The sequence below is a fragment of the Mesorhizobium sp. M0816 genome (genome assembly GCF_040320005.1).
In the GTDB taxonomy this organism is placed as follows: Bacteria; Pseudomonadota; Alphaproteobacteria; order Rhizobiales; family Rhizobiaceae; genus Mesorhizobium.
The window spans coordinates 1-48,804 of record NZ_JAMYOT010000036.1; the positions used below are offsets into that span (position 1 = coordinate 1).

The 48,804-nt window shown below is 63.2% G+C and carries 43 protein-coding genes and 3 pseudogenes; 17 read left to right on the top strand and 29 right to left on the bottom strand.

The genetic code is table 11. The annotated features are described in order from the left end of the window. Positions 1-104: 104 nt before the first annotated feature. Positions 105-1,313: pseudogene (locus tag NKI17_RS31790) on the bottom strand (MFS transporter); the annotation flags it as partial. A 168-nt stretch (positions 1,314-1,481) separates the two neighbouring features. Here NKI17_RS31790 and NKI17_RS31795 point away from each other — a divergent pair. After that, positions 1,482-2,114, top strand: coding sequence for a TMEM175 family protein (locus NKI17_RS31795; protein ID WP_352646607.1), 633 nt, complete (start codon positions 1,482-1,484; stop codon positions 2,112-2,114). 21 nt (positions 2,115-2,135) lie between these two features. Here NKI17_RS31795 and NKI17_RS31800 read toward each other — a convergent pair whose 3' ends face one another. From NKI17_RS31800 to NKI17_RS31840, 9 genes are all read right to left on the bottom strand, one after another. Further along, the gene (locus tag NKI17_RS31800; protein WP_352577123.1) at positions 2,136-3,617 is read right to left on the bottom strand and encodes a L,D-transpeptidase family protein; all 1,482 of its coding nucleotides are present in this window, start codon (positions 3,615-3,617) and stop codon (positions 2,136-2,138) included. A 237-nt stretch (positions 3,618-3,854) separates the two neighbouring features. Beyond that, the gene (locus NKI17_RS31805) at positions 3,855-4,220 is read right to left on the bottom strand and encodes an MmcQ/YjbR family DNA-binding protein (RefSeq protein WP_352646609.1); all 366 of its coding nucleotides are present in this window, start codon (positions 4,218-4,220) and stop codon (positions 3,855-3,857) included. A 145-nt stretch (positions 4,221-4,365) separates the two neighbouring features. Beyond that, complete coding sequence (gene clpB, locus NKI17_RS31810; RefSeq protein WP_352907372.1) at positions 4,366-6,972, bottom strand: ATP-dependent chaperone ClpB; 2,607 nt, start codon at positions 6,970-6,972, stop codon at positions 4,366-4,368. A 230-nt stretch (positions 6,973-7,202) separates the two neighbouring features. Beyond that, a complete protein-coding gene (locus tag NKI17_RS31815) occupies positions 7,203-8,114 on the bottom strand; it encodes a DUF4167 domain-containing protein (RefSeq protein ID WP_352907373.1) in 912 nt (303 codons plus the stop codon). A 331-nt stretch (positions 8,115-8,445) separates the two neighbouring features. Further along, the gene (prmC, locus tag NKI17_RS31820; RefSeq protein ID WP_352907374.1) at positions 8,446-9,324 is read right to left on the bottom strand and encodes a peptide chain release factor N(5)-glutamine methyltransferase; all 879 of its coding nucleotides are present in this window, start codon (positions 9,322-9,324) and stop codon (positions 8,446-8,448) included. Next, a complete protein-coding gene (gene prfA / locus NKI17_RS31825) occupies positions 9,317-10,396 on the bottom strand; it encodes a peptide chain release factor 1 (protein ID WP_352570515.1) in 1,080 nt (359 codons plus the stop codon). The genes prmC and prfA overlap by 8 nt, the downstream gene beginning before the upstream one ends. 8 nt (positions 10,397-10,404) lie before the next feature. Then, positions 10,405-12,675 carry a phosphoenolpyruvate--protein phosphotransferase gene (gene ptsP, locus NKI17_RS31830; RefSeq protein WP_352471315.1) on the bottom strand — a complete coding sequence of 757 codons (2,271 nt, stop codon included), beginning with the start codon at positions 12,673-12,675 and terminating at the stop codon, positions 10,405-10,407. A gap of 181 nt (positions 12,676-12,856) precedes the next feature. After that, a complete protein-coding gene (locus NKI17_RS31835; protein WP_352725790.1) occupies positions 12,857-14,110 on the bottom strand; it encodes an aspartate kinase in 1,254 nt (417 codons plus the stop codon). Positions 14,111-14,309: 199 nt separating this feature from the next. Then, complete coding sequence (locus tag NKI17_RS31840) at positions 14,310-14,879, bottom strand: putative glycolipid-binding domain-containing protein (RefSeq protein ID WP_352907376.1); 570 nt, start codon at positions 14,877-14,879, stop codon at positions 14,310-14,312. Between the two features lie 214 nt (positions 14,880-15,093). On the opposite strand from NKI17_RS31840, the gene ubiG reads away from it, so the two are divergent. Beyond that, on the top strand, positions 15,094-15,843 hold the full coding sequence (ubiG, locus tag NKI17_RS31845; protein WP_352907377.1) for a bifunctional 2-polyprenyl-6-hydroxyphenol methylase/3-demethylubiquinol 3-O-methyltransferase UbiG: 750 nt from the start codon (positions 15,094-15,096) through the stop codon (positions 15,841-15,843). Positions 15,844-15,862: 19 nt separating this feature from the next. On the opposite strand, the gene NKI17_RS31850 is transcribed toward ubiG, so the two are convergent. Next, a complete protein-coding gene (locus tag NKI17_RS31850) occupies positions 15,863-16,753 on the bottom strand; it encodes a DMT family transporter (protein WP_352907379.1) in 891 nt (296 codons plus the stop codon). A gap of 101 nt (positions 16,754-16,854) precedes the next feature. Here NKI17_RS31850 and NKI17_RS31855 point away from each other — a divergent pair, with 101 nt between their 5' ends. Together NKI17_RS31855 and NKI17_RS31860 are read left to right on the top strand one after the other, a co-directional pair. Further along, on the top strand, positions 16,855-17,340 hold the full coding sequence (locus NKI17_RS31855; protein ID WP_352471319.1) for a MarR family winged helix-turn-helix transcriptional regulator: 486 nt from the start codon (positions 16,855-16,857) through the stop codon (positions 17,338-17,340). Positions 17,341-17,409: 69 nt separating this feature from the next. After that, positions 17,410-18,904: pseudogene (locus NKI17_RS31860) on the top strand (FAD-dependent monooxygenase). A gap of 62 nt (positions 18,905-18,966) precedes the next feature. Here the strand turns inward: NKI17_RS31860 and NKI17_RS31865 are convergent. Together NKI17_RS31865 and NKI17_RS31870 are read right to left on the bottom strand one after the other, a co-directional pair. Then, complete coding sequence (locus tag NKI17_RS31865; protein WP_352907380.1) at positions 18,967-19,620, bottom strand: Vgb family protein; 654 nt, start codon at positions 19,618-19,620, stop codon at positions 18,967-18,969. A gap of 9 nt (positions 19,621-19,629) precedes the next feature. Further along, entirely contained in the window at positions 19,630-20,850 is a 1,221-nt protein-coding gene (locus NKI17_RS31870; protein WP_352621692.1) for a winged helix-turn-helix domain-containing protein, read from the bottom strand. A gap of 180 nt (positions 20,851-21,030) precedes the next feature. Between NKI17_RS31870 and NKI17_RS31875 the strand changes: the two genes are divergently transcribed. Beyond that, positions 21,031-21,813 carry an SDR family NAD(P)-dependent oxidoreductase gene (locus tag NKI17_RS31875; protein ID WP_352621691.1) on the top strand — a complete coding sequence of 261 codons (783 nt, stop codon included), beginning with the start codon at positions 21,031-21,033 and terminating at the stop codon, positions 21,811-21,813. Positions 21,814-21,890: 77 nt separating this feature from the next. On the opposite strand, the gene NKI17_RS31880 is transcribed toward NKI17_RS31875, so the two are convergent. From NKI17_RS31880 to NKI17_RS31900, 5 genes are read right to left on the bottom strand one after another with little or no spacing between them, the layout of a single operon-like run. Next, positions 21,891-22,586 carry a hypothetical protein gene (locus tag NKI17_RS31880; protein WP_352570520.1) on the bottom strand — a complete coding sequence of 232 codons (696 nt, stop codon included), beginning with the start codon at positions 22,584-22,586 and terminating at the stop codon, positions 21,891-21,893. Positions 22,587-22,594: 8 nt separating this feature from the next. Further along, a complete protein-coding gene (locus NKI17_RS31885) occupies positions 22,595-23,020 on the bottom strand; it encodes a DUF1178 family protein (protein WP_352471325.1) in 426 nt (141 codons plus the stop codon). Then, positions 23,017-23,883, bottom strand: a complete 867-nt coding sequence (locus NKI17_RS31890) for a carbon-nitrogen hydrolase family protein (protein ID WP_352570521.1) — start codon at positions 23,881-23,883, stop codon at positions 23,017-23,019. The genes NKI17_RS31885 and NKI17_RS31890 overlap by 4 nt, the downstream gene beginning before the upstream one ends. 10 nt (positions 23,884-23,893) lie before the next feature. Then, positions 23,894-24,163 (bottom strand): glutaredoxin 3, encoded by a 270-nt coding sequence (gene grxC, locus NKI17_RS31895; RefSeq protein ID WP_352491813.1) that lies wholly within the window; start codon positions 24,161-24,163, stop codon positions 23,894-23,896. A gap of 28 nt (positions 24,164-24,191) precedes the next feature. Continuing rightward, positions 24,192-24,992 (bottom strand): ComF family protein, encoded by an 801-nt coding sequence (locus NKI17_RS31900; protein ID WP_352570523.1) that lies wholly within the window; start codon positions 24,990-24,992, stop codon positions 24,192-24,194. A 54-nt stretch (positions 24,993-25,046) separates the two neighbouring features. Between NKI17_RS31900 and NKI17_RS31905 the strand changes: the two genes are divergently transcribed. Next, complete coding sequence (locus NKI17_RS31905; protein WP_352907381.1) at positions 25,047-25,919, top strand: methyltransferase domain-containing protein; 873 nt, start codon at positions 25,047-25,049, stop codon at positions 25,917-25,919. A gap of 50 nt (positions 25,920-25,969) precedes the next feature. On the opposite strand, the gene NKI17_RS31910 is transcribed toward NKI17_RS31905, so the two are convergent. From NKI17_RS31910 to argJ, 5 genes are all read right to left on the bottom strand, one after another. Further along, positions 25,970-26,149 (bottom strand): Flp family type IVb pilin, encoded by a 180-nt coding sequence (locus NKI17_RS31910; RefSeq protein WP_352456654.1) that lies wholly within the window; start codon positions 26,147-26,149, stop codon positions 25,970-25,972. A gap of 126 nt (positions 26,150-26,275) precedes the next feature. Continuing rightward, entirely contained in the window at positions 26,276-26,581 is a 306-nt protein-coding gene (locus NKI17_RS31915) for a hypothetical protein (RefSeq protein ID WP_023677980.1), read from the bottom strand. A 127-nt stretch (positions 26,582-26,708) separates the two neighbouring features. Beyond that, a complete protein-coding gene (locus NKI17_RS31920) occupies positions 26,709-27,131 on the bottom strand; it encodes a (deoxy)nucleoside triphosphate pyrophosphohydrolase (RefSeq protein ID WP_023677979.1) in 423 nt (140 codons plus the stop codon). Further along, entirely contained in the window at positions 27,128-27,907 is a 780-nt protein-coding gene (locus NKI17_RS31925) for a GNAT family N-acetyltransferase (protein WP_352570524.1), read from the bottom strand. The genes NKI17_RS31920 and NKI17_RS31925 overlap by 4 nt, the downstream gene beginning before the upstream one ends. Then, positions 27,907-29,148 (bottom strand): bifunctional glutamate N-acetyltransferase/amino-acid acetyltransferase ArgJ, encoded by a 1,242-nt coding sequence (argJ, locus tag NKI17_RS31930; protein WP_352570526.1) that lies wholly within the window; start codon positions 29,146-29,148, stop codon positions 27,907-27,909. Before argJ ends, NKI17_RS31925 begins: the two co-directional genes overlap by 1 nt. Positions 29,149-29,327: 179 nt before the next feature. On the opposite strand from argJ, the gene NKI17_RS31935 reads away from it, so the two are divergent. Next, complete coding sequence (locus NKI17_RS31935) at positions 29,328-30,554, top strand: caspase family protein (protein WP_352907382.1); 1,227 nt, start codon at positions 29,328-29,330, stop codon at positions 30,552-30,554. A gap of 3 nt (positions 30,555-30,557) precedes the next feature. Here NKI17_RS31935 and NKI17_RS31940 read toward each other — a convergent pair whose 3' ends face one another. Then, positions 30,558-30,701, bottom strand: coding sequence for a putative antibiotic biosynthesis monooxygenase (locus tag NKI17_RS31940; protein ID WP_352682998.1), 144 nt, complete (start codon positions 30,699-30,701; stop codon positions 30,558-30,560). Between the two features lie 202 nt (positions 30,702-30,903). Here NKI17_RS31940 and NKI17_RS31945 point away from each other — a divergent pair, with 202 nt between their 5' ends. Continuing rightward, on the top strand, positions 30,904-31,560 hold the full coding sequence (locus NKI17_RS31945) for a TetR/AcrR family transcriptional regulator (RefSeq protein WP_352907387.1): 657 nt from the start codon (positions 30,904-30,906) through the stop codon (positions 31,558-31,560). Positions 31,561-31,603: 43 nt separating this feature from the next. Here the strand turns inward: NKI17_RS31945 and NKI17_RS31950 are convergent, their stop codons facing one another. Further along, the gene (locus NKI17_RS31950) at positions 31,604-32,521 is read right to left on the bottom strand and encodes a peptidylprolyl isomerase (protein ID WP_352907383.1); all 918 of its coding nucleotides are present in this window, start codon (positions 32,519-32,521) and stop codon (positions 31,604-31,606) included. Positions 32,522-32,774: 253 nt separating this feature from the next. Here NKI17_RS31950 and secA point away from each other — a divergent pair, with 253 nt between their 5' ends. Next, positions 32,775-35,507 (top strand): preprotein translocase subunit SecA, encoded by a 2,733-nt coding sequence (secA, locus tag NKI17_RS31955; RefSeq protein WP_352907384.1) that lies wholly within the window; start codon positions 32,775-32,777, stop codon positions 35,505-35,507. Between the two features lie 232 nt (positions 35,508-35,739). On the opposite strand, the gene NKI17_RS31960 is transcribed toward secA, so the two are convergent. Continuing rightward, positions 35,740-38,394: a helix-turn-helix transcriptional regulator gene (locus NKI17_RS31960; protein WP_352907385.1), complete on the bottom strand. Its 2,655-nt coding sequence runs from the start codon at positions 38,392-38,394 to the stop codon at positions 35,740-35,742. A 142-nt stretch (positions 38,395-38,536) separates the two neighbouring features. Between NKI17_RS31960 and NKI17_RS31965 the strand changes: the two genes are divergently transcribed. From NKI17_RS31965 to NKI17_RS31975, 3 genes are all read left to right on the top strand, one after another. Further along, on the top strand, positions 38,537-38,809 hold the full coding sequence (locus NKI17_RS31965) for a DUF4242 domain-containing protein (RefSeq protein ID WP_023677971.1): 273 nt from the start codon (positions 38,537-38,539) through the stop codon (positions 38,807-38,809). Between the two features lie 67 nt (positions 38,810-38,876). Next, a complete protein-coding gene (locus NKI17_RS31970; protein WP_352471339.1) occupies positions 38,877-39,098 on the top strand; it encodes a hypothetical protein in 222 nt (73 codons plus the stop codon). A 162-nt stretch (positions 39,099-39,260) separates the two neighbouring features. Continuing rightward, a complete protein-coding gene (locus NKI17_RS31975) occupies positions 39,261-39,761 on the top strand; it encodes a hypothetical protein (RefSeq protein ID WP_352577171.1) in 501 nt (166 codons plus the stop codon). A gap of 372 nt (positions 39,762-40,133) precedes the next feature. Here the strand turns inward: NKI17_RS31975 and NKI17_RS31980 are convergent, their stop codons facing one another. From NKI17_RS31980 to NKI17_RS31990, 3 genes are all read right to left on the bottom strand, one after another. After that, entirely contained in the window at positions 40,134-41,210 is a 1,077-nt protein-coding gene (locus tag NKI17_RS31980; protein WP_352577173.1) for an ImmA/IrrE family metallo-endopeptidase, read from the bottom strand. Between the two features lie 5 nt (positions 41,211-41,215). Then, a complete protein-coding gene (locus tag NKI17_RS31985) occupies positions 41,216-41,851 on the bottom strand; it encodes a hypothetical protein (protein ID WP_352577175.1) in 636 nt (211 codons plus the stop codon). Between the two features lie 299 nt (positions 41,852-42,150). After that, the gene (locus tag NKI17_RS31990) at positions 42,151-42,348 is read right to left on the bottom strand and encodes a hypothetical protein (protein WP_023721050.1); all 198 of its coding nucleotides are present in this window, start codon (positions 42,346-42,348) and stop codon (positions 42,151-42,153) included. A gap of 259 nt (positions 42,349-42,607) precedes the next feature. On the opposite strand from NKI17_RS31990, the gene NKI17_RS31995 reads away from it, so the two are divergent. From NKI17_RS31995 to NKI17_RS32015, 5 genes and pseudogenes are all read left to right on the top strand, one after another. Next, positions 42,608-44,008 carry a lipopolysaccharide biosynthesis protein gene (locus NKI17_RS31995; protein ID WP_352907386.1) on the top strand — a complete coding sequence of 467 codons (1,401 nt, stop codon included), beginning with the start codon at positions 42,608-42,610 and terminating at the stop codon, positions 44,006-44,008. Next, positions 44,008-45,288, top strand: coding sequence for a GNAT family N-acetyltransferase (locus NKI17_RS32000; RefSeq protein ID WP_352633888.1), 1,281 nt, complete (start codon positions 44,008-44,010; stop codon positions 45,286-45,288). The genes NKI17_RS31995 and NKI17_RS32000 overlap by 1 nt, the downstream gene beginning before the upstream one ends. A 210-nt stretch (positions 45,289-45,498) precedes the next feature. Continuing rightward, on the top strand, positions 45,499-46,107 hold the full coding sequence (locus tag NKI17_RS32005) for a hypothetical protein (RefSeq protein ID WP_023677966.1): 609 nt from the start codon (positions 45,499-45,501) through the stop codon (positions 46,105-46,107). Positions 46,108-46,771: 664 nt separating this feature from the next. Then, positions 46,772-48,493, top strand: coding sequence for an AAA family ATPase (locus NKI17_RS32010; protein ID WP_352703609.1), 1,722 nt, complete (start codon positions 46,772-46,774; stop codon positions 48,491-48,493). Positions 48,494-48,596: 103 nt separating this feature from the next. Beyond that, a pseudogene (locus NKI17_RS32015) lies at positions 48,597-48,804 on the top strand (hypothetical protein); the annotation flags it as partial.

The following is a 48,804-nucleotide window of genomic DNA, read 5'->3' on the forward strand; positions in this document are numbered from 1 at the left end:
ACCGCCCCCCCCCATCCCTAAAGCCGCGCGCGGTGGGGCGGGGGTGTGTGTGGCTGCCCGGGCCCCCACCGCTTGCGTCCGCCCCCCCCCCGCCACCGCCCCCGGCTCGACAGCGGCGATACCACCAGCGCCATGCCGAACCCCATCAGAGCCATCAGCGGGAATACCCCGATCCAGAAATTGTGGATGCCCCAATAGGCCAGCAGGGCAAGTCCGGCAAAGGCAAGAGCCACAACCAGACTGCCGCTGGCGATCGGAAAGCGAGGCCCGATGCGGTCGGACCACTGGCCGACCGGTCCGGACAACACTGCGATCAATGCCGAAAGCGGCAGGAAGATGAAACCGACCTCGGCCGCGCTCAGCCCCCATCCGGCGATCATGAGCATCGGCAGATAGAACAGATTGGCCGACAGCGCGAAATAAAGGAAGAAGGTCGCCACATTGGCGCCCGCGAACGCGCCGATTCGAAACAACGACAGCTCGATCATCGGCTCGCGCCGCCGGCGCTCGAAGACGATGAACACGACGAGCAAAACCGCACCGGCGGCAATACTCGGGCCGGACATCAGCCCCTCCCCGTCGCCGCTCATCGAGGTCAGACCGTAAGCGAGAGCTCCGAACGCCAATATGGCGAGTGCAGCGCCGCCGAGATCGAGGCCGCGCTTTTCCGCCGGCGCGTCGGCAGGGACCTTGGCCAGCAGAAGATAGACCGAGATAAGGCCGAGCGGCAGATTGATGGCGAAGATCGCCCGCCAGATGCCGTCGCCGAACGCCGACAGCACGAAGCCGCCCAGCACCGGGCCGAGCGCCGTCGTCAGTGCTGATGCTGCGGCCCAGATGCCGATCGCCCGGCCGCGTTCCTTTTTCGGATAGGCTTTGGCGATAATGGCCAGGCTGCCCGGCACCATGATGGCCGCTCCGACACCCTGGATAGCCCGAAACGCAATAAGCACCGTCGGGTTAGGCGCCAGCGCGCAGGCAAGCGAGGCGGCAATGAACAGGACGATGCCGGCGACGAAGGAGTGGCGCAGGCCGAAGCGATCGCCGGCGGCGCCGCCGACGAGAATGAGGGCTGAGAGTGTCAATGCGTAGGCATTGGAAATCCATTGTGCCTCGGCGAGGCTGGCGCCGAGGTCGACGCGGATCGCCGGCGTCGCAATGGCCAGGACCGACCCGTCGATGAAGCCGAGCGCAGAAGCCAGGATCGCGGCGATCAGCACGAACCGCCGCTGCGCCTGCGGACAGAACGTATCGGCGGGAAGTGAGCCGGTCAGGGGAACGGCGCCGGTACCGACTTTGGTTGGCGTGTGCATGCCGCCTTACCTAGATCGCCGGCGCGCCGGCGACAACCGGCCAGCACGCTGTTCTCGTTGAAACCAGGCCCAACCTGGCCACACAGGCAGGATCACGCCGCTCAGGGTGCAAACGGCAAGTGCCGTGCTAAGCTTCTCGCAGCGCTACAGGCAAGGGGGAAATACCGCATGAAACGACCGCTCGAACCCTCGGCGGAAGGACGCGGGCGCGTCGTCGGCATCACCGACGGCGTGTTCGCCATCGCGCTCACCCTGATCGTTCTCGAGATCAGGGTGCCGGCGCATGAAACGGTGCATTCCGAACGCGAGTTGATCACAGCGATCACAGCACTGGCGCCGCGCTTCCTGACCTATGCGCTCAGCTTCCTGACGCTGACCATCTTCTGGTTCGGCCAGCAGGCGCAACACGGGCTGATTGCAAAATCCGACCGGCGGCTTGCCACGCTGAACCTCTGTGTCCTCGGCTTCATCGCCTTGCTGCCGTTCTCGACCGACCTTCTCGCCGACTTCCTCGAATTCAGGACTGCGGTGCTCGTGTACTGGTTCAATCTTTTGATGCTCGGACTGACGCTGCTCGCCAGTTGGCGCTACGCGGACAAAAACGGATTTCTGGCCGAAGGTGTCGACGCGGAGACCACCCGAACGGTCTATCTGCGCATCGTCAAGGCACAGATCCTGTGGGCCGTCGGCGCTGCACTCTGCCTGATCAGCCCGTTGCTCAGCGTCGGCTTCATCCTGGTGGTGCAGCTGATCTATGCCGCAGCGCTGCGCGCGCCACTGCTGCGCAAGGTCATCGGGTGATTCGGGCGAAGGCGTTGCGCTTTAGTCGACGAACTCCACGATAACGCCGGGCGTCACGATCTTGGCAAGCTCGCGCGCGTCCCAATTGGTCAGCCGCACGCAGCCATGGCTTTCGGTCTTGCCGATCTTGGACGGATCCGGCGTGCCGTGAATGCCGTAGGTCGGCTTGTCCAGCGCAATCCAGACCGAGCCGACCGGGCCGTTCGGCCCCGGCGGGATGGTCAGGATCCTGTCGTTTTCGCCCTGCTTGAAATTGATGTTCGGGTTGTAGGTGTAGTTCGGGTCCAATGCGACACGCGACACCGCATGCGTGCCGGACGGCGACGGCGTGTCGGACGAGCCGATAGTCGCCGGATAGGCTGCGACCAGCTTGCCCGCAGCATCATAGGCGCGGACCTGCTTATTGGACTTGTCGGCGATGATGCGCGCCACCGGCGTCGCCACCAGCCTGCCGAAATTGGCGACCTTGATGATGGTGCCCGGACGATTGAAATTGGCGTCCGGATTGAGCTTGTTCAGATAGGTTTCATCCATATGGAAGCGCTCGGCCAGCGCTTCGGGTACCGACGTGTAGCCCATCCGATCGAGCTGGGCCTTTTGGCTGTAGTCCTCCGGTATCGAGGCGACATAGGGGCCGGCCGCATCCTCGGGCGTGATCGTGTAGGAGGCGAAGGCATCGCCACCGGATTGCGCCAGGGCCGCCTGGATACCGACCGCGTCGGTCGATTTCAGATTGCTGCCGGTGATTTCGTTATAGGCGGCGAGTGCCTTGTCGACATTCGAGCCGAAGCGTCCGTCGATGACGCCGGGCGATGCACCGGCACGGTCGAGCAGCACCTGCAGTGCCGCCACGTCCTCGCGGGCGCCGAGCGCAAGCGACGGGTCGACCGCCGTCTTGCCGCCAGTGCTTGGCGGCGGGGCTGTGTCTGGCGGTAAGGCCGCCTGCTCGTTCGGCACCGTCGGCTCGACCGGCTCGATCGAGGCCTCGTTGAGCGGCTGGCGCTCGATGGTGCGCGGCTTTACCGGCTGCGCTGCCTCCGGATAACCGTTGCCGTAGCCGTCATCCCGTGGCGCTTCGGGGAAGGCTTCCACCGAATTGTCGCCATAGGGGTCGTACTCGTCAGCCGGCGGTATGATGACCCTGCCCTCGTCTTCCATCTGCCTGCGGCGGAACCGCGCCGTGTCCTCAGGGTCGTCGAGATAATAGGGGTCGTCCTCGACCGGTCCCAGGTTGCGCAAGCGCTCGCGGCGCAAGGCGCGGCGGTCGAGCCTGGTCTGCGGCGGCTGGATGGCGATGACCTTGCCGGTCTCCGCATCGACGATGACGCGGTTTCCCCTGGCATCGTAGTAGATATCGAGATTGCCGTTCTGGGCTACAAGAATGCCGCCGCCATTGGCGGCACGAACCACCCGTGGCGCGGTATCCACTATTGGCGAGGCCATCGCATTCGACGCCAGCAGCCCGGCAGCAAGCGCTGAAAGGGTGAAGATGGTGCGCAACATGATGGCCAAATTCTCCGGTCCGTAATTGCCGCCGCCGGCATTGTCTCTTCAAAGCGCCGCGCGTCTTTTCGACGCGCAAAGGACGCTCTAACGCTTTAAATCTCCGCATCGTGCTTTGCGAAAATCAAAACTCGATTTCGGGCCGATGTGGTAGGCGAACCCCTTCGCCAGCAAATCAGTTGCCAACGATAAGGTTCCAATATGAACCGGGCATGAAGATGGCGGATTTCTGACCGATTAACCGGCAGCGAGCCGCAATTCCTTGCGCGCCTGCTTCGTCAGCTTCAGCACGACAAGACGGTGGCTTTCGCGCAGGTAATCCTTCAGCGCGCCATCATCCATGCTTTCGCCGGTCTGGCGCTGGATCCATTTCATGCCGCGTGAGGCAAGATAGGGCGCGGGCCGAAGGCCCGGCTGCTCCCTCAGCACGTCATAGGCGATGTCGGAGCATTTGAAGGTAACGAACGGCTCCTTGCCCTCACTCCAGCCGCCGATCGCGAAGACCTTGCCGCCGACCTTCCAGACATGGGCGCCGCCCCACTGCACGACATGGATCGTCGAAGGCAGCGAGGCGCAGAAACTATTGTAGTCGTCCAACGTCATCTGCGCCCCACCAAGTTTCAGACCATGAACCGAAGGCCGGCGTAACAAAAGGGTATGCCGGTTTTTCGGAAAGGATCATGGTCGAGATTGAAGATAGGAATTCCATCCCGATTCGATCGGGATGGAACAGGCTCTTGGCTTGAGCTCAGGCGGCCGCTTCGGTTGCCACGACTGCCGGCTTCGAGCGGAAGTTCAAGCGGTCGGACCCAGCGGTGACCTTGACGGTCGAGCCGTCGAGGATCTCGCCGAGCAGGATCTTTTCCGCCAGCGGGTCCTGCAATTCCTTCTGCATCACCCGCTTCAGCGGCCGCGCGCCATAGGCCGGGTCGTAACCCTTGGCCGCTAGCCAGTCGATCGCCTCCTGATCGAGCGAAAGCGCGATCTTGCGGTCGACAAGCAGGTTTTCCAGGCGCTTGAGCTGGATCTCGACGATACGACCCATATCCTGCCGGCGCAGCCGGTGGAACAGGATTACCTCGTCGATGCGGTTGAGGAATTCCGGCCGGAACGAAGCCCTGACGACATTCATCACCTCGTCGCGCACGACGTCGACATCCTGGTCCTCGCCGAGATTGACCAGATATTCGCCGCCGAGGTTCGATGTCATGATGATCAGCGTGTTGCGGAAATCGACCGTGCGGCCCTGCCCATCGGTCAGCCGGCCGTCGTCGAGCACCTGCAGCAGCACGTTGAAGACATCAGGATGCGCCTTCTCGATCTCGTCGAACAGCACGACCTGATAGGGCCGGCGCCGCACCGCTTCGGTCAGCGCGCCGCCTTCCTCATAGCCGACATAGCCGGGAGGCGCGCCGATCAGCCGGGCGACCGAGTGCTTCTCCATGAACTCCGACATGTCGATGCGCACCATGGCGCTCTCGTCGTCGAACAGGAAGCTGGCCAGCGCCTTGGTCAATTCGGTCTTGCCGACGCCCGTCGGTCCGAGGAACATGAACGAGCCGAGCGGCCGGTTCGGGTCCTGAAGGCCGGCGCGCGCACGGCGCACGGCTTTCGACACTGCCTGCACCGCCTCGCCCTGGCCGACGACGCGCTTGCCGACCTCGTCTTCCATGCGCAACAGCTTGTCGCGCTCGCCTTCCAGCATCTTGTCGACCGGGATCCCCGTCCAGCGCGAGACGATATGGGCGACGTGATCGGGACCGACCACTTCCTCGACCATGCCGGCCTTGCCATCCCTGGCTTCGGCCTGCTTCAGCTGCTTTTCGAGTTCCGGGATCTTGCCATAGGCAAGTTCGCCGGCGCGCTGGAATTCGCCCTTGCGCTGGGCAATGGCAAGTTCGTTGCGCGCCTCGTCGAGCTGCTTCTTGAGGTCGGCGGCAAGCCCGAGCTTCTGCTTCTCGGCCTGCCATTTCGAGGTCAGCTCGGTCGATTCCTCCTCGAGGTTCGAGAGTTCCTTCTCGAGCCGCGCGAGCCGGTCCTTCGAGGCATCGTCCTTCTCGACCTTCAGCGCCTCGCGCTCGATCTTGAGCTGCATGATGCGGCGGTCGATCTCGTCCAGCGCCTCGGGCTTCGAATCGACCTGCATGCGGAGCCGCGACGCGGCCTCGTCGACCAGGTCGATCGCCTTGTCCGGCAGGAAGCGGTCAGCGATGTAGCGGTTGGACAGGGTTGCGGCCGCGACCAGTGCCGAATCCGAGATGCGCACCTTGTGGTGCTGCTCGTATTTCTCTTTCAGGCCGCGCAGGATCGAGACAGTGTCTTCGACCGTCGGCTCATTGACGAAGACCGGCTGGAAGCGGCGGGCAAGGGCCGCATCCTTCTCGACATGCTTGCGGTATTCGTCGAGCGTGGTTGCGCCGACACAATGCAGTTCGCCGCGGGCGAGCGCCGGCTTCAGCAGGTTCGACGCGTCCATGGCGCCATCCGCCTTGCCGGCACCGACCAGCGTGTGCATCTCGTCGATGAACAGAATGATGCCGCCGGCGGCAGACGTGACTTCGGAAAGTACCGCCTTCAGCCGCTCCTCGAACTCGCCGCGGTACTTGGCGCCGGCGATCAGCGACCCCATGTCGAGCGCCATCAGCTGCTTGTCCTTGAGCGATTCCGGCACATCGCCATTGACGATGCGCAGCGCCAGCCCTTCGGCGATCGCCGTCTTGCCGACGCCGGGTTCGCCGATCAGCACTGGGTTGTTCTTGGTGCGGCGCGACAGCACCTGGATGGTGCGGCGGATTTCGTCGTCGCGGCCGATGACCGGATCGAGCTTGCCCGCGCGGGCGTCCGCCGTCAGGTCGCGCGCGTATTTCTTCAGCGCGTCGTAGCCCTGCTCGGCGCTCGCCGAATCGGCAGTGCGACCTTTGCGTACGTCGTTGATGACCTGGTTCAGCGCCTGCGGCGTGACACCCGCCTTGGACAGGATGTCGGCGGTCTTGGCCGATTTTTCCATGGCCAGCGCCTGCAATAGCCGTTCGACGGTAACGAAGCTGTCACTGGCCTTCTTGGCCAGTTCCTCGGCGGTCGAAAACACCTTTGCCAGCGGCTGCGCCAGATAGAGCTGGCCATTGCCGCCCTCGACCTTGGGCATTGCCTCCAGTGCCGTTTCGACGCCGAGCTTGACGTCACGGACATTGCCGCCGGCGCGCTCGATCAGCGACGCCGCCAGGCCCTCGTCGTCATCGACAAGGACCTTAAGAATATGCTCGGGAGTGAATTGCTGGTGGCTGCCGGAGAGCGCCATGGTTTGCGCGGACTGGATAAAGCCGCGCACGCGCTCGGAATATTTTTCAAGATTCATGCCTGTCTCCTTCCGTCACCGGCCCGCTTCGCGGCACCGGATCAGATTGCGGTGACGGACCCGCCCGTTCGAGCCGGATCCTGTTCAGGCAAGATATGGGACGCAAACCACGGACCCTCAAGACGCCTCGACACTGGCGAACGCATAATATTCCGAGCGCGCAAACAAAAACGGCGGAGATTTCTCTCCGCCGCCTAGGGTACGCTAAGATTGCCTGAACGTTTCTTCGATCAATCCTCGACGTCGGCAATAATAGGTTGACCGCCAGCGTCTTCAGCCGGCGCCGCATCAACATTGCCAGTCTCGGCACTGTCAGGGCCGGCATTGTCGTTGCCGCCATTCGCCTGTTCGACATCAAGGCGCGGGCGACGCGGACGCCTGGGGCGGCGTGCCGGGCTGTTTTCGGCCGCGGCTTCGTTGAGCTCGGCCTGGGCGGCGAGACCCGCCGGCGAAAGGTTTTCGAATTGCGGTGCGGGCTCGCTCACAAAGACCGGCTCAGCGGCCGGTACGGGCTCCGCCTGCGCCGGCGTCTCGTCGCGCCGTGGCTGTTCGACGCGCTGTCCACCCTGCTGCTCGCCGCGCGCGCCATACTCGCCGCGCTGGCCGTTCTGGCCGTAACCGCCATTGGGGCGACGGTCGCGGTGGCGTCCGCCAGTGTTGTCGCGTCCGTCACGGTTATCGCGGCCGCCCCGATTGTCGCGGCTGTTTTCCTGGTTCAGAGCCAGCTCGGCCGGCGTGCCATCGATGACCGGCTGCGGGCCGGCACCGTGATTGGCCGAAGCCGATGCCTCGTTGGCATTGTTGTTGCCGGCGTTGTCGAACTCGTCGCGATCCTCGTCGCCGTCATCGTCGAAATCGTCTCGATTCTGCTGCGCGTTCTGGATCGGCATCTGCGCCTGAGCGGCTGCGATGATGCGGTTATAGTGCTCTGCATGCTGGAGATAGTTTTCCGCCATCACCCGGTCGCCGGAGCTTTGCGCGTCACGGGCAAGGGTTGCGTACTTCTCGGCAATCTGCTGAGCCGATCCGCGGATCTTCACGTCCGGGCCGTTGCTCTCATAGTTACGCGTCAGGGGATTCGGCCCCTTACGATTGTTGTTGTTATTGTTGTTGCCGCCGCCACTGTTGTTGCGACCGCGCATGCGCCTGTTTTGCTGTTGTGGCCTCATTAGACTCTCTTCACTTTGAAATTTTCGAAAAACTCTTCACGAACGGAGGCGCTCATGCAGCCAGCCGTTTCGTTCCTTCACCGGCGTTCGCCCGCATCAATTGCGTTGGCGCCACGTGCCATCCTGTTCCGGTTACTTCACTTGCCGGACGATTCCCGCACGAAGCTTGGGCGTCGTTTGCGCAAGAAGGCAGCTATTTCCAAGGAAAACCGAATCGCTAAGAGCACTGCCTGCTTCGTCTCATCCGGTTAACGCGACCCTAGCCGCATTCCCCGGTATTGCCAAGCGCTTTTTTCGCACTGCATCACGGCTTCCACCGTTCGAACACAAGAACTCTGTCGTTTCCGCCGAGATCACGAAACACCCCGACCGAACGGTACCCGGCCGCGGAGAATATCTCCGTAACCTGTTGGTGCTGCGTATGGCCGATCTCGACCGCAATCCTGCCTTGGAGTTCCAAATACGCTGCCGCTCCCGCGGCGACTTTCCTGTAGGGGCTCAGACCGTCCACGCCGCCATCGAGGGCCTGGCGTGGATCGAAACCGCGGACCTCGTCCTGCAGATTTCCAATGTCGTCTGAGGGTATATAGGGAGGGTTTGCGACAATTACATGGTACCGGCCAGAAACTTTTTCAAACCAGTCGGATTTGAGCGGCGTGAACCGGCCGGCGAGCCCCAATTCCCCGGCATTACGCATGGCTGTGGCCAGCGCCTCTTGCGAAATATCGACGCCGGTGGCGGTCGCGGCCGGAACGGCGCTGAGCAGCGCCAGCGCGATGGCACCGGTGCCGGTCCCGAGATCGAGGATGCGGCAGCCGCCTTCGCGTGCCGCCATTGCCTTGACGAAGGGCAGCACCGCCTCGACCAGCGTTTCGGTATCCGGCCGCGGCTCCAGCGTTTGCGGCGAAAGCGAAAGGCGCAAGCCATAGAATTCGCGGTAGCCAAGGATCCGGTGTACCGGCTCGCCGGCGATGCGCCGCCGCAAGGCGGCTTCGATTACCGCCGTCACGTCCGTATCGACAGCGCGCCCGGGATCGGCGATGGCCTGCGTGCGACTGGTGCCGGAAAAATGCTCGACGATCAGCCTGGCATCGAGCGCCGGATCCGCGATCCCGGCTGCGGCGAGCCGGTTTTGCGCCTCCCGCAGCAGCGGCGCCAGCGTGGCGGGCAGGCTGTCAGCCATCGATGCCGATATCGGCGAGCAGCTTCGACTGGTGATCGGCTATCAGCGCGTCGATGATCTCGTCGAGTTCGCCCATCATCACCCGGTCGAGCTTATAGAGCGTCAGGTTGATACGATGATCGGTGACGCGACCCTGCGGAAAATTATAGGTGCGGATGCGTTCCGAGCGGTCGCCCGAGCCGACCTGCGACTTGCGCGATTCGGAACGTTCCTCGTCCGCCTTGCTGCGCTCGAGGTCGTAGAGCCTGGCGCGCAGGATCTGCATGGCCTTCGCCCGGTTCTGGTGCTGCGACTTTTCCGCCTGCACCACCATGATGCCGGTCGGAAGATGGGTGATGCGCACGGCCGAATCGGTGGTGTTGACGTGCTGGCCGCCGGAACCCGAGGCGCGCATCGTGTCGATGCGGATGTCATCGGCCCTGATGTCGATGTCGACTTCTTCGGCTTCCGGCAGCACCGCGACCGTCGCCGCCGAGGTATGAATGCGTCCGCCCGCCTCGGTCGTCGGCACGCGCTGCACCCGGTGCACGCCGGATTCGAACTTCAGATGGGCAAAGACGCCCTTGCCCGAAACGGTGGCGATGATTTCCTTGTAGCCGCCGACCTCACCCTCGCTGGCCGACACCGTCTCGAAACGCCAGCCATGCGCCGCGGCATAGCGCTCGTACATGCGAAACAGGTCGCCGGCGAAAAGCGCCGCCTCGTCGCCGCCGGTGCCGGCGCGGATCTCGAGGATGGCGTTCTTGTCGTCGGCGGCATCCTTGGGCAACAGCAGGATCTGGATGTCCTTCTGCAGCGCCTCGATGTGATGCTTGACCTCCGGCAGGTCGGCCTCGGCCAAGGCCCGCATCTCGGCGTCGGTGCCCTTGTCGGCGAGCATCGCCTCCAGATCGGCCTGTTCGCGCTCGGCGGCGCGCAGCGCCCTGATCTTTGCCACCATCTCCTGGATGTCGGCATATTCGGAGGCCATCCTGACATAGGCGTCCGCCGCCGGCCCGGCCGACATCTGCGCTTCGAGCATGTCGAAACGCTTGACGACTTGATCCATACGGTCGCGGGGCAGGTTGATCATGGCGAAGTCTATAGCGGTATAGAGCGGTCGTCGGCAAAGGCTTGCAGCAGCGCCCGCATCGGCAGGCCATGCGCCGGCGCCATCAGATTGTCGTCGAAGAACGCTTCCAACTCGCTGAGCGGCAGTTCCGTCAGCATCGCCTTGACCGGGCCGATCGATGCCGGCGACATCGAGATCGAGCGATAGCCAAGGCCGATCAGCGCCATCGCCGAAATCGGCTTGCCGGCCAGTTCGCCGCACAAGGTCACCGGCGTCTGGTTGCGCGCCCCGGCATCGGCAATTTGCTTCAAAACACGCAGGAACGGCGTCGACAGCGGGTCGAAGCGGTCGGACAATTGGGTGTTGCCGCGATCCACCGCCATGACGAACTGGAACAGGTCGTTCGAGCCGACCGAGACGAAATCGACCGCCTTCATCAGTTCGTCGAGCTGGAACAGCAGCGACGGCACCTCCAGCATCGCCCCGAGCTTCAGGCTGGTCGGCAAATGATGGGCAAAGCGCGACAGATGCCGCACCTCGCGATCGATGATCTCGCGCGCCTGCGCGATCTCGCCGAGTTCCGTCACCATTGGCAGCATCAGCTTCAGTTCGCGTCCGCCGCACGCCTTGAGCAGCGCGCGGATCTGGGTGCGCAGCAATCCAGGCCGGTCGAGCGTCAGGCGGATGGCCCGCCAGCCGAGCGCCGGATTTTCCTCCTGGATCGAGCCCTTGAAATAGGGCAGCACCTTGTCGCCGCCAATATCGATGGTGCGGAACGTCACCGGCTTGTCGCGCGCCGCTTCCAGCACGTCACGATAGAGCCGTTCCTGGGCTTCCGCGCGCGGAAAGGTCGAGGCGACCATGAATTGCAGCTCGGTGCGGAACAGGCCGATGCCGGCCGCGCCCGCTTCGGCCAGTTGCGGCAGGTCGACCGCCAGCCCGGCATTCATCAGAAGGTCGACCTGGACACCGTCCTTGGTCACCGACGGCTTCTTGCGCAGCTCGCGGTAGACCTCCTGCCGCCGCGCCCGGAAACGCACTTTCTCGGCATAGGCCGCCTCGAGGTCGGGCTGCGGGCGCAGATGGATTGCACCCTCCTCGCCGTCGACGATGATGGCATCGCCGTTTTCCGCCATGGAAACGGCGCCTTTCATTTGGCCGGCGACAGGTATGCCCATCGCCCGCGCCACGATGACGACATGGCTGGTCGCCGCGCCGTCCTCCAGCACCAGCCCGCGCAGCTTGTCTCTGGGATAGTCGAGCAGCTCGGCAGCCCCCATCGAGCGGGCGACGATGATGGCGTCCTTGGGCAGCGAGGCCGCGACGTCCTCCGGTCCGCGCCCCATCAGCTGCCGCAGCAGCCGATTGGCGAGATCGTCGAAATCGCTCATCCGTTCGCGCAGATACGGATCGGTCATGTGCAGCATGCGGGCACGCATGTCGCTCTGCACCTTTTCGACCGCCGCTTCGGCCGTCAGGCCGTTGCGGATCGCCTCCTCGAGCCGGCGCACCCAGCCGCGGTCGTTGGCGAACATGCGATAGGCTTCGAGCACCTGGCGATGCTCGCCCTCGAAGGCGACGTCGCGGCGCTCCAGCATGTCGTCGATGGAGAGCCTGAGCGAGCCGAGCGACGCGTCGAGCCGCCTGACCTCTTCCTCGCTGTCCTCGTTGAAAAGATTGGTGACGACAATGCGCGGCTCGTGCAGCACCACATGGCCGAGACCGACGCCTTCGTTGAAGGACAGGCCGGTAAAGCTTACCGGGCGGCGCAGATCGAGCTCGAGGCCGGGCCTTGTCAGCCGCTCCAGATCGCCGGTGGCGATCATCTCGGCGATCACCATCGCCGTTGTTTCCAGCGCCTCGACCTCGTCGTCGCGATAATGGCGCATGGTCTTGTTCTGCACGACCAGGACGCCGAGTGTCCGCCCTGCCCGCAGCACCGGCACGCCGAGGAAGGAATTATAGATTTCTTCCCCTGTCTCCGGCAGGTAGGCGAAGGCAGGATGCTCCTGTGCATTGGAGAGGTTGAGCGGCCGCGCCGAGGCCGCGATCGTGCCGACCAAGCCTTGGCCCAGCCTGAGCTGCGCCAGGTGGACGGCGTTCGGGTTCAGGCCTTCGGTGGCGTAGAGTTCGAGCACCGAATCGGCGCGCAGCACATAGAGCGAGCAGACCTCGGCAACCATGTTGGAGGCGATGTCGCGCACGATTCGGTCAAGCCGCTCCTGCGGCTCCAGCGGCTCTTGCATGAGCTCGCGGAGCCGTTTCAGCAAAACGCGCGGGCCACTGGCCGAATCACGCATCGCGGCTTCTTCTCCAATAGCGTTTCAACCGGTGCAGGTTGCCCTGCACAGCGGCACAAACGCAACAACTCAATTAGAGCGCCATCGTCCAATTGGACGCATAAAGACCGCTCCAAGATTTTCGATCCGCTGCATCCTGCCTTCCGAAAATCGATTCCGATTTTCGGGCCGATGCAGTCCGCTACTGCTTATCCAGACCGTACACGGAATGCAAAGTGCGAACTGCTAGTTCCGTATAGGGACCGTCGATCAGGATCGAAATCTTGATTTCGGACGTCGTGATGGCGCGGATGTTGATCGCGCGGTCGGCAAGCGCCTTGAAGGCGGTAGCGGCGACGCCGGCATGGCTGCGCATGCCGATGCCGATGACCGAGACCTTCGACATGCCGGCTTCCGACTGCACCACGTCGTAGCCGATCGTCGCCTTCAGCCGCTCGAGCACGGCGAGCGCCTTGTCGACGTCGCCGGATGGCACGGTGAAGGTCATGTCAGTGAACTTGCCGTCCTCGGAGATATTCTGGACGATCATGTCGACATTGATGTTGGCCTCGGCCAGCGGCCCGAAAATGCCGGCGGCGACGCCCGGCCGATCGCCGACGCGGCGCAACGAAATCTGCGCCTCGTCCTTGGCGTAGGCAATTCCGGTGACGACCTGCTGTTCCACGATCTCTTCCTCATCGCAAATAAGCGTTCCCGGCGGATTAAGCAAATCCCCCATTCCTGGTGCGTCGGGATCGTCGAAGGACGACCGCACGAAAGTACGCACCCTATGCACCATGGCAAGCTCGACCGAGCGCACCTGCAGGACCTTGGCCCCGAGCGAGGCCATTTCGAGCATTTCCTCGAACGAAATCTTGGCCAGCCGCCGCGCCTTCGGCTCGATGCGCGGATCGGTCGTATAGACCCCGTCGACATCGGTGTAGATATCGCAGCGGTCGGCCTTGACCGCTGCCGCGACGGCGACAGCGCTGGTATCGGAACCGCCGCGGCCGAGCGTTGCGATCCGGTTGTCCGGCCCGATGCCTTGGAAACCGGCGACCACCGCCACCTGGCCTTCGCCGAAGCGCTTGATCAGGAATCCGCCGTCGATATCGAGAATGCGCGCCGCGCCATGCGCGTTGTCGGTCTTGATCGGGATCTGCCAGCCTTGCCAGGAGCGGGCATGCACGCCGATATTCTGCAGCGCGATCGCCAGCAAGCCGGCAGTGACCTGCTCGCCGGACGCGACCACGGCATCATATTCGCGCGCATCGTGCATCGGCGAGGCCTCGCGTGTCCATTGCACGAGCTCGTTGGTCTTGCCGGCCATCGCCGAGACCACGACGGCGACCTCATGGCCGGCGTCGACCTCGCGTTTGACATGACGCGCCACATTGCGGATGCGGGCGATGTCGGCGACGGAGGTTCCGCCGAATTTCATCACGATGCGCGCCATAGAAGCGAAATGCCTTTGACTGGATGCCGGACCGAAGGCCGAAAAGTGGAAAACTGCGCCAAGCTGTGGCCGGGCGCTCAATGCGCGGCCTCCTTAGCCAAATGACAGTCGTTTCGCAAGGCGTGCCGCCGCTGCCGGCCGGGCGACACACCAGCGCAGCATCGCGCCTGCACTGCTTCTTGCCAAAATGGTGCTCGCTTCAGCCCAGCTGTGCCGTGGCTCTCCACAGGCGCGGATAATCGAGGACGAAACCGAGCGGCGAGACCTCCAGTGTCTCGTGGTAGCCGAACATCGGGGCGGCATAGGCGTAATGTGCAGCATCGACGCGCCGATAGGTTTGCTCGAGGCGAACGAGCCTGAGTTCGGGAAATGTCAGATAGGCTGCCGGCGCGGGCGTCGCCATACCGACATCGAGGGCAAAACGGCGAAGCGCCAAAAGGTTTGTGGCGGGCGTGAAGCCGAGATCGACATCGATGAGACCGTCGACTTCCGCTTGATGCTCGCCGTTCAGCGTCCATTGGCGCCCGGTCAGCCGGTCGACCCTGTAATGCAGCTCTTGCGTGCCGAGAAAGCCGTCGGCGCGCGCCGATCGTGTATGCCAATCGGCGTCGCAGTCCGCCTCGTAGGCGATGCTGCACGGCTCGCCGTCCTGGACGAAAAGCGCGTGTCCCCTGAGGTTCCACCCGGAACTCGCTTCCGACAGAAGGCAAGCGTCGTGGCCTTCCTGGTCAAGCCGGCGCCAAAGAATGGAAGCAACTGCTCGCATCATTGCGCACTCCTCCGAACCCGATGTCTCTGCTTCGTCCGCCAAAGCCTAGGCGTTTCCTTCCGGCACACCATCAACTGACACGTGCTGACACAAATGCAGCCGGCAAAAGGCGGCGCCGGAAGGCATCGCGCGCATCGCACCGCCGGCGGTGAATTTCGCGCCTTGACATTCGCAGCCTCGCGCCCGACTTCCTAGCGTCCGAGGAGACCACGCCATGCCAGAGCCCCGACGATCGACGATCGATGCCGGAGAGGTGGAACGATTTTCCGCCCTTGCCGCCGAATGGTGGAACCCGAACGGCAAGTTCCGCCCGTTGCACAAGTTCAACCCGATCCGGCTTGCCTATATCCGCGACCAGGTGGCGGCCCGCTTCGGCCGCGATCCGCGTGCGGCACGGCCGTTCGAAGGCCTGCGCTTCCTTGACATCGGCTGCGGCGGCGGGCTTTTGTGCGAGCCGATGGCGCGGCTTGGCGCCGAAGTGGTCGGCGCCGATGCCTCCGCCACCAACATCGAAGTGGCCAAGCTGCATGCGGCGGAAGTCGGCGTGAGCGTGGATTATCGCGCCACGACCGCGGAAGACCTTGCCGATGCCGGCGAAAAATTCGACGTCATCCTCAACATGGAAGTGGTCGAGCATGTCGCCAATGTCGATCTGTTCCTGGCCAAATGCGGCGAGATGGTCAAGCCTGGCGGCATCATGTTCGTCGCCACCATCAACCGCACGCTGAAGGCCCTGGGCCTGGCCATCATCGGCGCCGAATATGTGCTGCGTTGGCTGCCACGCGGCACCCACCAGTTCGGCAAGCTGGTGCGCCCCGAGGAACTGGAAAAGGCGCTTGCCGGCGCCGGCCTGACCGTCATCGACCGCAGCGGCGTCACCTACAACCCGCTCGCCGACCGCTGGCAGCGCTCGAAGGACATGGACGTCAACTACATGGTGCTAGCGGAGAAGGCATCCGTCTGAAGCTTACGCCTTCTGGCCTCTATGGCCTCTGGCTTTGCGCCTTGGTGGTGATGAACACGCCGGCGGTGATGATGACGGCACCGGCCCAGGTCAGCAGTTGATAGCGCTCGCCGAGGAAGAGGGTCCCGGCAAACAGCCCGACCGCCGCCGCGACGTAGCCGATCTGGCTGAGATAGACCGGGCCGCCGACCGCTTGCAGGCGGAAGAAGAAGGCGAACATCGCCGAGGCTGATGCCACCTGTGCCGCAGCAACCAGCGGCACGCCGCCGAGCGAGCCGAATGCATTGCCGCCAAGCAGGACCAGAATGCCGGCAAACAGCATCAAGGCTGCTGCCAGATGGCTGCCGACGGCGAGCTCGATCGGGCCGGTGCCTTCGGGCCAGTCGACGGTACGGTAAATGTTGCCGGCGGCGAGGCTGACCGGGATGAGCAGGCCCATCGCAACCCAGAAAAATTCGGCCGGCTGGCCCGCTTCGCCGCGCGTCACCGCCACCATGACTGCGCCGACGAAACCGACGACTATGCCGACGATGCCCAGCATGGTCGGGGGCCTGACGCCGAGCAGCATCGAGAACACCAGCGTGACGACCGGCGACAGCGTGAACATGATGCCGCTGTACCCGGCGCCCAGATGCGGAATGGCTGAAAACATCAGCAGATTGGGGATTGCATATGAGACGGCCGCGGTGACGAAGAAATAGCGCAGCCTGTGCGGCGTAAGCCGCATGCGCTTCCCGTTGAGCAGCAATGCGCACAAAAGCACGCCGCCGGCACCAAGCGAGATGACGAAGGCCCAGACCATGGCGGCCACGCCGGCCGCCGTCGCGATCTTGCCGAACGGCAGCGTCAGGCCGAGCAGTCCACCGGTGACAACCAGAAGGCCAAGCGCCGAGTCCCAGAGAAATTTCATCGCACCGTCCCGTCGCCCGTTCGCGGCACTTGGCCAATATCGCAAGCTGAGGTAAGATAAGCTAAAGATTCTTCACGTCAAGATACATAACGGTGAGAGACATGGATCGCGCAGCAAAAGCGATCGGGCAATGGAAAAAGGAACGGCCGGATCTCGATGTCTCGCCGATGGCCGTGCTCGGACGGTTGAACGAGGCCGCCTCGCTGATCGCACGAGAGCGGCTGGCGCCGCTGTTTGCAAGTTACGGGCTGCAATCCGGAGAATTCGATGTGCTGGCAACGCTGCGTCGTTCCGGGCCGCCATACGCGCTGACGCCGACGGCTCTCTACGAGGCGACGATGGTGACGTCGGGCGCGATGACCAACCGCCTCGATCGGCTCGAGAAATCCGGCCTGATCAAGCGCGGGCCGCACCCCGACGATCGCCGCGGCATTGTCGTGCAGCTGACTAAAAAGGGTCTGGCGTTGATTGACGAGGCGGTTACCGCTCACGTCGCCAACGAGCACCAGATACTTTCTGGGTTAGCACGCCCGGAGCAGATCATGCTCGCACGCCTGCTCGAAAAACTGATAGCGAGCCTGAACTAACCCAAACGGCAACCACTGGGACTCTGGGATCATTGCATTGGGAGTCGTAACTGCCAGAGGAGTTTGCCGATGACAGAACATGCAGTCGTGATTGCCGGAGGAGGTCCGACGGGCCTAACCCTGGCAGGCGAGTTGGCGTTGGCAGGCATCGACGTAGCCATTGTCGAACGCCGCCCGAACCAAGAGCTTGCCGGTTCGCGTGCTGGAGGTCTGAGTTCACGCACTCTCGAAGTTTTCGATCAGCGCGGCATCGCGGACCGGTTCCTCGCCGAAGGACAAATAGCCCAAGTCACGGGATTCGCGGCGATGCGTTTAGACATCAGCGATTTTCCGACCCGCCACAACTACGGGCTGGCGCTGAGACAGAAACACATTGAGCGCATTCTCGCTGGATGGGTCAGCGAGCTGGCAGTGCCGATCTATCGCGCCCGTGAATTAACGTGTTTCGTGCAGGACGACGCCGGCGTCACCATCGAACTGTCCGATGGTGCGTCGCTGCGGGCAAGCTATCTCGTCGGGTGTGATGGAGGCCGCAGTCTGGTCCGCAAAGCTGCTGGCATTGAGTTTCGAGGATGGGATGCGACGACCAGCAGCATCCTCGCCGAGGCCGAGATGGCGGAGGAGCCGCCACTGGGCATTCATCGCACCGCACTTGGCATCCATGCCTTCGGCAGGGAAGAGTACGAAATTCGTGACGGCAAGGTCGTCTTTGCCGATAAAGGTCCCATAGGCGTCATGGTCACTGAAAAGAATGTCGGCGCCACGACCGAGCCCACGCTGCGCGATCTCCGCGAAGCGCTCGTCGCCGCATGCGGAACAGATTACGGAATCCATAGCCCAACCTGGATTTCCAGGTTCACGGACATGTCGCGGCAGGCGGCGGCTTACCGCAAGGGCCGGGTTCTCCTAGCGGGCGATGCCGCCCATGTGCATTCCCCGGTGGGCGGACAAGGCCTCAATATCGGTGTGCAGGATGCGGTGAACCTCGGTTGGAAGTTGGCCCAAGTGGTGAAAGGAACATCGCCTGAACGCTTGCTCGACACTTATCACATCGAGCGGCATCCGGTTGCGGCCCGCGTGTTGCGTACGACAATGGCACAGGTCGCATTGCAACGTACTGATGATCGCACTGAAGCCTTGCGTGAAATCGTATCAGAGCTCCTTGGGGATGGAGGAGCCTCGCAAACGGATCGCTGCCGAGATGTCCGGACTTGGTATCCATTACGACCTCGGCCAGGGGCATCCGCTGGTCGGCCGCCGCATTCCTGACCTCGACCTGGCCACGCCTGATGGTCCCATGCGCGTATTTGCGCTCCTCCAAAAAGCGCGGCCAGTGCTCTTGAATCTCGACGCGCCGGGCAGCCTCGACATCAAGCCGTGGTCAGACCGCATTAAGTTGGTTTACGCCAAATGGGACGATCCATGGGAGTTGCCTGCGCTAGGTTTGGTCTCCGCTCCAACCGCAGTTTTAATCCGACCCGATGGATATGTTGCTTGGGTAGGCGACAGGACGCAGGATGGTCTTCAAGACGCGATGAACACCTGGTTCGGACCACCGGGCTAAAAACCGCAAAAACCAGTTAGCTCGAATGGTCCCGAAATCAAACGGCTACGGAGGGCAAAAACTCAGATTCTGGTCGCAGAGCCTCGTTTGGGCCGGCGAACAGCTCTGATCTTGCCGCTGTTTCCGCCGCCACAGAAAAACTGGTCACCGCCATCGGATTCGAGCCCCGACACGCCTGTTCCCGGCGGCATATCGAGCTGCTCAAGGACCTTTCCCGTTTCAGGATCGATCCGTCTGACATCGCTCTCCTCGCCCTCCCAGGTGCCATGCCACAGCTCGCCGTCGACCCAGGTGACCCCGGTTACGACGCGGTTGGAAACGATGGTGCGAAGGATTGCCCCTGTCTCGGGATCGACCTGATGAATCTTTCGGCCCCGATGCTGCCCGACCCAGAGCGTTCCTTCGGCCCAGGCGAGCCCGGAATCACCGCCATTGCCAGGCGCCGGGATCGACGCCAGCACCCGGCCATTCCTCGGATCGATCTTCTGGATGCGATCCTCGGCGATCTGATAGAGGTGATGGCCGTCGAAGGCCGTTCCGGCGTGTGCCGCGACGTCGATCGAGCGCACCACTTTGCCGCTCGCCGGATCGAAGGCGTTCAATCTGTCGCCTGAGGCAAACCAGACATGCTCACCGTCGAAGGTAACGCCGTCCACGTGGTCGACACCCGGAAAGGGTCCATATTCTCGAAGGATTTCGGCTGCGGATCGTTCCATGATTCCGTCCTAGTAGCCCGGCAGTGGGCCGGGGAGTAACAAGATTGTCGGGAAACCCGTCAGCGGCGGGGTCATCCAGCGACGCGCCCGTCCGCGGCCGAACGACTGCACCTTGCCGGCCTGGGCGAGCTGCTCGAGCGCTCGCTGCACGGTACGCGAACTGGCTCCAAGCGCAATCGACAGGGCCGAACTCGACCAAGACTCGCCGTCGGCGAGGAAGGCGAGCACGGCGGCATGCTCTTCTTCGACGGGTGGCGCCAGCACGACGACCTCACCTGCGCGGCGCGGGGCCAGCGCAAAGCCCCGCTTCGTCGCGCTCACATCCGCCAAGCTCCGAAGCTCCGCGCGAAGCCGCCCGACTTCGACCCGTAACCGTGCGCGATGTGATTCGTCCGCGTCCTTTCCGCGGAAAGCGCGCGCAATGAGCGTCGATCTTGCCACGTCCCCCGGCCAGGCTTCGGCCAGCGCGCGGGCCAGCGCGAACAGCACCGGGCGGGTCGCCAGCGAGACGACCGTGTCTGCGACCCGCACGACATTGCGGCATGCATCCACCACGAGCGCCCCCGACGCCAGGAGCGCTTCGACTTCGTCGAGCAGGAGGGGCCGTTCCCCGCCACGCGCGACAAGGCGTGCGGCCGGCGTGTCCAGCACCAGCGATGCGCTCTCCACCTCCGCGATCAGCGCGGGGATGCCGGACGCGCGCGCCGCCCGCGCCGCCAGGCCAAGCGCGGCGCGCGCAGGGCCGGTCCGCAAGCGGCGGATGGCGATGCCGGCGACAGCCAGCTCGTGGGCGGCCCGCGATGCCGGCGGCAGCGGCGAGGGATCGAAGCCGTCCAGCCTGCGCTCGGCTTCGTCGAGATGGCCGATCAGCAGCAGGCGCCGAACGTCGAGGTTGCGCGCATGCGCGGCGTTGACGCGGTCGCCATGCTTTTCAAGCGTCGCCCGTGCGGCGTCGAGTGCCTTGGCCGGCCAGGTAAGGTCGCGCGAGACGAGCGCGATCTCGGCCTCGGCGACGATACACCGCGCGCGGGCCACGGCCTCCCTCGGGCTGAATGCGCGCGCCGCCCTCTTGAGAAGAACCTTCGCCCGAACCAGGTCGCCAAGCTGCGCCATTGCGATACCGCGCAACGCCAGTGCCGGCGCATCGTCGCGCAGCGCAACCCGTTTCAAGGCGCCGAGCGGATCGCCCGCCGCAAGCGCATGCGCCGCGGCCGTGATCAGCGAGTCCATCGGAATCCCGTCACACTTGTCACTCCCATGGCTTCGACATCCGGCGCTAAGTCCATCTCACCAACCAGTCGTATCGACAACGGCGACTGTAGCCAACCTGAGTTGCGGCGCGCCAACCTTGAGTCGCGGCTAGACCGTGCACTGGGCTCGAACACAACGATAAGCATTAGGAGAGACGCAATGAAGATCGAAGGTACAACCATCCTGGTGACTGGCGCCAATCGGGGCATCGGTCGGGCACTGGTCGAGGAAGCCCTGAGCAGAGGCGTAAAGCGCGTCTATGCCGCAACCCGCCAACCGATGGCTCATCCGGACCGGCGTGTGACGTCCCTGACCATGGATGTGACCAACGCTGCGCAGATCCGGGAGGCCGTCGAGAAGATCGATGCTCTCGATATCCTCATCAACAACGCCGGCGTATCGCCCATCGATGACCTAAGCGACCGTCGTGTGCTCGAACAACAGCTGGCCGTAAACCTCTTCGGCTCGTACGACGTTACCCAGGCTCTGCTGCCGTTGCTGGCCCGGTCGCGGGGAGCCATCGTCAACATTCTGTCGCTGGCCTCGATTGCCGCCGTGCCGTTCAGTCCGGCTTACTCCATCTCGAAGGCGGCCTCGTTCTCGCTGTCGCAGTCGTTGCGCACCCTTTTGGCCGGACGGGGTGTCAGCGTCCACAGGGTCCTTCCCGGCCCGGTGGACACGGACATGACACGGGGCCTGGACATCGCGAAAGCCTCTCCGGAGTCTGTCGCGCGGGCGATCCTGGACGGAGTGGAGAACGGCGAAGAGGAAATCTTCCCCGATCCCATGTCGGAATCCCTGGCGGAGGGCTGGCGCAGCAGTGCAGTCAAGGCGCTTGAACGCCAGTTTGCAGCCTATGCGGAAGCAACTCCGTCAAGTGGTGGGCATGAAAGAAGCAGCGAAACGATTGCCCGCGAGCCCCATCCTTGCTGCTCGGCCTGAAATTGCGGACGCTTGTGCAGGGGGCGGCGGCATCGCCGCTCTGGGCGGAAGCGAACCCCCACAAGCGAAACGGAGCATCATTTTCGCTTGTCGAAATGCGCTTCAGCTTCTTGTCGCCTGATACGCCTCTGATATCGCCGCCGGGCGAAAAAGACGATCAAGTCTGCCAGCCAACCTGGAGCATTGAGATGGAGCAAGGCATCACGCGCGCTATCAATTTGCCGACCATTCATCGCTACATTGGAAAAATCCGAGGGTTCCGTTTGTCGAGCTTCGACCCATTGACGAATACTCGCCCCGTCCGGCAGTTTCGCCGCAAAAGCCAGTTCACGTCTCATGCAAACCCACTCCACCCGGTGGCGCAATTCCTCCTCATAGCCAATGCCTCGCTGATGGAGACGCGCATGCGTCGCCTCATGCACTATCGCGCTGGCGATCTGGTCGCTCAGCGTGTGCTCGCCTAGAACAAATCGCCGATCAAGCTCGCAAGTCGAAGTCGATTTCACAAATTGCGCAGCGGCACCTGGATTGATTGTAATCCAGATCCGTTTGAGATCGCGGACCAGACGGCTGTATCGAACAGGGTCAAATTTCTGAATCAACCGCAGCGCGGCGGCAACCTTATCTGCATCTTTCCCACCGCTCTCGCCATTATAGAAAACTGGCAACCCATCGATCGTCCTCTTGTCGATCGACTTTATAGCCAACCAGCTGAAAACACGGATCACTACCTCTGAACCACGCCGCTTTTCAGTCTTCTCCGGATGGGGCAAGACTTTCCTCAGTTGCGGTCGTCGGGGAAGCTTGGAATAGGCATGAACTCGACGCCGTCTTCGGCGAGGCTCTTGGCCTCGTCCAGCGTCGCCTCGCCATAGATGCCGCGCGGATCGCTTTCGCCGAAATGGATCTTGCGCGCTTCCTCGGCAAATTTGTCGCCGACATAGTCGGCATTCTCGCGCACCTTGTCGGCCAGCGCCTTGAGCTGCGCCAGCGCCTGCTTCTGCGCCTCGCCCATGGCCAGCGCGATGCTTTCGCGCTTGCGCCCGGTGGAGACGGCAGGCGCCATCAGCGCCTTGTCGACCTTGTGCGAGCCGCAGGCCGGGCAATCGACGAAACCGCGCCTCTTCTGGGTGTCGAAATCGTCGTTGCTGCGGAACCAGGCCTCGAATTCGTGCTCGTGTTCGCAGATCAGGGAAAAGCGGATCAAGAGGCGGCACCCCTGAGCGGCATTGCCTCCGCCGAACCGGCGTTTACGGCAAAATCGCGTGCGTTTTTGAGATTCGGTATCTTTTTGCGCGCAGCGACTGACTGCGCCGGGTCGATCTCGGCGACGATCACCGCCGGCTCGTCATGCGCAGCTTCGGCGACGATGCGGCCCCAGGGATCGACGATCAGCGAATGGCCATAGGTTTCGCGGCCGTCCTCGTGCACGCCGCCTTGCGCGGCGGCAACCACATAGGCGCCGTTCTCGATGGCGCGCGCCCTGAGCAGCACGTGCCAATGCGCTTCGCCGGTCTGGCGGGTGAAGGCGGCGGGCACCGAAAGCAGATCGGCGCCGGCCAGCGCCTCGGCACGGAACAGCTGCGGAAAGCGCAGATCGTAGCAGACGGCAAAGCCGAGCTTCGCGCCATTGACTTCGGCGACGACGGCCTCGGTGCCAGGCTCATAGGCGGCGGATTCGCGCCAGCTCTCGCCATTGTCGAGATCGACGTCGAACATGTGGATCTTGTCGTAGGTGGCAATCCTGGCGCCGTCCGGCCCGAACAGAAGGGCGCGGTTGGCAAGCTTGCCGTCGGCGCGCAGAATGGCGGTCGAGCCGATATGCAGGAAAATGCCGAGCTCCTTGGCCAGCCGCCGCGACGTCGAGACGACGATGTCCTTGTCCTCGGAGGTGAAGGAAGCGGCCCATGCCTGGCTGTCGCGGATCAGCGCGCCGGTCATTTCCGGCGTCTGGATATAGGTCGCGCCAAGGCCTGCCGCCTCGCGCACCAGCCGTTCCAGATCGACCGCATTGCGCTCCGGGCTGGTTCCCGAACGCATCTGGATCGCCGCCGCCTTGAAACCACCCATCGTCATGTCCTTATCTGGCCGAGCCGTTGGCGAGCAATTTGTCCAGCCGTCCTTCCGCCTCCAATTCGTGGAGATCGTCAGAGCCGCCGACATGCGTGTCGCCGATGAATATCTGCGGAAAGGTGGAACGGCCGTGAGCGCGGGAGATCATCTCCTGGCGCAGCTCCGGCGAGAACGAGGCGTCGTGCTCGGTGTAGGTCACACCCTTCCTGTCGAGCAGCCGCTTGGCCGCGGTGCAATAGCCGCACATCATCCGCGTGTAGATCGTCACATCGACCATCGGTCAGCAATCCTGCCTCGTTCCTAGGCTATATAGGCGCCGATTCGTCGGCCCGAAAGTCCCCCGGCAGCACACGCGCAAAGGTCAGTACGTCGACCGCGCCGGCACCGCCCTTCTTCAACGCCTTGGCGACCGCGCGGACGGTGGCGCCGGTGGTGTAGACATCGTCGATCAGCAGCACCCGGCGGCCGGCGATTTCGATCTCCGCCTCATCAGGCACTTTGAATGCGGCGCGAACATTTTCCTCGCGTTCCCGCCGCTCAAGCCCGACCTGCTGGCGCGTGAGTTTGACGCGCCTGATGGCTGATGGCGCGAAAGGCCGCTCCCCGAGCTGCGCCACCGCCCGCGCCAGTTCCGCCGACTGGTTGAACTGCCGTCGGAAGAAACGCCGCCAGTGCAGCGGCACCGGCACGACCACGTCGGCCTCGGCGATGAGCTCGGCACCGGCGCGAAGCATCCAGCGCGCCATCCACGGCGCCAGATCGGTGCGGTCCTGGTATTTCAGCCCTTGCACCATCTGGCGGGCAACGCCGGAATAGGCGACCGCCGCCCGCGCGCGCTCGAACGGCGGCGGGTCGGCTATCGCCTCCGCCGACAGGAAACCCTCACCCATATTGTGGGTGAACGGCGTGCCCATCACCGGGCACCACGGCCGTTCCAGCAGCCTGAGTTTCGGCCAGCAGGCGCCGCACAACACGCCGGGCTGCGAGACATGGCGGCGGCAGCCGGCACAGACCGGCGGGAACAAGAGGCGCGCTGGCCAGCCCAATGCCTTGCGGGCAATGCTCTTGATCGCACTACGCTTGATCTCTGGCATGGGATCGGCCACGTGGTTGGTCCTCCGCATCACTATATCAGAGAGCGAAGCACAAGGACCTGCCCATTGCAGCCTGTAATTGACACCTCGCTCTGGCTGGCGCGCAAGCGCCGGGCACTGACCCGTCCCATCGCCGGCGCGGATTTCCTCATGCGGCGGGCGGCCGAGGATCTTGCCGACCGGCTCGGCGCCGTCGAACGCAGGTTCGGCAAGGCGGCCTCATTGTTTTGCCAGACGCCGGCAGCAGCAGAGGTGCTCGCCGAAAGCGGCAAGGTGACGGAAAACGTGCGCGTCGAGGCCGACGCCGCTTTCCTGGGTGGCCAGCCAGGACTGTTGGCGCCGTTGGAAACCGTGCCATTCGAGCCGGAAAGCCTCGACCTCGCAGTCTCGCTGCTGTCGCTGCAGGCGATGAACGACATTCCCGGCATGCTGGTGCAGGTCCGCCGGGCGCTGAAGCCGGACGGGCTTTTCCTCGGCGCCTTCGCCGGCACAGGCACGCTCTCCGAACTGCGCGAAAGCCTGCTTGCCGCCGAGACCGAGCTCTATGGCGGCGCCAGCCCGCGTGTGATCCCGTTCACCGACGTCCGCGACGCCGGCGCGCTGCTGCAGCGCGCCGGCCTGGCACTGCCGGTTGCCGACGTCGAGACGATCACGGTGCGCTACGATTCGCTATTTGGCCTGGTCGCCGACCTGCGCGCCATGGGCGAGACCAGCGCGCTTGTCGACCGCAGCAGGCGGCCGGGCACGCGAGCGCTGTTCGCGCGCGCCGCCGAAATCTATGCGGAGCGGTTTTCGGATGCCGATCGCCGCGTCAGGGCGAGTTTCTCGGTGGTCTGGATGTCAGGCTGGGCGCCCGATGCCTCTCAGCAAAAGCCGCTGAAGCCGGGCTCCGCAAAAATATCGCTGAAGACAATCCTGGAAAACCCCGGCGGCCCCTGAGCGTATCCTTGCGCAAAAGCTAAGCGTATCCCACGCAAAAGCTAAGCGGGTCACTGTGCAAAAGCGTTGGCAAGCTTGCTGCTGTTGTCGCTGAACAACCACTGGATGGCGCCGGCAGCCTGGCCAATACCAGCGACAATGGCAAGCGACAGCACGGCGACGATCAAACCATATTCGATAGCCGTCGCACCCCTCTCGTCGTCTAAAAATCGTTGCAGCAAGATTTTCATGGGCGCCCATCCCTCTTGCCCGAACCTAGCGCCGACCCGTTAAGAAAGGTTAATGCGACAGGCTTAACGCGCGGTGAACCTGCTGCATTCTAGGAAACAGCCGAATCCTAGAGATCTGTTGAGGAGTCAGCAGTCGCCGCTGCTTCTGCCATCGGCCCGTATAACGCAGACCGAACTGGGCAGCGGCTGCAGCACGCTCTTGCGTAGCGTATAGCTATCGCGCTGGCCGATCGAGCCGGTGCTCATCGTATCAAGCCCGTCGCGGGCAAACTGCGAGCGGGTCCGGCTGTCGAGGTAGGGCGTCGCGATCAAGGCCAGAGCCACCGCGGCCGAGCCGAACAAGAGGGCGATGCGCAATATTCCCATGCCGGCATTGGCGGCGCCAGGAAGGCGGTCGGGCCAAGGCGAGTCCCAGTCCTTTTCAAGGCTCATGCAAATCGCTCCCCAGCGGTGGAATCGGCGTAACCGCCTAGCGTCAATTTTTCACGGTCAGATAAATCTTTCATTAACGCTGCTGCCAGCGCGTTGCGGCGCTGCCCGATTTACGGCAGGTCGGCCGTTACAGCAGATCGATGAGGAACTGGATCAGCGGGGCATCGGCCGGCGGCATTGGAAAATCGCGCATCTGGCGCGGCCGCACCCATTTCAGCACCTGGCCTTCCTTCGGCTGGGCAATGCCGCGGAATCGACGGCAGACGAACAGCGGCATCAGCAGGTGAAAATCATCGTAGGAATGGCTGGCGAAGGTGAGTGGCGCCAGGCAAGGGATGTCGGTTTCGATGCCGATCTCCTCGTACAATTCGCGGATCAGGCATTGTTCCGGCGTCTCACCGGGCTCGACCTTGCCGCCCGGAAACTCCCACAGGCCGGCGAGTTGCTTGCCTTCGGGCCGCTGCGCCAAAAGCACGCGCCCGTCGGCATCGACCAGCGCGCAGGCCGCGACCAGGAGCAGGCGTTTGCCGATCGTATCCAAGCCGCTCATGCGCCGGGTGGCCGGCGATAGCGATAGCGATAGACTTCGTCGAATCCGAGCGAACGGTAGAGCGCCAGCGCCGGCGCGTTGTCAGCCTCGACCTGCAGCCAGGCTTCCCGCGCCCCGCGCAGCCGCGCCCATTTCAGCGCCGACCGGATGAGATGGCGGCCATGGCCCTGGTTGCGCACCGACCTGTCGGTGGCAATCTCGAACAGGCCGGCAAGGTCGCCGTCATGCACGCAGATCAACGTTGCCAGCGGTTCGCTGCCGGCCTCCAGCGCAAACAGCCCGGCCTCCGGCTGGATGGCGCCGATGATCTCCGACAGGCCCGGCCGCAGCGACACATCCGAGCCGCTCACCTTGAGCGCCGCGCCGATGAAACGGCTGATGTCCTTCAACGGAATCTGGTCCATGGCGTCGTCGAGCGTGGCGTCCGCCAGCGGCAGCCGCATGACCAGCGACTCCGCGAATATGCTCCAGCCCTCGCCGTCGAGGTACTTCGAAAGATCCGGCCCCGACAGCGGCGAGATGCGAAAGGTCAGCGGCCTGCCATAGGCGTCGAACCGACGGCTGGCGCGACCGATGCGCTCGGCAATGTGCTGGATGTCGCCCGGATCGAGCGGATTGACCGAATTCAGCCGCTTGGCCGGATGGCCGGCCGTCAGCCGCACCACCCAGGTGCCGTCATAATGGACGGCGGCCGCCGGCCAGGCGCGAAATCCGGCCGCCTCATAGCGGCGCACGATCGCCAACACGCTTGCCGGATGTCTGGAAGCCAACGCCATCAGCTCCGATAATCGCCGTTTATGGCGACATATTCCTTGGTGAGATCGCAGGTCCACACCGTCGCCTTGCCGCGGCCGATGCCGATATCGGCGCGGATGCGGATCTCGTCGCGCTTCATATACGCCGAAGTCGCCTCCTCGGAATAGGCGGCGTCGCGCTCGCCCTGATAGGCCAGGCGGTTGTCGCCGAACCAGATCGACAGAAGGTCGCGGTCGGCCGGTTCGCCGGCCTTGCCGACGGCCATGACGACGCGGCCCCAATTGGCGTCCTCGCCGGCGACTGCCGTCTTGACCAGCGGCGAATTGGCGATCGACAGCGCGATGCGCTTGGCCGAGCGGGCCGATTTGGCCCCGGTGACGGTGACCTCGACCTGCTTGCGGGCGCCCTCGCCGTCGCGCACCACCTGCAGTGCCAGCGATTTCAGCACCTTGCCGAGGGCACGGCGGAAGGCGCCGAGGCGCGCATCCTTGGGGTCGGAAATTGCCGGCGCGCCGCGCCTGGCGGCAGCACCCGTGGCGAACATCAGCAGCGTGTCGCTGGTCGAGGTGTCACTATCGACGGTAACCGCGTTGAAGGTCTTGGCCGTACCGCGCGACAGGAGGTCCTGCAGCACGGGTGCTGCGATCGGCGCATCGGTGGCGATGAAGGAAAGCATCGTCGCCATGTCGGGCGCGATCATCCCGGCGCCCTTGGCGATACCGTTGATGGTGACGTCGGCATCGCCGAGCTTGACCGTCGCGGTCGCCAGTTTGGGATAGGTGTCGGTGGTCATGATCGCCTTGGCGGCTTCGGTCCACAATTCCGGCTTGCCGTCCTTGACCAGACCGGCCAGCAGATGGCTGAACTTGCCGGCGTCGAGCGGTTCGCCGATCACGCCGGTCGAGGCCAGGAACACCTCGCCCGCTGTGCAGTCGGCCGCCTTCGCCGCCACCTCGCCCGTGAGTGCGGTCGAGGCGCGGCCCTTCTGGCCGGTAAAGGCATTGGCGTTGCCGGAATTGACGACCAGCACGCGCGCCTTGCCCGCCGTGAGGTTCTGCCGGCAGAAGTCGACCGGCGCCGACGGGCATTTCGACCTGGTGAACACGCCGGCGACGGTCGTGCCGGCGTCGAACACCATGGCCAGCAGGTCGGTGCGGTTCTTGTATTTTATGCCGGCCTCGGCGGTGGCGATGCGCACGCCCTCGATGGCCGGCATCTTGGCATATTTCTTCGGCGCGAGCGGCGAAACCTGTGTGGACATGGAAGACCCCGGGCGGGAAAAATCGCGAAAGGAACGCCGGTTTGCCCGATAGCACGCGCCGGCGCAAGGCGTTTCACAGCCGTTACGGGTGCCGGACGCCTGACACCGCCTCATGCAGCAAGCAGGCTGCTGCAAATTTGTTGGTGTCGCTGCGACCGATAGCGCTATGATCCTGCCCCATGGGCAGGCTTGTGGTCTTGGCACTGGCGTTTCTGGGCTTTTTGCTGCTGTGCGCCGATGCTCAGACGGCGCGGCGCGTGGCGCTTGTGGTCGGCAACGGCAGCTACGCCGAAGCCGGCACGCTGGCCAATCCCGTCAACGATGCGCTCGACATCGCCGACAAGCTGCGCGCCATCGGTTTCGAGGTGATCGAAGGCAACGATCTCGGCAAGCGCGAGCTCGAACGCAAGATCGGCGAATTCTCAGATGCGCTGCAAGGTGCCGGTGCCGGGCTGTTCTACTATGCCGGCCACGGCCTGCAGGTCGACGGGCGCAACTTCATCGTGCCGGTCGACGCCAGGCTGGACATGCCGGTCAAGCTGCAGCTCGAGGCGGTGCCGATCGACGAGGTTCTCGACATCATGGAGCAGCAGGCCAAAGTCAGCCTGGTCTTCCTCGATGCCTGCCGCAACAACCCGTTTGCCCGAAGTCTCAGCCGCAGCGCCACGACGCGCTCGGCGACGGCTCTCGCCGGCCTTGCCCAGTTCGAGTCGACGCGCGGCTCGTTCATCGCCTTCTCGACGGCACCCGGCGCCGTGGCAATGGACGGGACGGGGCGCAACTCGCCCTTTGCGGCCGCACTTTTGCGGCATATGGCGGAGCCCGGACAGAGCATCAACGACATGATGATCGCGGTGCGCCGCGACGTCGTTTCCGCAACGCGCGAGGCGCAGCGTCCCTGGGAGCAGGGATCGCTGCTCGAGCGTTTCGAGTTCGTGCCGGGCGGAGACACTGCCCAGCAACCGAAACCGGCTGTCAGCCCGGCTCCCGCTTCGCAGGTGGCTGCGCTCGAACGCTCCGTCGGCGACAAGAGCGCCATCGAGCAGTTCCTGCGCGAGGACTATCTGGCGCCTGATGCCAGGAGAATGCACGAAACCGTCAAGCGGCTCTACGGTTCGTCGGCCATCATCTACGGCACGCGCTACGACAGCGAGGCGATCGTCAAGGTCAAGACCGACTGGTTCGCGCAATGGGCATCGTGGTCGTTCGGTCTCGAGCCCGGCAGCCTTGAGGTGACGCCGCACGGCAAGGACCGTGCCGACGCGGTTTTCGCCATGCGCTACGACTATGTGCCGAAGGACAAATCGGCGCAGCGCCTGACCGGCAAGGCGCGGGTGACGCTGGAACTCGTGCTGGCCGATGGCGCGTGGCGCGTTGCGTCGGAAACGTCGCAAGCGCTGGAATGAACATCAGCGGACCGCTGGGTTGATGAACCCGCGAAACGCCCGCTGCACGCCCGGAATCAGTCCCCAGATCATGATCGAGACCATCAGCGGCGCGATGACCAGCGTGCGCTGCCAGATTTGCCATTCCTGCGTCAGCGGAAAAACCACTTACAGAATGGCAGTGATCAGCGGATAGACGCCGAGCAGCACCAGCACGGCGAAGCGCAGGCGCGAAAAAACGTGGCGGCGGTCGAGGTCATTGGCGTTCTCCTTATCGTTACGGAACGTTCCGTTACATATAAAACGGATCGTTCCGTTTCGTCAAGAGTTGTATATGATGGCTGCTGAAATCGCGGGTAAGGAAGAAGAGATGGGCGAAACCACCGATCCCGGGCGCAAGTCGGCTGGCGCACGGCGCAGCCCGGAAAGCGCCGATGCCATTCTCGATGCCGCCGAGGCGGTACTGGTCGAAGCCGGCTATTCCGGCTTCTCGATCGAGGCGGTGGCGCGCCGCGCACGCGCCGGAAAACCGACGATCTATCGCTGGTGGCCAAGCAAGGCCGCCTTGCTGCTCGACGTTTACCAGCGGCAAAAGCGCGTCGACAATCCCGATACCGGGAACCTTGCGGAGGATCTCGTCGGCTTCCTGAAGAGCTTGTTTGCGCATTGGCGCGACACATCGTCGGGCAGCGTGTTCAGATCGCTGATTGCCGAGGCGCAGTCGGACGAAAAAGCCGCCGCCGCCCTCGCCGAATACGCAAGAGGGCGTCGCATCCACACCGGCCAGATGGTCGAACGCGCCAAGGCAAGGGGAGAGGTGGCAGCCGATGTCGATGCCACTGTCGTCGCCGACTTGATCGCCTCGTTTGCCTGGGCGCACCTTCTGACAGACCGCCTGGACGAGGACGAGGCGATCTTACGCAGGGCGGTCGGCTATGTCTTGAAAGGCATCGTCGCTGACGATGCCGGCGACGCCACGCCGGTCCGGCGGCGGCGTCGACGCATCATCGCTCGCCCTACCAAATAGAAGCGACAGGGCGGCAGCGCGCCCTGTCGTAGCCCAATCTGGCCTATTTGGCGCTTTCCAGCGCGTCGACCGTCTTCTTCAGGTTCGCATCGGGGATGTCGACCTTGGCGTTGGCGCGCAGCGACTTGACCAGCGCGAAATACTTGTCGCGGATGACCGCCTGGCGGGCCTGGTCCTTGACCTCGTCGAAGGCCGGCGGCTGCTTGGTGCGCTTGTCCTCGACCTTGATGACGTGCCAGCCGAACTGCGACTGCACCGGCTGCTCGGTATATTTGCCGACCGCCAGCGCAAATACCGCCTTGTCGAATTCCGGCACCATCTGGCCAGGCCCGAACCAGCCGAGATCGCCGCCGCTGGTCTTGCCGCTCGGATCGCTGGTGTGCTCGTTGGCGAGTTTCTGGAAGTCGGCGCCGCCGTCGAGCTGCTTGATGATGGCGTCTGCCTCTTCCTTCGTCTTCACGAGGATGTGACGGGCGTGCACCTCGTTGCTGGGCGGCGTGTTGGCGATTTCCTGGTCGTAGCGGGCGCGGACCTCGGCATCGGTAACTTTGTCGACGACGCCCTTCTCGACCATTTCGCCATGCAGCGCGCGCTGCTGCAGGAAGGCCATGCGGCGCTGGAAGTCGGGATCCTTGTCGAGGCCGGTGGTCACCGCCTGAGCCGCCATGACGCGGATTTCGATCGCCGCCGAAAGCGCCGCGGCGCGGCGCTGCTCGGGCGGAAGCTGCGCGAACTGCTGCGACAGCTCGCCCTCGGCAAGCCCAAGGTCTGCCTCGGTCAGCGTCTGGCCGTTGACGGTGGCGACCACGGCGTTCGGATCGACCGGCTTGGCCGCCGGAGCGGGTGCTGCCGGCTGGGCAGGGGCGGCTTCCTGCGCCATCAGCGGCGACAGCGAGAGGGCCGATAGCCCGAATGCCAGACCAAGGCTGGCGAGCGACGCGCGGCGGAACAATACTGACATTACGATTATCTCCAAAGCGGGGTAGCTAGAGCGGAATGGCTTCCAGACCAGCAGGATTGTGGCGGAATTTGGCGCGGTCGACAGGGCGAGCGCGGCGTTGACATCGAATGAGCCCCCTCTTATCTGTCCAACGACTTTGCGTCCAGAACCGTTTTCCGGGCGCTTTTTGCGTTTGTCCGCGTTCACGCGCATTTGATGGGGGCCGGCCGGCGCCCGTCGCAATGACTTGGAATGCTATCGAAAGGGCCATTGGATGGTCAGTCTCGGCGGTCTCGCCCGTAAGGTTTTCGGCTCCTCCAACGATCGTCGGGTCAAATCGACCCGGCCGCGCGTCGAGGCGATCAATGCCATGGAAAACGAGATGCGGGCGCTTTCCGACGCCGAGCTTCAGGCCCGCACCGACAAATTCCGCCAGGACATCGCCAATGGTGCCGGCCTGGACGACCTCCTGGTGCCGGCCTTCGCCACCGTGCGCGAGGCCGCCCGCCGCGTGCTCGGCATGCGGCCGTTCGACGTGCAGCTGATCGGCGGCATGGTGCTGCACAATGGCGGCATTGCCGAGATGCGGACCGGCGAAGGCAAGACGCTGGTGGCGACGCTGCCGGTCTACCTCAACGCGCTCGCCGGCAATGGCGTCCATGTCGTCACCGTCAACGACTATCTGGCCACGCGCGACTCCGAATGGATGGGCCGCGTCTACAAATTCCTCGGCCTTAAGGTCGGCGTCATCGTCCACGGCCTGTCCGACGAGGAGCGCCGCGTCGCCTACGCTGCCGATGTCACCTACGCCACCAACAACGAGCTCGGCTTCGACTATCTGCGCGACAACATGAAATACGAGCGCGCCCAGATGGTGCAGCGCGGCCACAGCTACGCCATCGTCGACGAGGTCGATTCCATCCTGGTCGACGAAGCCCGCACGCCGCTGATCATTTCCGGTCCGCTCGAGGACCGTTCGGAAATGTACAACACCATCGACACCTTCATCATCCAGCTGCAGCCGCAGGACTACGAGATCGACGAGAAGCAGAAGACCTCGATCTTCACCGAGGAAGGCACCGAGAAGCTGGAGAACATGCTGCGCGATGCCGGCCTGCTCAAGGGCGAGTCGCTCTACGACGTCGAGAACGTCGCCATCGTCCACCACGTCAACAACGCGCTGAAGGCGCACCGGCTGTTCCAGCGGGACAAGGACTATATCGTGCGCAACGGCGAGATCGTCATCATCGACGAGTTCACCGGCCGCATGATGCCCGGCCGCCGCTATTCGGAGGGCCTGCACCAGGCGCTCGAAGCCAAGGAGCATGTGGCGATCCAGCCGGAGAACCAGACGCTCGCCTCGGTCACCTTCCAGAACTATTTCCGCCTCTACAAGAAGCTCGCCGGCATGACCGGCACGGCGCTGACCGAGGCCGAGGAATTCGCCAACATCTACAATCTCGACGTCACCGAGATCCCGACCAACCTGCCGGTCATCCGCATTGACGAAGACGACGAGGTCTACCGGACGGTCGAGGAGAAATACAAGGCGATCGTCAAGGAGATCAAGGAAGCCCGCGCCAAGAGCCAGCCGACGCTGGTCGGCACGACTTCCATCGAGAAGTCCGAGCAGCTGGCCGAACGCCTGCGCAAGGAAGGTTTCAAGGATTTCGAGGTGCTGAACGCCCGCCACCACGAGCGCGAGGCGGCGATCGTCGCCCAGGCCGGCAAGCCCGGCGCCATCACCATTGCCACCAACATGGCCGGCCGCGGCACCGACATCCAGCTCGGCGGCAATGCCGACATGCGCATCGCCGACGAGCTTGGCGACATGCCGGCCGGCCCCGAGCGCGAGGCCAGGGAAAAGGAAATCCGCGACGACATCGCCCGGCTGAAGGAAAAGGCGCTCGCCGCCGGCGGCCTCTACGTGCTGGCCACCGAACGCCATGAATCGCGCCGCATCGACAATCAGTTGCGCGGCCGCTCGGGCCGCCAGGGCGATCCCGGCCGCTCGAAATTCTTCCTGTCGCTGCAGGATGATCTGATGCGCATCTTCGGTTCCGAGCGCATGGACGGCATGCTGCAGAAGCTCGGCCTCAAGGAAGACGAGGCGATCATCCATCCGTGGATCAACAAGGCGCTGGAAAAGGCGCAGAAGAAGGTCGAGGCGCGCAACTTCGACATCCGCAAGAACCTGTTGAAATATGACGACGTCTCGAACGACCAGCGCAAGGTGGTGTTCGAACAGCGCATCGAGCTGATGGACGGCGAGGGCCTGTCCGAGACCATCACCGAGATGCGCGAAGGCGTCATCGAGGAGATCGTCGCCAAGAATATTCCCGAAAACGCCTATGCCGAGCAGTGGAACGTCGCCGGCCTCAAGGCCGAGATCGCCGAATTCCTCAATCTCGATCTGCCGGTCGAGAACTGGGTCAAGGAAGAAGGCATCGCCGAGGACGACATCCGCGAGCGCGTCAGCCAGGCCGCCGAGGCCGCCGCCAAGGAACGCGCCGAGCGCTTCGGCCCCGACGTGATGACCTATGTCGAGCGCTCGGTGGTGCTGCAGACGCTCGACCATCTGTGGCGCGAGCACATCGTCAATCTCGACCATCTGCGCTCGGTCGTCGGCTTCCGCGGCTATGCGCAGCGCGATCCGCTGCAGGAGTACAAGGGCGAAGCGTTCGAACTGTTCCAGGCGATGCTGGGCAATCTGCGCCAGGCCGTCACCGCGCAGCTGATGCGCGTCGAGCTGGTCCGCCAGGCGGCCGATGCGCCGCCGCCCGAAGCCCCCGACATGTTCGGCAGCCATATCGACGGCTTCACCGGCGAGGACGATTTCGAAGGCGGCGAGACGGCCGTCCTGGTCCGCCAGGAGACCAACGCCATCGTCGCCCCCGAAGACCGTGACCCGAAGAACCCGGCGACCTGGGGCAAGGTCGGCCGCAACGAGGCTTGCCCCTGTGGTTCGGGCAAGAAATACAAGCATTGCCATGGGGCGTTCGCGTAAGGCACCGCGATTTCGGCTCATTTGGTAGCTCTGCGGGACAGCGCCCCCCTCTGTCCTGCCGGACATCTCCCCCATTTGGGGGGAGATCGGACGTCACATTGGTCTTCGCCAATCACCAAGGTTGAAGAAAAAGTCGCAAGCGGCGAAACTGCCAATCTCCCCCCTCGTGGGGAGATGGCCGGCAGGCCAGAGGGGGGCGCGAAGGGTCGCCGGCCTTTGATTTATTCGCTTCTCAAATCAGCCCTGAATCGCGTGCCGCGGCCGTCGCCTCACCCCGCGAAACCGCGTCCAGCTTGCCCAGAACCGCCGAAACGTGGTGATCGACCGTCTTCGGCGAAATTGTCAGCTGCTCGGCGATCCGCTTGTTGGAGAAGCCGCGCTCGATCAGTTGCAGCACCTCCATCTGGCGCCGGGTCAGGCCGGCGCGATTGGCGCGCGTGGTTCGGCGCGGCCCCCTTGCGATGCCGTTGACGCCGTTGCGGCGCATGATATCGCGCAGGTGAACGGCGACCGGCCTGGCGCCGATGCTTTCGAAAATCTCCAGCGCCAGGCGCTGCGCGGTCTCGTTACCCTCTGCCAACGCCAGCCCGCGTTCGTAGGGCGCGTTCATCTCGGCCCATAGTTCTGCCGCCGCCTGCCAGTCGCCGGCGAGCAACAGCCGGTAGGGCGCAGCCATGCCGATGGTGTCGCCGGGATCGAAGTCCGGCGCCAGCTTCTGCCGCCACATCGCCAGCTCGCCGAAGACCGCCCGTGTCGTCGACAGGCTCTCGGCCAGCGCGATCAGGCCGAACGCCTCCTCCCGGTCGCCCTGGCCAAGCCATGCCCGCTCGGCCATCAGTGCCGCATAGGGCGCCAGCCGCTGCAATTCCGATCCCTTTTCGAGGAACCGCGCCATTTCGGCAAGCAGCGGCTCGGCGGAAGGATCGCCGCGCCGCACGCGCAGCTTTGCCATCGCCACCACGGCGGGATGGCGGACCAGCATCGTCGCCTGCTCGTTGGCGATCACCTCGAGTGCCTCGGCGGCAGCCTCTTCCCATTGCCCCCGGCGCAGCAGCAGCTGCGCCAGCACGCCGCGCATATAGTCGCGCCAGGTGACGAGGTCGTTTTCGACGCAATAGTTGATGCCGCGATCGAGGAACGACCGCGCGTCAGCGAAGCCGAGCTGGTTCATCTCGCTGCAGGCGCTGTTGGTGAAGGCGCGCGCCGCATGTTCCTGAAAATTCTGCTCCAGCGCGATCTCCAGGCTGCGGGCAAGGTGCAGCCGTCCGTTTGCCAGATCCAGCCACTGCTCGGCGCTGCCGACATTGTTGAGGGCGTGGCAGACGATGTCGGGCCGGTTCAGTTGTTCGGCGAGCGCAATCGCCTTGTTGCCGAGCCGCAGCGTGTCGTCGAGCCTTTCGGCCAGCATCGCCAGTTGCGAGAGGTTGGAATAGGCCATGGCGAGTTCCGGCCCGGCCGGCGCGGTCTCCAGCAGCTGAACCGCCTGCTCGCCAAGGGCATCGGCAGCCATGCGGTCGCCAAGCAGGTAGGCAAAGCGCGACAGCCATCTGAGGCAATCCCCTTCCTTCGCCGTATTCCCCTGGGCCTGATGCAGCCGGCGCGCCTGGTCCTGCGCGGCGATGGCCTCGTCGATCTTGCCGATGAGGTGGCACTCGAAGGCATATTTCTCATAGAGCGCCGTGCGCTCCTCCACCGGCAGGCTGTCGGCCTGCCGCAACACGGCTTCATAGAAGCCGGCCGCATCGCGATGGGCGCCGACGCGGGAGGCCTCGCGCGCCGCAACCGGGGCCAGTTCGCGCACTGCCTGCAGATTGTGCGCCTCCACCGCGTGATGCACGAGGCGGCCGGTGGAGACCTCACTGTTTTCGAGCAGGGCAGCCAGCGCGCGCTGGTTGAACTGCCGCCTGTGGCTCGTCGTCAACATCGCCTCGATGGCGCGGCGGGCGATCTCGTGGCGGAACGCATAGCCATCGCCCAGATCCTCCAGCAAGCCGTTGGCGACGCATTCGGCAAGCTGGCCGGCACTGGCGACGCCGCACAGGCCTTGCAACGCCCAGGCGTCGGCCCGGCGTGGGAACACCGACACCGCGTCGAGCATCGAGCGGGCGCCGGCCGACAGGCGCTCGGCGCGCGCCAGAACCGCGTCGCGCACGCTTGCCGGCAGCGCCGTTTTTTCCTCGCATCCGCTGCACAACAGTTCGGTGACGAAAAAGGCGTTGCCCGCCGTCGCCCGGTAGATGGCATCGCCATCACGCCCCGCCGCCTCGGCCAGCGACAGCACCGCCGACTCGCTGAGCAGCGGCACGTCGATGCGCGCGACGCTGCCTGCCGGTATCTCGCCGAGCGCGCGGCGCACCCGCATCTGTCCCTCGCTGCGATCGGTGCGCGCCGTCAGCAGCAGCAAGAGATGCCTGCTGGCGATGCGCCGGCCGAGAAAGCGGACGAAATCGAGCGTCGCATCATCGGCCCAGTGCAAGTCCTCGATCACCAACAGGGTCGGCTGCGCCTTCGTCTCGAAGATTTCGAGTGCATCCGAAAACAGCGGCAGCCTCTGTCCTTGCCGATGATCGATCGCCTGCGGCAGCGCCCATTGCGCGTCCCGCGCCAGATCGTAGAGCGGCCCGAGCGGATCGGGTATCGACAGATCCTCGCAGGCACTGCGGAATATGCGCGTGGCTTGCACAGTCCGGTCGATGAAGGCCTCGACAAGCGCGGTCTTGCCGGCCCCGGCCTCGCCAGCAAGCACCGCGACGCAGCCACGGCCGCGCCCGGCATCGGCCAGCAGCCCGTCGAGTCGCTCCAGCTGTGTCTGCCGTTCCAGAAGCATCATTCGCTCACGGAGATCGAGTTCGCCGAAAAGGCGGACCCGCGATGGACCCGCCAACATATCTCCCGTCCATAACGCTGCCAACATAGGGAATCGTCCCGCCAAAAATGGGGAAAGGTTCCGATGTGCGCTCTGGCCGGGCGTGATCAATGTCGAGCCGCGCTCAAACCGGGCGTGACCCACTGGAGAAAGGAAGGCTTCGATGCCTCGCTATCTGATTGAACGCACATTCCCGGACGGCCTCAACGTGCCGATGAACGAAGCCGGCGCCGACGCGCTGGGCGGTGTCGTCATGCGCAATGCCGAAAAGGGCGTTACCTGGCTGCAGTCCTACGTGTCGCCGGACAAGAAGCGCAGCTTCTGCATCTACGACGCGCCCTCGCCCGAGGCGATCCGCAGCACCGCCCAGAAGAATTCGCTGCCTGTCGACAAGATCACGGAGGTGCGGGTTCTTGACCCCTACTTTTACCGTTGATGGCAGGCAAACCCCAAGTGGCGGACAAAAGGATGAGCATCAAACTGCCCTTCGCGGCAATTGCGACATGCCTGATGGCATGCCGGTCGGCGAACCGGCGCCTGTCGTGGGAAACCCCGGCGGTTCCCTGCTTGGCCGTCTATGGCGGATCGCGGCGGCGCTGCCTTCGCGTCTGCTGGGCAGGCGGCGCCGGCTGCCCCCGCAAGACGATTATCTGAGGCAGGACATCGGACTGCCCGACCGCGAGCAGCGGCGCGAATACTGGGAATATTATTGGTGGGACCATTAGGCCGCCGCGCCGTTTGGACGGGCTGAAACAAGCCGTGCAACCGGCCGCATCACTGCGGCCGACATGAAAACAGGACGAGCGACCTGTTTCGCAAAATTCCAACGGACGCCGCAGCGTTGAGCAGACCCGCTCGGTGCGCGTCCTCAAACAACCGGAGAGAACATGAACATCAATCTTTGCACCGGGCGCCTTGCCGCCCTGGCCATCCTGTCGATCGCCGCCACCGCGGCCCAGGCAAAGGACGGCAATCCGCTGGCCGACATGGTACGCGCGGCCAACAGCCGCTTCGAGAATGTGGCGGCGGCAACCGCCGAGGGCTATGCGCCGATTCCCTGCGCCAGCGGCATCACCGGCGGCGCCATGGGCATCCACTACGTCAATCCGGGCTACCTCAAGGATGACGCTGTCGATGTCGCCAAGCCTGAAGCGGTGATGTACGAGCCGGCGGCCGACGGGACGCTAAAACTGATCGCGGTCGAATACATCACCTCGAAAGGCCCGGCCTCGCTCGACGGACATCTGTTCAACTTCAACAGCGCGCCCAACCGCTATGGCCTCGGCCCGTTCTACGAGCTGCATGTCTGGGCCTGGAAGGGCAACCCGACCGGCGTGTTCGCGGATATGAACCCGAATGTTTCATGTGATGCGATGAAGGGGATGTAAGCGACACTCTTCCTTCTCCTCGTCACTATACGGGGAGAAGGTGCCCGAAGGGCGGATGAGGGGCAGCGCGGATGTTGGCGACTGCCAATCTCCCTACCCACCCGAGCGGAGTGAGAAGCGGTCCGCGCAGCGGACAAAAAGCCAATTGCTTGGCTTGTAGGGCTTCGAAGGCCAGGCCAGAGAGGGGGCGCTGTCCCGCAGGCTTGACCCGCCAAAATCCCGGGAAGGCGGCTTCGTCCACAGTCATTTCCTCAACCATCTTCACCTGCACGCCGATCTTCTGGTCCTTGAGCAGGTCGCATAGTCCGTCGCCATCGATCAGGTCGATGGCCGGGAGCTCCGTCGCGCACAGCCTCGCGCCGGGCGCTCACATCATATGATGCGCAGCGGCGCGAGAATATCGTCGCGGTCTGGTCGAACGACCGGTCCTGCCAACCCCCAAATCAATCCCTCTAGTTCGTCTGGCGGGAGATGCAGCAATGCTGCGATCTCATGTTTCGTCATGCGCTCGCTCCAAAGATGAGCGAGAATCTTTCGCCAAACCGCCGACGTTTCGCGCTCGATGCCGTTCGGCTCACCGGTTCGATAGCCACGGCGGCCTAGTTCAATGCAGGCTGATTTGTATTGCCACTCCGTGAGCAGGCTCAATGAATGAAGCCTATACGCCATCGCCATCGCAGATACGCGCCAGCGGGCTTTCGCACGGAGGATAATATCTACGGTAATGAATCGGGGCACACGTGAACGCACGTCGTGTTCCGGCATCAAGAATGCCGAAGCGAATTGGTTTGCCTCGCGTTCGGCAAGACGTGACCGTTGCGCACCAGCGTGCCTGTGCATCACCAGATGACATAGCTCATGGGCAGAATCGAAAATGCTATGCTCTGGCGTCTTGTAATTGTTCAAAAAGATATAAGGCCTCTCGTCGCGCCAGAACGAAAAGGCATCGACAGAGCTAGTTGCTTCCGACAGAGAGAAAACCCTCACGCCGTGCACCTCTAGCAGGCCAAGCATATTGCCGATTGGTTTCTCGCCGAGATTCCAATACCCGCGCAGAGCGCGGGCGGCCATTTCCGGGTCTGTTTCATAGCTTAAGTCGAGAAGGTTGGTGTCGGGCAGGCTGAATTGCTCTTCAAGCCAATCACTAAGTTCCAAACCCAGGCGTCCTGCGTTGATCGCCGCATCCCGTTCCTTCGCGCTCATTTTTGAAAGACTGCGAAAGCTAACGGCTGTCGTATCAAGCTCGTCAGGGTCATCTAGGTGGAAAAAGGTTGCCGGGTAGTCCAGCGCGGTGGCAAGCTTGCCGATGCTCATCTCGTCGGGTTCGTTTTCTCCGTTTTCGATGCGCGAAACGGTAATCGGGGACAACCCCGCAGCTTCAGCGAGTCCTTTACCTGTCATCCGCCGTCGTTTCCGAGCGAGGACGAGCCTTTTCGGATTGAATGCCATGACGATTACTTCTTGCGAGCAACCTTCGGGTCGAAATCATCGGCGACATCATCGCTATCAAACGACAGCTTCGGCTCTGCATCCAGATCACTGCCATCCGAGAGGAAAAGCCGCTCCACAAAATGCGTAAATCGACCGCCCTTCACAACGGGACAACTCAATTCGGCCGCCCCGTCCGGAGCAACCATCAAGTAGTATACAGTCCAGCCTTTCTCGTCGGCTTGATGGACCGGAGCATAGCTAGGCAGGCCACCAAACAGGTCATTGCCCGCGCAAAGGCGCTCCGCGCCAGCTCCCTTGCTGGAACGCGGCTTCGGGTCATGGTGATCGCTGCAGGCGATGTCGACGTTCGCAAAGACGATCTTGATGCGCCTTGCCTCATTCCGGATTATTTCGACACCATTTGTCCGGTCAAGAACCCAATCGGCTCCGACAAACTCATTCCGAAGCGAGAAGGTGCCATAGTGATAAGAGAACGTCCCGGCTGCATTGGCTGGGAAAAATAGGGTCGCATCAGCCGCCGCGCCGACGGCTATGTTCCGAGCAATGAGAAGCTTGGCCCTTTCAAGCTGCAGGTACTCAAGGCGCGGTAGAACCTCCCATTCTTCCCGGAGAACGCGCGTCGGGGTCATTTGGGGCATGTGGATAGCTCCGTGTTAACGAATCTTACCATACCGTATGGTTTAAATTATTAACACGCAAGCGCTATTTCTGATTGCCCAACGCTTTTCCGCAGCCTTTTTGGCGATCTCAGCGCGACGCTCTGGCGTCATATTCTCGGCCCGCTTCTTTCCGCTCTGCGCCAAGGGCCTTGGCAGTGGGGTCCTTGCCGTCGTCAATCACATCGTCAGCTTCCTCGCCTGTCGCAATGCGCAGGACGCGGACGGCGTTGCCGATCACGTCGGCGGGGCGCTTCTGGCCTTAGGTCCGGTGGGCACTCCTAGTTCTCCGCATGGCTAAAAACGACAGCGCCGTTGTCCTTACGAACTTCAACGGACACGATTCCATCGTCACCCTTTCGGGTTTGGAACATGGAGGTTGCATGATCTTTCGCGGTCTTCTCGTCGTCGAAGATCACCTTGTCGACGATGCCCTGTCTTCCATACCAGATGACAGTGTAGACCATTGTTGCTGCCATGCTTTCCGCTAAGCATATAGGCGTTTTCGCATATGGGGCAAACGGGATAGGCGCTTCCGCGTATTTCAAACTGAGACACTACCGAGCGGGGTAAAGGGTTGCGCGAATGATGAATATGAGCAGCGCGCCGCCCCTCATCCGCCTGCCGGCACCTTCTCCCCGTATAGAGACGGGGCGAAGGAAAGCTCACCCAACCGTTTCTTAATGTGTCTCCGCTACACCCAACCCCTGTAAATTGGCGGAAAACGGAGAGTATTGGGTGCGCTTTTCCGCGGCGACGACAGCCGGGCGGTTCCTGCCGCAGCGCGTTGCGCTGCGCATAAGGCCGCTGCTTGGCCTGATCGATGCCGTCCTGTTCAGCGCCGGCGCGCGCGGCGAGGCCGGCCGCATGTCGCTGATCGCCTTTTCGGTCCGCATCGTCAGCGCCGTCATCGCCTTCGTCAGCCAGGTTTTGATGGCGCGCTGGATGGGGTCGTTCGAATACGGCATTTTCGTGCTCGTGTGGGTGACGATGGTCATCGTCGGCAATCTCGCCTGCCTCGGCTTCCACACCTCGATCATCCGCTTCATTCCCGAATATCGCGAGCGCGGCATGCTAGCCGAATTGCGCGGCATCGTGCGGGCCAGCCGGCTGTTCGTGCTGATTGCCTCGACGGTGATCGCCGGCCTCGGCGCGCTCGGCGTCTGGCTACTGTCGCCCTTTATCGAGAACTATTATGTCGTGCCGTTCATCCTCGGCATCATCTGCCTGCCGATGATCGCCATGTCCGACCTGCTGCAAGGGCTGGCGCGGGCCAATTCCTGGGCGCTGTTTGCGCTGTCGCCGACATTCCTGGTGCGGCCGCTGCTGATCCTGGCGTTCATGGCGCTGATGCTGCTGGCGGGCTATGCGCCGGACGCCAAGACCGCGATCTTCGCCGCGATCGCCGCCACCTACGCCACCACGCTCGGCCAGCTTATCGGCGTGACGTCGCGCATCGACAAAAGGATTCCGGCCGGGCCGATGAAATTGCATTTCGGCCAATGGTTCATCGTCTCGCTGCCGATCTTCCTGGTCGAGAGCTTCTTCTTCCTGCTCACCAATGCCGACGTGCTGATGGTCGGCGCCTATCTCGATCCCAACGACGTCGCCGTCTATTTCGCCACCGTCAAGACGCTGGCGCTGGTGCATTTCGTCTATTTCGCGGTCAAGGCCGGCGTCGCCCAGCGCTATGCGCAGTTCACCCATGGCGAGCCGCACAGGCTCGCCGCCTTCGCCCGCGAAACCGTGTCGTGGACCTTCTGGCCGTCGCTGGCGATGGCGCTGCTGGTGCTGGCCCTGGGCGAGCCGATGCTGACCCTGTTCGGCCCGGAATTTTCCGCCGGCTATCCGCTGCTGTTCCTGCTGGTGTTCGGCGTCGTCGCGCGGGCCGCCGTCGGCCCTTGCGAAAGCCTGCTCACCATGAGCGGCAACCAGAACATCTGTGCCGCCGTCTATGCCATGACGCTGGCCTTCAACATCGCGCTTAGCGTCGTGCTGATCCCGCTCTTCGGTCTGTGGGGCGCGGCGATGGCCACCGTCTTCGCCATGATCTTCGAGGCCGGCGCGCTGTCCTTTACGGTCTGGCGCAAGCTCGGCATCGCCATGGTCATTTTCGTGCCCGCCAAAGGAGCCGCCTGATGGCTGCCGTCCCCTTGCTCGAGGAAACCAGCGGCGGCCCGGCCGGCGCCATGGTGTCCGGCCTTGCCGGGCTTGCCCGCGAAGCCGATCCCGCCCATGTCGAGATCCTCGCCAACAACCGGCCCGAGCGCAAGCTTGCCATCTATCCGGCCTCCGCCGGCTTCGACCTGGTCGAGGAGCTCGACTATCTCTGTACCCGCACGATCGAGTCCAACGTCTTCTTCAATCCGCGCTTCCTGGCGCCGGCCATGCCCAGGCTCGAGGACCGCGAGGTGCGGCTGGCCGTCATCCGGGACGGTGACCAGTATCGCAACCGGCTGCGCCTGCTGGTGCCGTTCTCGGTCGAGCGGCCGATGGTGCCGCTCGGCGTTCCCGTCATGCGCACCTGGTCGAGCCCGTTCGGCCCGATCGGCACGCCGCTGGTCGATCGCGACGATCCGATCGGCGTCATCGAGGATTTCTTCGCGATGCTGTCCAGGCCGCATCTCAAGCTGCCGAAGGTCTTCGTGCTGCCCGACATAAGGCTGGACGGCCCGGTGGCGAGCCTGCTCGCCAGCGTCGCCGAAACGCGCGGCCTGACGCTGGTCACCACCGGCAAGGCCGAGCGCCCGGTGCTCGAAAGCGCGCTCGACGGCGAGGAATATCTGAAGGCTTCGCTGCGCGCCCACCATTATCGCGAGTTCCGCCGCCTAAAGCGCCGCCTCGCCGACCTCGGCCGGCTGCAGCATGTCGTGGCGCGCGGGCCTGACGAGATCCGCCACGCCATCGAAAATTTCCTGACGCTGGAGGCTGCCGGCTGGAAAGGCCGCGAGCGCACCGCCATGGCCATCGACCGCTACCGCGCCGCCTTCGCCCGCGAAGCGGTGCACCGGCTGGCCGAGCAGGATCTCTGCCGCATCCATTCGCTGACGCTCGACGGCCGCACCGTCGCCTGCCTGATCGTCTTCGTCGAGGCCGGCGTCGCCTACACCTGGAAGACCGCCTATGACGAGACGCTCGCCGCCTATTCGCCGGGCACGCTGCTGATGATCGAGGTGACCAGGCAGCATCTCGACGACCCCAACATCATGATGACCGATTCCTGCGCGGTGCCCGACCATCCGGTGATGAGCCGGCTGTGGAGCGAACGCAAGCCGATGGGCACGCTGGTGATCGGGCTGACGCCGGACGCCGACCGCCCCGCCCGCCAGGCGGCGTCGCAGCTTCACCTCTACCGCGAAACCCGCAACATGGCGCGTCTGCTGCGCAACCGGATGAGGAGCCTGCTGCGCCGGCGCTAGTGCTTGGGGTCCAAAGTGGGCCCGACCGTCCGTCTCCGCACCGTCGGCCCGCTCGGGCCTAGGTCGTCAGGGTTAATTCTCCCGATCAGCGGAAAGGATTAGCATCGACGCAGTCCCAACCGGGATGAGGCGATCGATTACGGCCGCGCGTCCAGCATCACTGCCGCCTCGGTCCTGCACGGCCAGAAGAAAAAAATCTGGGAGGAATGCATGATGAAAACAACTCACCTCAGGCGTGTCGGTATCCTCACCTTGGCAGGTCTCGTTGGCGCGTGTCTGAACGCCGCCACTCCTCGGGCGGCCGAACCCGACAAAGCCGAGATCGATGCCCTGCGTAAATCGCTGTCCAGGTATGAAGACTACAAGGTTGCCATTCGCGAGCTTTATCTATCGACGGTAGGATGCGTCTTCTACAGCGGCGAAAAGGTAGAGGGGGCGATGGACTACCCGAAGGGCGCGATGGGCATCCATTTCGTCAACGTCACGACTGTCGGCCCGACCGCGGATCCGACGCGCCCCAATGTGCTGATCTATGAGCCGGTCGGCGGCGAATTGCGCCTGGTCGGCGCGGAATGGCTCGTGCCCTTGACGCCGGACACAAAGGAGCCGCCGAAGCTCTTCGGCCAGACATTCCAGGGGCCGATGGAGGGGCATTATCCGCTCATCCCGAAGGAGTTCCACCACTACGACCTTCACGCCTGGCTGTTCAAGGACAACCCGCTCGGAATGTTCAGCCCGACGAACCCGGACGTGAAATGCGACAACTATCCGTTTCCGATGCCTGAGCAGCCGACCAAGATGGTGCCGGGGCCAATGTGAGCGACCTCGTTACCGCCTGAGGCTGTCGGAGGGGCCGGCCGCGGCCTCAATAGCAGTTATCCCAGGAGGGCTCCTGGGAATAACGCCAGCCGAGCTCGCGGTTTCTCAGGAGGAAAATGGTGCCCCTAGCCGGAACGGCAGGAGATTTCGAACCAGCTTTCCCTATCGAGCTTTACCCTTGAAATCTAACGAGTTGCGAGGGATTCGCCCCCGAGGCGCCGACGGCTCGGTATACCTCATTGGCAGCCCCTTGGTGTACCTCCCGTCAAGACACAGCTGCCAGCTACAAGCCTCATTCGTGCCCGCACCGGGGTTGGGGCACTCTAATCGAGCGGGGTCGAGCTGGGGCGGCTTCGGCCCTGCCTAGCGGCCCGACCATCAGCAACTTAAATACAAAAGACCGCACCGGGGAGCTCGACGCTTTTTACGGCGACGACGCACTGTCTACGCCCTTGACCGAATCATCTTTTTCTTGATCTGTGAAACAGACAGCGGCCTATTTTGGCCTAACCGTAGAAGAGCACCCCAATTGTACCTTAGGCACATACTAGTAGCTAATAGCGGTCCGCTAACCGACATTGATTTCCAACCGGAATTCACGCCCGAAGGGCTGCCAAAACCGCTAATCTTGGTTGGGAGAAACGGGGCGGGAAAAACTAATCTAATGTCGATAGTTGCCGATGCATTGATAGAAATGGCGGCGCAACACTTTACAGACATAACTCCTTCAAATTCGTCTGGTGGGAGGTCCTTTTATCGCGTAGTCGGGGGCTCCACCATCCGGACCGGGGCTAACTTTGAGCTCGTCGCTACTAAATTCGACCATGAGGGCTCAACGTTCTGCTGCAGGACCAAGGCAGGCAAACTTGATATAAATGAAGTTGCCGAACGGATGCAGCCCTTCCCAGGCATTGGGAGCTGGAGCCTGGAAGGAAACGACAAAGCAGTAGTTGGACCTGTTGATCAGATAGAGAAAATCTTTCGCTCTGGGTGTTACGCGTTCTTCCCATCCAACCGCTCTGAGCTGCCATTCTGGGCGAACACCCAGAACGAAGAACCAATATCGGTTTTTCGGGAACGTTATGCCGATCGATTGACTAAACCCATAGCAGTCACCGCCACAATCAACGACTTGCTGCCATGGATAGTCGATGTAATCTTGGACCAATCTTTGGATGCTGTGCAATTTGTGTTGAATCGAGTTAAAGCGCAAGAATCATTGACAGGAGCCCTTCAAAACGTTGGCGTACTTCAAAGTTTAAATAGGATCGTTCGCGTAATTCTTGGCGACGAGCAGGCGCGAATAGTGAGAACTGGGCGAGGCGCGCTGAGTCGAAAAATCCAAATCTTCTCCGGCGACAGCCACCTTCTGCTGCCAAGTCTGAATTCGCTTTCAGCAGGTCAGGCCACTCTATTGTCGATCTTTTCAACGATCTTGCGATATGCGGACACGGGGCAAATCGCTAGCCCGGCACATGAAATGCAAGGGATAGTACTCGTCGATGAAATTGACGCGCACCTTCACGCAGACCTGCAACACAGAGCTCTCCCCGCCTTGATGCGCCTGTTCCCAAAAATTCAATTCATCGCGTCGTCTCACTCCCCATTGTTTCCCTTGGGAATGGTTGAGGTTTACGGGGATGAGGGGTTTTCATTGGTCGAGCTTCCAACCGCTACGAAGATCACAGCGGAACGTTTCAGCGAATTCCTCGACTCTTTCCGGTACTTCCAGGCAACCAAGAGCTTCGAGGAGGAGGTTGCTTCACGGGCAGCAAAAGCCGAACGCCCCCTAGTGCTTTGTGAGGGTGAGACCGATCCTCGATATCTTCGAACCGCAGCCGGTCTGTTGGGATTCGACTGGCTCTTAGACAAAATTGAATTGGACTGGGTTGGACAGCCGCAGCCGGGAGGTGCGATAGATGGTGGCAAGGACCGTCTCGCTCAAGCCGCCAAGCTCCTCAAGAATAACCCGCAAATCGTGCGTTCGCCTATGGTTCTTGCCTTCGATTTCGATGCTCCCCAAGCTTCGGCTGACTTCGACAATATCCACATTCGAACGTTCCCAGAAAATGTGAACAATAAGGTATGCCGCAGTGGTATTGAAAACATGCTGCCAGAAGGGGTTTTCGAGGAGCGCTTCTATCAGGTTATCGAAAAGCGAACGGCGGACGTAACCCGTATTAGCAAGTTGCGGAAACGAGACCTCTGTAATTTTATCTGCGAGGAGCGGCAGAACCCTGCCGATTTTGAAGCCTTCAGACCAGCTATTGAGATACTTGTTGCGGCGCTTGGGCTGGTGGCTCCGGCGAGCAACGATCAAGCAACGCCGCTGTCATGCACGGTTGAGGACCCCAGTCTGACTACTGGGGTCCTCTCGCAAAATTAAAGCCAATCCATAGTTGGGGACAAAATTACTACTCTGCCACGCCCGTTGCAGGATACGGCAGCGGCACTCTGGGAGTCCCATCCCCCGGCTTCGGCCGGTCGACTTGCGCCTAGTCGGCGCGGAATGGCTCGTGCCCTTGACGCCGGACACAAAGGAGCCGCCGAAGCTCTTCGGCCAGACATTCCAGGGGCCGATGGAGGGGCATTACCCGCTCATCCCGAAGGAGTTCCACCACTACGACCTTCACGCCTGGCTGTTCAAGGACAACCCGCTCGGAATGTTCAGCCCGACGAACCCGGACGTGAAATGCG

Excerpts from the sequence above, each read along its gene's own strand:
- NKI17_RS31795 (WP_352646607.1), top strand. The coding sequence starts at position 1,482 with ATGAAACGACCGCTCGAACCCTCGGCGGAAGGACGCGGGCGCGTCGTC.
- NKI17_RS31800 (WP_352577123.1), bottom strand. The coding sequence starts at position 3,617 with ATGTTGCGCACCATCTTCACCCTTTCAGCGCTTGCTGCCGGGCTGCTG.
- NKI17_RS31805 (WP_352646609.1), bottom strand. The coding sequence starts at position 4,220 with ATGACGTTGGACGACTACAATAGTTTCTGCGCCTCGCTGCCTTCGACG.
- clpB (WP_352907372.1), bottom strand. The coding sequence starts at position 6,972 with ATGAATCTTGAAAAATATTCCGAGCGCGTGCGCGGCTTTATCCAGTCC.
- NKI17_RS31815 (WP_352907373.1), bottom strand. The coding sequence starts at position 8,114 with ATGCGCGGTCGCAACAACAGTGGCGGCGGCAACAACAATAACAACAAC.
- prmC (WP_352907374.1), bottom strand. The coding sequence starts at position 9,324 with ATGGCTGACAGCCTGCCCGCCACGCTGGCGCCGCTGCTGCGGGAGGCG.
- prfA (WP_352570515.1), bottom strand. The coding sequence starts at position 10,396 with ATGATCAACCTGCCCCGCGACCGTATGGATCAAGTCGTCAAGCGTTTC.
- ptsP (WP_352471315.1), bottom strand. The coding sequence starts at position 12,675 with ATGCGTGATTCGGCCAGTGGCCCGCGCGTTTTGCTGAAACGGCTCCGC.
- NKI17_RS31835 (WP_352725790.1), bottom strand. The coding sequence starts at position 14,110 with ATGGCGCGCATCGTGATGAAATTCGGCGGAACCTCCGTCGCCGACATC.
- NKI17_RS31840 (WP_352907376.1), bottom strand. The coding sequence starts at position 14,879 with ATGATGCGAGCAGTTGCTTCCATTCTTTGGCGCCGGCTTGACCAGGAA.
- ubiG (WP_352907377.1), top strand. The coding sequence starts at position 15,094 with ATGCCAGAGCCCCGACGATCGACGATCGATGCCGGAGAGGTGGAACGA.
- NKI17_RS31850 (WP_352907379.1), bottom strand. The coding sequence starts at position 16,753 with ATGAAATTTCTCTGGGACTCGGCGCTTGGCCTTCTGGTTGTCACCGGT.
- NKI17_RS31855 (WP_352471319.1), top strand. The coding sequence starts at position 16,855 with ATGGATCGCGCAGCAAAAGCGATCGGGCAATGGAAAAAGGAACGGCCG.
- NKI17_RS31865 (WP_352907380.1), bottom strand. The coding sequence starts at position 19,620 with ATGGAACGATCCGCAGCCGAAATCCTTCGAGAATATGGACCCTTTCCG.
- NKI17_RS31870 (WP_352621692.1), bottom strand. The coding sequence starts at position 20,850 with ATGGACTCGCTGATCACGGCCGCGGCGCATGCGCTTGCGGCGGGCGAT.
- NKI17_RS31875 (WP_352621691.1), top strand. The coding sequence starts at position 21,031 with ATGAAGATCGAAGGTACAACCATCCTGGTGACTGGCGCCAATCGGGGC.
- NKI17_RS31890 (WP_352570521.1), bottom strand. The coding sequence starts at position 23,883 with ATGGGTGGTTTCAAGGCGGCGGCGATCCAGATGCGTTCGGGAACCAGC.
- grxC (WP_352491813.1), bottom strand. The coding sequence starts at position 24,163 with ATGGTCGATGTGACGATCTACACGCGGATGATGTGCGGCTATTGCACC.
- NKI17_RS31910 (WP_352456654.1), bottom strand. The coding sequence starts at position 26,149 with ATGAAAATCTTGCTGCAACGATTTTTAGACGACGAGAGGGGTGCGACG.
- NKI17_RS31915 (WP_023677980.1), bottom strand. The coding sequence starts at position 26,581 with ATGAGCCTTGAAAAGGACTGGGACTCGCCTTGGCCCGACCGCCTTCCT.
- NKI17_RS31920 (WP_023677979.1), bottom strand. The coding sequence starts at position 27,131 with ATGAGCGGCTTGGATACGATCGGCAAACGCCTGCTCCTGGTCGCGGCC.
- NKI17_RS31925 (WP_352570524.1), bottom strand. The coding sequence starts at position 27,907 with ATGGCGTTGGCTTCCAGACATCCGGCAAGCGTGTTGGCGATCGTGCGC.
- argJ (WP_352570526.1), bottom strand. The coding sequence starts at position 29,148 with ATGTCCACACAGGTTTCGCCGCTCGCGCCGAAGAAATATGCCAAGATG.
- NKI17_RS31935 (WP_352907382.1), top strand. The coding sequence starts at position 29,328 with ATGGGCAGGCTTGTGGTCTTGGCACTGGCGTTTCTGGGCTTTTTGCTG.
- NKI17_RS31945 (WP_352907387.1), top strand. The coding sequence starts at position 30,904 with ATGGGCGAAACCACCGATCCCGGGCGCAAGTCGGCTGGCGCACGGCGC.
- NKI17_RS31950 (WP_352907383.1), bottom strand. The coding sequence starts at position 32,521 with ATGTCAGTATTGTTCCGCCGCGCGTCGCTCGCCAGCCTTGGTCTGGCA.
- secA (WP_352907384.1), top strand. The coding sequence starts at position 32,775 with ATGGTCAGTCTCGGCGGTCTCGCCCGTAAGGTTTTCGGCTCCTCCAAC.
- NKI17_RS31960 (WP_352907385.1), bottom strand. The coding sequence starts at position 38,394 with ATGTTGGCGGGTCCATCGCGGGTCCGCCTTTTCGGCGAACTCGATCTC.
- NKI17_RS31965 (WP_023677971.1), top strand. The coding sequence starts at position 38,537 with ATGCCTCGCTATCTGATTGAACGCACATTCCCGGACGGCCTCAACGTG.
- NKI17_RS31970 (WP_352471339.1), top strand. The coding sequence starts at position 38,877 with ATGCCTGATGGCATGCCGGTCGGCGAACCGGCGCCTGTCGTGGGAAAC.
- NKI17_RS31975 (WP_352577171.1), top strand. The coding sequence starts at position 39,261 with ATGAACATCAATCTTTGCACCGGGCGCCTTGCCGCCCTGGCCATCCTG.
- NKI17_RS31980 (WP_352577173.1), bottom strand. The coding sequence starts at position 41,210 with ATGGCATTCAATCCGAAAAGGCTCGTCCTCGCTCGGAAACGACGGCGG.
- NKI17_RS31985 (WP_352577175.1), bottom strand. The coding sequence starts at position 41,851 with ATGCCCCAAATGACCCCGACGCGCGTTCTCCGGGAAGAATGGGAGGTT.
- NKI17_RS31990 (WP_023721050.1), bottom strand. The coding sequence starts at position 42,348 with ATGGCAGCAACAATGGTCTACACTGTCATCTGGTATGGAAGACAGGGC.
- NKI17_RS32000 (WP_352633888.1), top strand. The coding sequence starts at position 44,008 with ATGGCTGCCGTCCCCTTGCTCGAGGAAACCAGCGGCGGCCCGGCCGGC.
- NKI17_RS32005 (WP_023677966.1), top strand. The coding sequence starts at position 45,499 with ATGATGAAAACAACTCACCTCAGGCGTGTCGGTATCCTCACCTTGGCA.
- NKI17_RS32010 (WP_352703609.1), top strand. The coding sequence starts at position 46,772 with ATGTCGATAGTTGCCGATGCATTGATAGAAATGGCGGCGCAACACTTT.